Annotated in this window: 49 protein-coding genes and 3 pseudogenes; 25 read left to right on the top strand and 27 right to left on the bottom strand. The window is 71.5% G+C overall.

From position 1 onward, the window contains the following. Positions 1–159: 159 nt before the first annotated feature. The 3 genes from Manayef4_RS11255 to Manayef4_RS11245 are packed head-to-tail and all read left to right on the top strand — an operon-like array spanning position 160 to position 3,738. A complete protein-coding gene (locus Manayef4_RS11255) occupies positions 160–1,857 on the top strand; it encodes a carotenoid oxygenase family protein (protein ID WP_070131540.1) in 1,698 nt (565 codons plus the stop codon). Positions 1,858–1,915: 58 nt separating this feature from the next. Then, positions 1,916–3,139, top strand: coding sequence for an NAD(P)/FAD-dependent oxidoreductase (locus tag Manayef4_RS11250; protein WP_070131539.1), 1,224 nt, complete (start codon positions 1,916–1,918; stop codon positions 3,137–3,139). Between the two features lie 41 nt (positions 3,140–3,180). Continuing rightward, on the top strand, positions 3,181–3,738 hold the full coding sequence (locus Manayef4_RS11245; RefSeq protein WP_070131538.1) for a hypothetical protein: 558 nt from the start codon (positions 3,181–3,183) through the stop codon (positions 3,736–3,738). A gap of 157 nt (positions 3,739–3,895) precedes the next feature. Here Manayef4_RS11245 and Manayef4_RS11240 read toward each other — a convergent pair whose 3' ends face one another. Then, on the bottom strand, positions 3,896–4,168 hold the full coding sequence (locus Manayef4_RS11240; protein ID WP_035941703.1) for a helix-turn-helix transcriptional regulator: 273 nt from the start codon (positions 4,166–4,168) through the stop codon (positions 3,896–3,898). Positions 4,169–4,376: 208 nt separating this feature from the next. Here Manayef4_RS11240 and Manayef4_RS11235 point away from each other — a divergent pair, with 208 nt between their 5' ends. The 3 genes and pseudogenes from Manayef4_RS11235 to Manayef4_RS11225 all read left to right on the top strand — a co-directional run bounded on the left by Manayef4_RS11235 (position 4,377) and on the right by Manayef4_RS11225 (position 6,702). Beyond that, a complete protein-coding gene (locus Manayef4_RS11235) occupies positions 4,377–4,871 on the top strand; it encodes a MarR family transcriptional regulator (protein ID WP_023841338.1) in 495 nt (164 codons plus the stop codon). Positions 4,872–4,901: 30 nt separating this feature from the next. Continuing rightward, positions 4,902–5,095: pseudogene (locus tag Manayef4_RS25960) on the top strand (prolipoprotein diacylglyceryl transferase); the annotation flags it as partial. Positions 5,096–5,244: 149 nt separating this feature from the next. Further along, entirely contained in the window at positions 5,245–6,702 is a 1,458-nt protein-coding gene (locus Manayef4_RS11225) for an MFS transporter (protein ID WP_083282402.1), read from the top strand. Between the two features lie 62 nt (positions 6,703–6,764). Here the strand turns inward: Manayef4_RS11225 and Manayef4_RS11220 are convergent, their stop codons facing one another. Beyond that, on the bottom strand, positions 6,765–8,282 hold the full coding sequence (locus Manayef4_RS11220; RefSeq protein WP_254665589.1) for a helix-turn-helix domain-containing protein: 1,518 nt from the start codon (positions 8,280–8,282) through the stop codon (positions 6,765–6,767). Between the two features lie 196 nt (positions 8,283–8,478). Between Manayef4_RS11220 and Manayef4_RS11215 the strand changes: the two genes are divergently transcribed. Continuing rightward, entirely contained in the window at positions 8,479–9,465 is a 987-nt protein-coding gene (locus Manayef4_RS11215; RefSeq protein WP_070131536.1) for an amidohydrolase family protein, read from the top strand. A 141-nt stretch (positions 9,466–9,606) separates the two neighbouring features. Here Manayef4_RS11215 and Manayef4_RS25955 read toward each other — a convergent pair. Next, positions 9,607–9,768 (bottom strand): annotated as a pseudogene (locus Manayef4_RS25955) (oxidoreductase); the annotation flags it as partial. 571 nt (positions 9,769–10,339) lie between these two features. Between Manayef4_RS25955 and Manayef4_RS11210 the strand changes: the two are divergent. Continuing rightward, positions 10,340–11,290: a hypothetical protein gene (locus Manayef4_RS11210; protein WP_070131558.1), complete on the top strand. Its 951-nt coding sequence runs from the start codon at positions 10,340–10,342 to the stop codon at positions 11,288–11,290. Positions 11,291–11,310: 20 nt separating this feature from the next. Here the strand turns inward: Manayef4_RS11210 and Manayef4_RS11205 are convergent, their stop codons facing one another. Next, positions 11,311–11,583: a hypothetical protein gene (locus Manayef4_RS11205; protein ID WP_070131535.1), complete on the bottom strand. Its 273-nt coding sequence runs from the start codon at positions 11,581–11,583 to the stop codon at positions 11,311–11,313. Positions 11,584–11,846: 263 nt separating this feature from the next. Between Manayef4_RS11205 and Manayef4_RS11200 the strand changes: the two genes are divergently transcribed. Beyond that, positions 11,847–12,293 carry a TM2 domain-containing protein gene (locus Manayef4_RS11200; RefSeq protein WP_083282404.1) on the top strand — a complete coding sequence of 149 codons (447 nt, stop codon included), beginning with the start codon at positions 11,847–11,849 and terminating at the stop codon, positions 12,291–12,293. Here Manayef4_RS11200 and Manayef4_RS11195 read toward each other — a convergent pair. Then, positions 12,278–12,856 carry a TetR/AcrR family transcriptional regulator gene (locus tag Manayef4_RS11195; RefSeq protein WP_070131534.1) on the bottom strand — a complete coding sequence of 193 codons (579 nt, stop codon included), beginning with the start codon at positions 12,854–12,856 and terminating at the stop codon, positions 12,278–12,280. The genes Manayef4_RS11200 and Manayef4_RS11195 overlap by 16 nt on opposite strands. Positions 12,857–12,959: 103 nt before the next feature. Here Manayef4_RS11195 and Manayef4_RS11190 point away from each other — a divergent pair, with 103 nt between their 5' ends. Then, positions 12,960–14,309, top strand: a complete 1,350-nt coding sequence (locus Manayef4_RS11190; protein WP_083282401.1) for an MFS transporter — start codon at positions 12,960–12,962, stop codon at positions 14,307–14,309. A 256-nt stretch (positions 14,310–14,565) separates the two neighbouring features. On the opposite strand, the gene Manayef4_RS11185 is transcribed toward Manayef4_RS11190, so the two are convergent. The 7 genes from Manayef4_RS11185 to Manayef4_RS11155 all read right to left on the bottom strand — a co-directional run bounded on the left by Manayef4_RS11185 (position 14,566) and on the right by Manayef4_RS11155 (position 23,218). Continuing rightward, positions 14,566–14,790 carry a helix-turn-helix transcriptional regulator gene (locus Manayef4_RS11185; RefSeq protein ID WP_070131533.1) on the bottom strand — a complete coding sequence of 75 codons (225 nt, stop codon included), beginning with the start codon at positions 14,788–14,790 and terminating at the stop codon, positions 14,566–14,568. Next, positions 14,787–15,194, bottom strand: coding sequence for a hypothetical protein (locus tag Manayef4_RS11180; protein WP_254665588.1), 408 nt, complete (start codon positions 15,192–15,194; stop codon positions 14,787–14,789). Before Manayef4_RS11180 ends, Manayef4_RS11185 begins: the two co-directional genes overlap by 4 nt. Positions 15,195–15,394: 200 nt before the next feature. Then, positions 15,395–16,585 (bottom strand): lysophospholipid acyltransferase family protein, encoded by a 1,191-nt coding sequence (locus Manayef4_RS11175; protein ID WP_023841333.1) that lies wholly within the window; start codon positions 16,583–16,585, stop codon positions 15,395–15,397. A 115-nt stretch (positions 16,586–16,700) separates the two neighbouring features. Beyond that, positions 16,701–18,305 (bottom strand): lactate racemase domain-containing protein, encoded by a 1,605-nt coding sequence (locus Manayef4_RS11170; protein ID WP_070131531.1) that lies wholly within the window; start codon positions 18,303–18,305, stop codon positions 16,701–16,703. A gap of 118 nt (positions 18,306–18,423) precedes the next feature. Then, the gene (locus Manayef4_RS11165; protein ID WP_070131555.1) at positions 18,424–19,587 is read right to left on the bottom strand and encodes a zinc-binding dehydrogenase; all 1,164 of its coding nucleotides are present in this window, start codon (positions 19,585–19,587) and stop codon (positions 18,424–18,426) included. Beyond that, the gene (locus Manayef4_RS11160; protein ID WP_070131556.1) at positions 19,584–21,944 is read right to left on the bottom strand and encodes an HAD-IB family phosphatase; all 2,361 of its coding nucleotides are present in this window, start codon (positions 21,942–21,944) and stop codon (positions 19,584–19,586) included. Before Manayef4_RS11160 ends, Manayef4_RS11165 begins: the two co-directional genes overlap by 4 nt. A gap of 350 nt (positions 21,945–22,294) precedes the next feature. Further along, complete coding sequence (locus Manayef4_RS11155; RefSeq protein ID WP_175443366.1) at positions 22,295–23,218, bottom strand: 5'-3' exonuclease; 924 nt, start codon at positions 23,216–23,218, stop codon at positions 22,295–22,297. Positions 23,219–23,375: 157 nt separating this feature from the next. On the opposite strand from Manayef4_RS11155, the gene Manayef4_RS11150 reads away from it, so the two are divergent. The 4 genes from Manayef4_RS11150 (at position 23,376) to Manayef4_RS11135 (ending at position 28,415) form a co-directional block, all read left to right on the top strand. Beyond that, a complete protein-coding gene (locus Manayef4_RS11150) occupies positions 23,376–23,816 on the top strand; it encodes an Lrp/AsnC family transcriptional regulator (protein WP_217494108.1) in 441 nt (146 codons plus the stop codon). Positions 23,817–23,907: 91 nt separating this feature from the next. Then, on the top strand, positions 23,908–25,554 hold the full coding sequence (locus tag Manayef4_RS11145) for an amidohydrolase family protein (RefSeq protein ID WP_011436687.1): 1,647 nt from the start codon (positions 23,908–23,910) through the stop codon (positions 25,552–25,554). 316 nt (positions 25,555–25,870) lie between these two features. Further along, entirely contained in the window at positions 25,871–27,463 is a 1,593-nt protein-coding gene (gene lnt, locus Manayef4_RS11140; protein WP_254665586.1) for an apolipoprotein N-acyltransferase, read from the top strand. Between the two features lie 130 nt (positions 27,464–27,593). Continuing rightward, complete coding sequence (locus tag Manayef4_RS11135; protein WP_254665585.1) at positions 27,594–28,415, top strand: polyprenol monophosphomannose synthase; 822 nt, start codon at positions 27,594–27,596, stop codon at positions 28,413–28,415. Between the two features lie 302 nt (positions 28,416–28,717). Here Manayef4_RS11135 and Manayef4_RS11130 read toward each other — a convergent pair whose 3' ends face one another. Beyond that, positions 28,718–29,068, bottom strand: coding sequence for an RNA polymerase-binding protein RbpA (locus Manayef4_RS11130; protein WP_070131527.1), 351 nt, complete (start codon positions 29,066–29,068; stop codon positions 28,718–28,720). 96 nt (positions 29,069–29,164) lie between these two features. Here Manayef4_RS11130 and Manayef4_RS11125 point away from each other — a divergent pair, with 96 nt between their 5' ends. The 5 genes from Manayef4_RS11125 to Manayef4_RS11105 all read left to right on the top strand — a co-directional run bounded on the left by Manayef4_RS11125 (position 29,165) and on the right by Manayef4_RS11105 (position 32,140). Beyond that, positions 29,165–29,683 (top strand): hypothetical protein, encoded by a 519-nt coding sequence (locus Manayef4_RS11125; RefSeq protein WP_011436683.1) that lies wholly within the window; start codon positions 29,165–29,167, stop codon positions 29,681–29,683. Then, positions 29,680–30,099, top strand: a complete 420-nt coding sequence (gene msrB / locus Manayef4_RS11120; protein ID WP_011436682.1) for a peptide-methionine (R)-S-oxide reductase MsrB — start codon at positions 29,680–29,682, stop codon at positions 30,097–30,099. The genes Manayef4_RS11125 and msrB overlap by 4 nt, the downstream gene beginning before the upstream one ends. 599 nt (positions 30,100–30,698) lie before the next feature. After that, positions 30,699–31,094, top strand: coding sequence for a DUF5753 domain-containing protein (locus tag Manayef4_RS11115; RefSeq protein ID WP_011436681.1), 396 nt, complete (start codon positions 30,699–30,701; stop codon positions 31,092–31,094). A gap of 12 nt (positions 31,095–31,106) precedes the next feature. Further along, positions 31,107–31,586: a DUF397 domain-containing protein gene (locus Manayef4_RS26645; RefSeq protein ID WP_083282400.1), complete on the top strand. Its 480-nt coding sequence runs from the start codon at positions 31,107–31,109 to the stop codon at positions 31,584–31,586. A gap of 302 nt (positions 31,587–31,888) precedes the next feature. After that, positions 31,889–32,140: a hypothetical protein gene (locus Manayef4_RS11105; protein WP_023841324.1), complete on the top strand. Its 252-nt coding sequence runs from the start codon at positions 31,889–31,891 to the stop codon at positions 32,138–32,140. Between the two features lie 39 nt (positions 32,141–32,179). Here Manayef4_RS11105 and Manayef4_RS11100 read toward each other — a convergent pair. Together Manayef4_RS11100 and Manayef4_RS11095 are read right to left on the bottom strand one after the other, a co-directional pair. After that, positions 32,180–32,671: pseudogene (locus Manayef4_RS11100) on the bottom strand (recombinase family protein); the annotation flags it as partial. A 91-nt stretch (positions 32,672–32,762) separates the two neighbouring features. After that, on the bottom strand, positions 32,763–33,161 hold the full coding sequence (locus Manayef4_RS11095) for a hypothetical protein (RefSeq protein ID WP_070131526.1): 399 nt from the start codon (positions 33,159–33,161) through the stop codon (positions 32,763–32,765). Positions 33,162–33,398: 237 nt separating this feature from the next. On the opposite strand from Manayef4_RS11095, the gene Manayef4_RS11090 reads away from it, so the two are divergent. Next, positions 33,399–33,746: a hypothetical protein gene (locus Manayef4_RS11090; protein ID WP_070131525.1), complete on the top strand. Its 348-nt coding sequence runs from the start codon at positions 33,399–33,401 to the stop codon at positions 33,744–33,746. A 190-nt stretch (positions 33,747–33,936) separates the two neighbouring features. Here the strand turns inward: Manayef4_RS11090 and Manayef4_RS11085 are convergent, their stop codons facing one another. Further along, a complete protein-coding gene (locus Manayef4_RS11085; protein WP_139140065.1) occupies positions 33,937–34,845 on the bottom strand; it encodes an acyl-CoA desaturase in 909 nt (302 codons plus the stop codon). Between the two features lie 544 nt (positions 34,846–35,389). On the opposite strand from Manayef4_RS11085, the gene Manayef4_RS11080 reads away from it, so the two are divergent. From Manayef4_RS11080 to Manayef4_RS11070, 3 genes are all read left to right on the top strand, one after another. Then, positions 35,390–38,047, top strand: a complete 2,658-nt coding sequence (locus tag Manayef4_RS11080; RefSeq protein ID WP_083282399.1) for a DEAD/DEAH box helicase — start codon at positions 35,390–35,392, stop codon at positions 38,045–38,047. A 78-nt stretch (positions 38,048–38,125) separates the two neighbouring features. Next, positions 38,126–38,992 carry an SAM-dependent methyltransferase gene (locus Manayef4_RS11075; RefSeq protein ID WP_070131524.1) on the top strand — a complete coding sequence of 289 codons (867 nt, stop codon included), beginning with the start codon at positions 38,126–38,128 and terminating at the stop codon, positions 38,990–38,992. A gap of 229 nt (positions 38,993–39,221) precedes the next feature. After that, positions 39,222–39,857: a response regulator transcription factor gene (locus Manayef4_RS11070; protein WP_035733062.1), complete on the top strand. Its 636-nt coding sequence runs from the start codon at positions 39,222–39,224 to the stop codon at positions 39,855–39,857. Positions 39,858–39,918: 61 nt separating this feature from the next. Here Manayef4_RS11070 and Manayef4_RS11065 read toward each other — a convergent pair whose 3' ends face one another. From Manayef4_RS11065 to Manayef4_RS11030, 8 genes are all read right to left on the bottom strand, one after another. After that, entirely contained in the window at positions 39,919–41,673 is a 1,755-nt protein-coding gene (locus Manayef4_RS11065; RefSeq protein ID WP_070131523.1) for an AAA family ATPase, read from the bottom strand. A gap of 322 nt (positions 41,674–41,995) precedes the next feature. After that, positions 41,996–42,727: an HAD-IA family hydrolase gene (locus tag Manayef4_RS11060; protein ID WP_254665584.1), complete on the bottom strand. Its 732-nt coding sequence runs from the start codon at positions 42,725–42,727 to the stop codon at positions 41,996–41,998. Beyond that, complete coding sequence (locus Manayef4_RS11055; RefSeq protein ID WP_070131522.1) at positions 42,724–44,067, bottom strand: ABC transporter ATP-binding protein; 1,344 nt, start codon at positions 44,065–44,067, stop codon at positions 42,724–42,726. Before Manayef4_RS11055 ends, Manayef4_RS11060 begins: the two co-directional genes overlap by 4 nt. Positions 44,068–44,074: 7 nt before the next feature. Further along, on the bottom strand, positions 44,075–44,902 hold the full coding sequence (locus tag Manayef4_RS11050; RefSeq protein WP_070131521.1) for a carbohydrate ABC transporter permease: 828 nt from the start codon (positions 44,900–44,902) through the stop codon (positions 44,075–44,077). Further along, positions 44,889–45,905 (bottom strand): sugar ABC transporter permease, encoded by a 1,017-nt coding sequence (locus Manayef4_RS11045; protein ID WP_254665583.1) that lies wholly within the window; start codon positions 45,903–45,905, stop codon positions 44,889–44,891. The genes Manayef4_RS11050 and Manayef4_RS11045 overlap by 14 nt, the downstream gene beginning before the upstream one ends. Continuing rightward, on the bottom strand, positions 45,905–47,314 hold the full coding sequence (locus Manayef4_RS11040) for an ABC transporter substrate-binding protein (protein ID WP_083282398.1): 1,410 nt from the start codon (positions 47,312–47,314) through the stop codon (positions 45,905–45,907). The genes Manayef4_RS11045 and Manayef4_RS11040 overlap by 1 nt, the downstream gene beginning before the upstream one ends. A 118-nt stretch (positions 47,315–47,432) precedes the next feature. After that, positions 47,433–48,254 (bottom strand): MBL fold metallo-hydrolase, encoded by an 822-nt coding sequence (locus Manayef4_RS11035; protein WP_070131520.1) that lies wholly within the window; start codon positions 48,252–48,254, stop codon positions 47,433–47,435. A gap of 276 nt (positions 48,255–48,530) precedes the next feature. Then, on the bottom strand, positions 48,531–49,493 hold the full coding sequence (locus Manayef4_RS11030; protein WP_011436664.1) for a LysR family transcriptional regulator: 963 nt from the start codon (positions 49,491–49,493) through the stop codon (positions 48,531–48,533). A gap of 578 nt (positions 49,494–50,071) precedes the next feature. Between Manayef4_RS11030 and Manayef4_RS11025 the strand changes: the two genes are divergently transcribed. Together Manayef4_RS11025 and Manayef4_RS11020 are read left to right on the top strand one after the other, a co-directional pair. Further along, on the top strand, positions 50,072–51,250 hold the full coding sequence (locus Manayef4_RS11025) for an acyltransferase family protein (protein WP_175443364.1): 1,179 nt from the start codon (positions 50,072–50,074) through the stop codon (positions 51,248–51,250). A gap of 58 nt (positions 51,251–51,308) precedes the next feature. Next, complete coding sequence (locus Manayef4_RS11020; RefSeq protein ID WP_083282396.1) at positions 51,309–51,977, top strand: TetR/AcrR family transcriptional regulator; 669 nt, start codon at positions 51,309–51,311, stop codon at positions 51,975–51,977. 45 nt (positions 51,978–52,022) lie between these two features. Here the strand turns inward: Manayef4_RS11020 and Manayef4_RS11015 are convergent, their stop codons facing one another. From Manayef4_RS11015 to Manayef4_RS11005, 3 genes are all read right to left on the bottom strand, one after another. After that, on the bottom strand, positions 52,023–53,174 hold the full coding sequence (locus Manayef4_RS11015) for an acyl-CoA dehydrogenase family protein (RefSeq protein ID WP_011436661.1): 1,152 nt from the start codon (positions 53,172–53,174) through the stop codon (positions 52,023–52,025). Between the two features lie 62 nt (positions 53,175–53,236). After that, a complete protein-coding gene (locus Manayef4_RS11010) occupies positions 53,237–55,981 on the bottom strand; it encodes a LuxR C-terminal-related transcriptional regulator (RefSeq protein WP_011436660.1) in 2,745 nt (914 codons plus the stop codon). Positions 55,982–56,101: 120 nt separating this feature from the next. Continuing rightward, positions 56,102–57,671 (bottom strand): AMP-binding protein (locus Manayef4_RS11005; RefSeq protein ID WP_254665582.1); only part of this gene is annotated, 1,570 nt, incomplete at its 5' end.

Raw genomic sequence — 57,671 nt, 5'->3', positions numbered from 1 at the left:
TTCGGCGTGGTGAGCTGTTGTAATCTGGCTGTGGCCGGTGAACGGGCCGTGTCAGGACAACCGTTCAGAGCAGCTGTTCAGAGCAGCTRTTCAGAACGACATAGCGTTGAACCCAAAACATGGTGGSTCATCGTCGCGGGGGCACCGACAAGGAGTCGCATGGATCACGCGCTCTACCATGTCCTCGAACCAAGTCGCGAGTATGACGTCGAGCTGACCACAACTGCCGGGCAGTGGCCGGCCGGCCTGCGCGGACACGCCTTCGTCGTCGGTCCGTCCCAGCCGACCGCGCTCGATTTCTTCCTGACCGGGCCGGGCATGCTCACCCGGGTCGACCTGGCCACCCAGCGCTGGYAGACGCGCCGGGTCGTCACTCCGGACCTGGCCATTCTCGGCGCGCTGCGCTCGGTGCTGCCGCCGGCGGAGCTGGCCGGGTTGCTGGTGGGCGCGCGACCGGCGGTGAGCCACACCGCGCCGCATTTCTTCGGCGACCGGCTGCTGTTGACCTCCGATCGGCAGCGGCCGGTGGAGTTCGATCCGGTCACCTTTGATTTCAAGAGTTTTCTCGGTGGCGTGGACGAATACCCGCAGGTCGGCGCGCACCCGCTGTTCCCGGGTGTGCAGACGACGTCCCATCCGGTCGTCGACCTGGACGACGGTTGCCTGTGGTGGTGCAACATCCACCTACGCCCCCGGGGAAATTCGACGGCCGATGTCGAGGGGCCGCTGTGGGTGGTGCGCTGGGACGGCAGCGGCGCGTTGGAAAGCTGGCATGTACCGGGCGCCCGCATCGTRCAGGGCACCCACGAGGTGACGGTGACCAGGGACTACGTCATCTTCACCGAAATCGGTTTCCGGCCCGAGCCGGGCAGCGTCGCCGGCCGGAACCGGACCAGGCCGCACCAGCCGTTCACCGATATCTATCTGGTGGCGAAGAGGGATCTGACCACCAGACGGGTGGGGGGCGCTGTCCCCGTGGCGCACGCCCGGGTGCCCTACGAGTCGTTCCACGAGTTCGCCGACTACGCCCAGGACGGCGACGACATCACCCTGTACGTCGCCCACTCGAACGGCTGGGACATCAACTACGYGATCACCGACACCGACACCGTCTGGGGGTCCGGGAAGCACTTCCCGGCCAGCCTGCGCGGATTTCTCCCGACGCCGGTCGACGCCTCACCGGTGGGTCGGTACGTCATCGCCGGACRCACCGGCGAGGTACGCGCCACCCGGTACTTCCTCGAGCCCCGGCGGCACTGGGGCACCCTGCTCTACGCCAGGGACCTGCGACGCCCGGCCCTGGAACGCGGCCGGTACCTGTGGCAGGCGTATTGGGGAGCACCGCCGGACAGCCTGGTCAGCCGGGTCGTCGAGATGTACCGCGACCACCCGCACCGGGTCGTGCCGGTGGATCAGCTGCCGGCCGGCGGGACTGCCTCGTCGGTGGTGTGCATCGACCTCGAGACGATGACGGAGAAGTGCTCGTGGTCGTTTCCGACCGGCACCATCGGCGAGTCGCCGGTGTACGTGCCGGTCACCGGCGACGGCGACGTCGCGCCCGGCGGAGAGAACGGCGATGGTAGTGGGGACGGATGGCTGCTGGTCTTCCTCAAGCACGCCGACCGCACCGAGATCCAGGTCTTCGACGCGCTCGCGCTCGATGCCGGCCCCGTCGCCGTCGCCACCGCGCCCGGGCTGAAGATTCCGGTTCTGTTCCATTCCGGGTATGCGGCGAGCATCCGGTCCGTCGACACCGGATATCGCCGGTTCTTCGCGGACGACCTCGGTACCGCCTGGAGAAGTCTCGGGCCGACCGTGCGCAGGGTCGTCGCCGACGTCCTGGACCGGCTCGGCTGACCGGTGGACGGGGCTGACCGGCACGGGTGTGCGACGCTCGTTCAGAAGGGTTGACTGGATGTACGACGCAATTGTGGTGGGTGCCCGGTGCGCCGGTTCCCCGCTGGCCATGCTGCTGGCCCGGCGCGGCCACCGGGTGCTGCTGGTCGACCGCGCGACCTTTCCGGCGGACACGCTGTCCACCCACTATCTGCCCCAGGCCGGGGCACACCAGCTGGCCGGTTGGGGGCTGCTTGACCGACTTGTCCGAACCGGGTGTCCGCCGATCACCGAGATGACGCTGTCCTGGGAGGACAGCGTCATCACCGGCGGCGTCGATCCGGTGGACGGCATCAGYGCGGCCTACGCACCCCGGCGCACCGTGCTGGACGCGATGCTGCTGGACGCCGCGCTCGACGCCGGCGTCGAGGTCCGCCTGGGCTACCCGGTGACCGACGTACTGGTAGCCGACGGCCGCGCGGTGGGTATCCGCGGTGGCACCCGGCGCTCCGGCGGCGCCGCGGCCGAGGATCGGGCCGCCATTGTCATCGGCGCGGACGGCCCCCGCTCCACGATCGCGGCGACGATGAACGCCGCCTTCTACAACGTCGTACCGGCCGCCAGCTTCATCTACTACTCGTACTGGAGCGGCCTCGACCGGCAGCACAGCGCCCGCTTCCGCAACGGGGCCCAGATCGGCTGCTGGCCGACTAACGACGGCCTGACCGTGGTTGCGGTTATGCGGCGGCGGGAGCGCCTGGCCGAGTTCCGGGCCGACGTGMCGGGAAACTTCCTCGGTGTCGTGCGTGCCGTCTTCCCCGAGTTGGCCGACGAGCTGGCCACCCGCGGCCGGCGCGAGGAACGCTTCCACGGCTCCCTCTACCCCGACAACTACTACCGCGCAGGCCACGGGCCGGGCTGGGCGCTGGTCGGCGACGCCGGTTACCACCGCGATCCCGTGACCGCCCAGGGCATGCTCGACGCCTTCACCCAGGCGGACCTGCTGGCGGCCGCGGTGGACCGCGGCCTGTCCGGGCAGCAGCCGATGAACGCCGCCCTGGCGGATTTCCAGCGGCATCGCGACGAGGCGACCGCCGCGTCCTACCGGCTTGCCTGCACGGTAGGCGAACTGGCGTTCCCCCCCGAACTGGCCGCGCTGCTGGTGGCCGCGGCGAACAGTCCAGAAACCCGGAAAAAGTTTCTCGGTATGGTTGCCGGCTTCGTTCCGCTGGCGGAGTTCTTCGCCCCGGCGCACCTGACCGAACCGAAATGCTCTCCAACGAATCCTGACCCTGAACCCTGAACCAACCCCCGCCCCCAGCCGRCAGGAATCGAGATCATCCAGTGCTCGACACCACGCTCGAAGTCAGCCTGCACATTCCACTGTCCGCAGCGGAGATTTACGCCTTCATGGCAACTCCCGACAACTGGGTCGRCACCTTCGCTGCGACGAAGGCGGTCCGCGGGGAGAACACCGACCGCCCGGTGCCGGTGGGGGCACGATTCGTCGACGTCATCGAGGTCGCCCCGGACACAACCGTCGAGGTCGAGTGGACGGTCACCCGCGACGAGCCCGGAGCCATCTGGCAGATGACCACCGACCCCGCCATAAGCGCCGACCCGGCCGACGGCACTGTCCACATCGTCATCACCTACACCTTCGCCGGCGGCACAGAAACGGAGCTCGCCGCCGACACCGTAGCCGCCGCGGCCGGCTCTGCCGGTGCCGGTGCCGGTGCCGGGACGCTGGTCACCCGTGCCCTACGCGCCACCTACCTCGGCAACTCGCCCATTCCCCTGGCCTACCGCGACAGCTGGACAGACCAGGCCGGCCCAGCCCACTTCCTGCAGACAGTCCGGGAAACTCTGCTCAATACCAGGTCCACCGGCCGGCGGCCTTGACGTCTCATCAGCTTTGACCTACCAGCGCCGGGGATCGCGTGTTCTCCGGGTGATACGCCCCGCGCCCACGGTCGTGCCGTGCGGCTCCCCGCCACCGGTAATCTTCAGCGACTCAGCCGAACGGAGGACAAACACGAATCTTTCTTCCCGAGGTTTCTCAGCCCCATGCGACGCCAGACGGGATCGCCGCATCGGCGCAGGCGTCGGCGATCAGGTCCAGGGACAGGCCGAGGACCCGCGCCAGCGCGGCGACGGTGAAGAACGCCGGGGTCGCGATCCGGCCCGTCTCGATCTTGCGCAGCGTCTCCGCCGACAGCCCGGCCGCCGCGGCGACCTCGACCATGCTGCGGTCCCCCCGGGCGGTGCGCAGCAGGGCGCCCAACCGCTCCCCGCGTTCGCGTTCCAGCCGGGTCAACGGCGTCCGCACCATGGCCATGATGGTAGTACCGGCATGCCCCTACCCGACTCCGCACCACAACCGTGATACTAATAACGGTATAAGAATTGGTCACGGGTGCGGGTCCGAGCCCGCCGGCCGAGCAGGGGCGGGTGAGGCCTGCGGTGGGGTCTGGGCCTCGTCGTGGAGAACCTGCTGATCCGACCGGTGAAACCGGCCCTTTTCCAGCTATCCTGTCGGGGTGGTGGTGCAGCTACGGCTGGAGCGGGACGCGCGGGCGTTGACCGAGGTCGTCACTCGACTTCGGCGGGTGCTGCGGACGAGTATCCGCAGCGACTACCCGTGGGAGGCCCTGCCGATGGCCCAGGTGGAGTTGTTGCAATGCCTGCAGGAACGCGATGGCGCGCGGGTGGGYGAGCTCGCCGGCCTGCTCCACCTGGCCCCGAATACGGTGAGCACCCTGGTGCAACAGATGTCGGACGCGGATCTTCTGCGGCGGGTCACCGACCCGGCCGACCGGCGCGCGGCCCGGGTGTCGTTGACCGAGACCGGTACCCGCCATCTGCAGGGGTGGCGCGAGGCCCACGAACGCAGGCTCGGSGACGCACTGGGCCGGCTCGCCGCCGCCGACCAGGCCGTTATTGTCGAAGCCTTGCCGGCCCTGTCACGCCTGGTCGAACAGCTCGATGACCGCCGCCCGGCCGACCCGTCCTCCGTCGCCACCGGCGGACCCTGACCGCAGGTTCCTCGGGAGGCGTGCCGAACCGGTTGCCGCCGCTGCGGGATCACGCCCGCCGGCTTCGCGGACGCCGCCGCGCCCGGGCTGGTGCTGGCGCAGGCGATCGGACGGTGGGTAACTACTTTCAGGACCTCGGCGTGCTGCTGCTCGCCGCCGACCGGCGCTGGGCCTTTCGCCGGGGAAGGCTGTTCGCCCTGTACGTCGCGGCCTACACCGCCGGCCACCAACGCCGCGTGCCCACCTCCAGCGGCCGGCCTGGCATCCGCCCCCGCACCGGCCTACTCTGTCTGAAACAGAGTTTATCTGTCACAGACAGAGCTGGGGAGCCGCGCCCTGCCGTGAGCGGCTTCCGCTGGAGGAGCAGGTAGCCATGGACCCGGGCGTGCGTACCTCCGCATCCCRCAACACCCTGATGTCGCTGCTGGCCCACGAGCGGGCCCGCCCTCGCGCGGTCCGCCACCTGCCGGGCGGCTGGTGGCTGGCGGTCGCCACCGTGTGCTTCGGCGCCTTCATGGGCCAACTCGACGCCAGCATCGTCACCCTGGCCTACGGGCCGCTGTGCGCACAGTTCCACGCCCCGCTCGCCGCAGTCACCTGGGTCTCCCTGGCCTACCTGCTYACCCTGGTCGCCCTGCTGGTGCCCGTCGGCCGGCTCGCCGACGCCCACGGCCGCAAACAGTTCTACCTCTACGGACTCCTCGTCTTCACCGCCACCTCGGCCGCCTGTGGCCTGGCTCCCAGCCTCGCCGCTTTGATCGGTTCCCGCGTCGCGCAGGCCGTCGGCGCCGCGATGCTGCAGGCCAACAGCGTCGCCCTTGTCGCCACCAGCGCACCCCGCCCGAGGATGCGCGCCGCCCTGGGCGTCCAGGCCGCCGCCCAGGCCCTCGGCCTCGCTCTCGGCCCCACCCTCGGCGGAGCCCTGGTCACCACCCTCGGCTGGCGCTGGGTKTTCGCCATCAACGTCCCCGTCGGGACAATCGCCCTCATCGCCGGCTACTACCTGCTACCCCGCACCCGCCAGCGCACCGACCCTGCCCCCTTCGACTGGCCGGGCCTGGCCCTCCTCGCCACCGCCACCACCACCCTGCTGCTGGCCATCTCGGCCGTCTCCGGCCTGAACCTGCCCTCCGCGGCCACCGCCATCCTCGCCATCCTCGCCCCGCTCGCCGGCTACGGCCTCGTCCAACGGGAACGCCGCGCGCCGGCACCCCTGATCGACCTGCGCCTCCTTCGCATCCCTGCCCTCGCGGGGGGACTCGTCGGCGCGCTGTGCGGCTACCTCGTCCTGTTCGGCCCGCTCGTCCTGGTCCCCGTCGTCCTCACCGACCGCGGCACCTCCCCCCTGCACGCCGGGCTGGTCCTCACCGCCCTGCCCGGAGGCTTCGCGCTCGCCGCCAGCGGCGCCGGGGCGGTCCTACCCGACCGGTGGAGCGACCGCCGCCGCTACGCGCTCGGCGCCGTCACCTGCACGATGGCACTCGCCGCCGCACTCGCCGTGCCACTGTCCGCACCCTGGCTGATYCCCCCGATGGCCATGCTCGGCCTCGGCCTCGGCGTCTACACCCCCACCAACAACACCACGATCATGAGTGCGATCCCGGCCCACGCGTCGGGTACCGGCGGYGGACTGGTCAACATGACCCGCGGCCTGGGCACCGCCCTCGGCGTGGCCATGGTCACCCTCGCCGTCCACCTCGCCGCCGGCGCCACCGGACCCCGCCTGGCAATCGTCGGCCTCACCGCGGCATCCCTCCTCCTGTTCACCCCCCTCCTCACCCCTGGCCGGGGCATGAGGAACATCGGAACGGAAAACAGCGCCAGGTGCTGATCTAGTACTCCCGTGACAGTGATCCTTACGTGGTCGCGGCCCGGTGAGTCCGGGCTGAGCGGCTACCTGACCCGGATGCCGTACTGGGCGATCCGCCGGTAGAGCGTGGACCGGCTCAGGCCGACCCGCTCGGCTGCCTCGGCCATGGTGAGGGACGGGTCGTTCAGAGCCCGCACGATCTCGTCCCGCTCGAACGTCTCCAGTCGCGTCAGCCGGTGGCGGCCGTGCGAGAGCACCTCGGCCGGGAGGTGTCCGACGTCGATCGGGTCGTGGCGGCGAGCCAGTTTCTTGACGACCTGCATCAGCTGCTCGACGTTGCCCGGCCAACGATGGTCGGACAGGGCGCGTTCGGCCGCCGGGGTCAGATCCACCTCGCGGCCCCGTGCCCGCAGGGCCGCCACCCGCGCCAACGGCCCGATGTCCTCGGGCCGTTGGCGCAGCGGTGCGACCGGGACGATCCCGTCAACGATCGCGCGCAGTGCGGCCGGGATATCCTCGAACCGCTCCACCGTGATCACGAAGGGCAGGCAGCCCGCCGGGTCGGCTGCGCCCGATCGCGCCTCGACCCGGGCCCTGAGCACCCGGTCCCGCACCTGTTCGGCCACCCACAGGGGGAGCAGGTCGACGTCGCGCACGATGACCGCCGTGCTCGCCTTCGTCAGCTCCGGGGTCCACAGGGACAGCCACGGCTCGACGTCCGCCGCTGCCGGGTTGCTCGCGGCCAGGATGCGGTAGCGCGGAAAGGCCCGGCGCAGGGCCTGCGCGAGCGCCGTCGTACGGCCACTGCCCGGCTCGCCGACACAGGCCACGACCCGCCCGTCGCGCAGGCCCGCCTCTGCCAGTGACACCGCACGGCGCCAGGAGCCGGAGAGGTCGTGCAGACTGCCGGCCCCGGGCTCCGCGCGCGGGCTTTCCACCCGGAACACCTCGCCGCGTGGGCGCGGGCGGCCACCCGTGACGCCCCCGGACCGCAACCGCATCAGGTCCGTCGTGTGCTGCGCGGCGGACTCAGCCAGCGCGAGCAGCAGGTTGCTCGACGACTCCGACCAGGTCGTCAGGTTGACCGAGCCCTCGAGGCGTCCGGTCCCTGGGTGGAGCACCGGCGCCGCGGCGCAGGTGTAGCAGCACAGCCCGACGGCGTAGTGCTCCTCGGCCCGCACCAGGGACGGGGCGCGGTCCGCCAGCGCGAGCCCGAGTCCCGTCGTACCCACCACCCGCTCGGCGTAGGAGAAGCCCGGCGCGAGGTGGACCCGGTCCAGCGCGCGCAGGAGGCTGGTGTCCCCGCTGAGACGGTTGAGCACCAAGCCGTCCGCGTCGGTCAACATCAGGCTGACGGGCTCCGCGGCCAGCGTCCGGTGGAGGCTGGCCAGCACCTCGCGGCCGCTGTCGTAGAACAGCGAGCTCTGGTCGATCGTGCCGGAGAAGACCGGGTCGACGTCGTCGAGGGAGACGCCGTACTCCTCGCTGCGCTGCCAGGAGGCCATCAGCCGGCAGGAGACGTCCGACCGGGTGTGGTCGCGCCCCGCGCGCGCCTCGGCCGCGAACCCGCGGGCACGTGCCGGGATGACGTCGTCGGRCATGACACTCCCTGAAAGCCCCGCTGTGATCCAGGTCATAAGCGTAGGCGCCAGCCTCGTCCCTGGCACGGCCGCGCGTGTCTCAGTTTGGGACATTCGGTCATCCCACAATGAGACATCGACCCCGGGACCTCTCCCCCCACGCGGGCACTAGCCTCCCGWCAGGCCCGCGATGGCCGTGGGCCGGAGGAGGACCAGGATGTACGCCAAGGACGGTGAGAACTACTTCATCGTGGACGCCCACATCGCGTTGTGGGACGGGCGCCCGGAGAACCAGCGCAACGTCCACGGCAAGCAGTTCATCGACTGCTTCTACGCCTACCACACGAGCTTTACCCCGGCGTCGGAKATGTGGGAGTACGACGAGTACCTCTACCAGGGCGGCGAGCGGCTGATGAAGGATGTGTTCGAGACCGGGTACGTCGACCACGCCATCTTCCAACCCGCCTACCTCGGGGAGTTCTACACCAACGGGTTCRGGCAGACCGAAGAGGCGTTCGCGCTCACCCAGGCCCACCCCGACAAGCTGACCTACAACCACAACTGGGATCCGCGCAACGGCGAGGCCGGCCTCGACCAGCTCCGCGCCGACGCCGAGAGGTTCGGTCTCAAGGGGGTCAAGCTCTACACCGCGGAGTGGAAAGGCGGCTCGCGCGGATGGAAGCTGACCGATCCCTGGGCTTATCGGTACCTGGAGGCCTGCCAGGAGTTAGRCATCAAGAACATCCACGTCCACAAGGGACCGACCATCAAGCCGCTGGACCGCGACGCGTTCGACGTCGCCGACATCGACCACGTCGCAAGCGATTTCGAAGACCTGAACTTCATTGTGGAGCACGTGGGGATGCCCCGGCTGGAGGACTTCTGCTGGATCGCGACCCAGGAGACCAACGTATACGGCGGACTCGCGGTGGTCATRCACTTCATGTACTCGAAGCCGCGCTACTTCGCCCAGGTCATGGGCGAACTTCTCTACTGGATCGGCGAGGACAAGATCCAGTTCTCCTCCGACTACGCKATCTGGACGCCCAAGTGGCTCATCRAGAGTTTCGTCGACTGGCAGTTCCCCGAGGACATGGGGTACGCACCCATCACCACGGAGCAGAAGAAGAAGATCCTCGGGCTCAACGCCGCCAAGATGTACGACCTCCCGGTGCCGGCCGAGCTGCGGCTGGCAGGCGCGTGATGACCGTCGCGTCAGCCGTCCTGACCGAGGCCGACGTACGACGGCAGCTGGACCAGGTCGTCGACCCGGAGCTGGGATCCGGATCAGCGCCCGCCGCGGCAGCAGCCGCCCACCCCGGGCCAGCAGCGCGTTGCGCCGGGTGATCTCGGCGGCGTTCGCGCGCAACCGGTCCTCGCCGCGCGCGACGAGCACGAGGTTGACGAGCACGAGGTCGGCGCCCCGGGCGGCGAACTCGCGGGCGAAGACGGCGCCGATGCCCGTCGACGCACCGATGATCAGTGCGGTCTGCCCGCGGAGATCCACTGCCTCTCCCTACCACAGTTTCTCCCTATCGGCAGGGTGGCCCGGCCACGGGGAGGCGAGGCTTGCCCTGGCAGGTGAGTTGTCCGCCTGTGAGTTATCCGACGGATCGCGGATTGGCGGCGACGGCGGGGCGTCGAGGGAACAGGATCTGGACCGATGGCTCGACGACCGGGAACACCGCACCCCCCGACCTGCCTGACCTGCGCCGCGACCACCTCACCGGCGGGGGCGGGCACGGCGGGGACGGACCCCGAGCTCGATCATCGGGAACGTCCGAGCTGTCCGGGCCAGACCAGGAGCAGACTCTGATCAATCTGTCAAACCGCTGTACACAACCCCCCTCTTGCGCGGTAGCTTGCGACTGGTCACAGTGTTTGCCGGATCAGCTACGCACTGGGGTGAACCGTGCGGGTTCATCAGCATCATCGGCGTACGGCCGGCCGTGCCGACCGGCGGCGGCCCCAGCCACGGGACGACGCAACGAAGCATGGTCCCCGCCCGGTCGGACATCCGTCGCCGGGCTGTGACCGGTGCGCCACGAGGCGCCGGTGCGGAACGTGAGGGGATGGTCATGAACGGCCTGGAACTGTCGCCCACCCGGGCCTCGGACCGGCTCGGTCTGGCGTCCGCCGGACGGGCCGCGGCGGTACTCTCCCGGGAGATCACCTTCGCCGATCCCGATCCGGTGACGCTCACCGAACTCGACGACCGGCTGCACCGGTACGCCACGACCCTGTTCTCCGCCCCACACACGACGCTGGTGGGCCCGGTCATCGCCGACTGGCGGCGGGTCCAGGCCGCCCTGGGACGGCGGCTGTCCCCGACGGTGCACGCCGAACTGACCCGGGTCGCCGGCTACTTGTCGTTCTCCCTCGGGATGCTGGCCGTCGACACCGGCGACGACACCTCGGCGCGGCGGTTCGCGACCCTCACCGAGCAGTTCGCCGCCCAGCTCGACGACCGGCTGCTCACCGGCACCGCGCACAGCCTGGACGCGGCGATCGCCTTCGTCACCGGACGCTACGCCGCCGCCGGCAACGCCGCGGCCAAGGCGGCCGCCGTCGACCATCCCTACCTGCACGGCTGGGCGGCGGCGGTGCAGGTCACCGTCGCCGCGGCCACCGGCGACGAGGCAGCCCTCGACGCCGCCCTGAACCGACTGCRCCACCGGCCGACCGTGCTCGGCCTGCRCCATCCCGGCTGGCCCCCCTTCGACGAGGTCCGGGAGGCCTGCGTCGTCGCCGACGCGATGGCCCGCCTCGGGATGCCCGGGGCGCGGTCCGCCGCCTACACCGCGATCGACCTGACCACCCCGGCGACCCTCGACCGCGGCTGGGCGCTGGCGTCGCTCGCCGCCACCACGCTGCGCCGCGATCCCGCGGTGGCCCAAGCCGCCCTCCTCGAGGTGGAGGACATCCTCGACAAGCACCCGTCGCGGGTGCTCACCCTGAGGATGAACGAGATCCTGATGCTCACCTCGGCGCACGCCGAGCGCGCCTCGCGGCGGGCCGGCGCCGCCTGAGCCGAGCCCGGGGGAGCAGGTCACCGGGCCGGGCGGCCGGCCGCGGCGCGCAGCCGCGCACCGCGGCGCACGAGCAGCCGTTCGGCCAGCGCGTCGGCGCGTTCGATGTCCTCGAGGGTGGCCCGCGTGCGCCGCTCGACCTCCAGGATCGCCGCCAGCAGCTCGGCGGACAGCCGGGTGCGGGYGGCGACCCGGGCGACGCTGGGAGGCAGCGCGGGCGCGCTGCCCGGCACGGCGGGCACGGCGGGCCGGGCGGTGGTGGTCGGACGAGAAGTCAGATGCGCCAGAGCCATACTCCAGTGATATCGCGGCCGGTACGCACCGCAACATCTTGACTTCTCGGCGAATCCGGGATCAGCATCGCCCCACAGGACATCCACAGGGTCGCGGCAGGTTACCCACCGGCTTGTCGACAGGTTTATCCACATAACGATCTTTGTGTGGTGAATGTCACATTCCTGAAGGTTGGGGATGCCGATCGCGGTTCCGGTATTCCGGTCCATTCACGTAACCGGATGATCCTGTTACAGTGTGCACCGACAAGATCGGGGGTCACATGACAAGGTGGGACGATCCGCACCGGCAACCGCAGCAGCCCGGGCCGGCCGGATACTACGAGCCGTACGGATACGAGCCGTACGGACAGCCGCCGCCTCACGGCCAGGCCGGCGGGCCGGGTCCGACGCCGTATCCGATCGGCCCGCCGCAACCCTTCCCGGGTCCCGGYCCGGGCCAGGGCTACCCGCCGGTACCGCCGAAGTCGGTCGCGGTCGCGCTGCTGCTGACCTTCCTGTGGCTGGGCGTGGGCCACATCTACGCCGGCAAGACCACCACGGGTGTCGTGCTTCTGATCGCCGACCTGTTCCTGTGGATGTTCTCCTTCTTCATCATCACACTGATCATCACCGTTCCGGTGTGGTTCATCGTGTGGGTGATCGCCATGGTCAGCTCCGCCTCGGYGGTCCAGGAGTACAACACCCGGCTCGGCTACCCGCGCGGCTGACCACCGCCGCGGGCGAGTAGGGCGTCCACCAACCGGCGGGCGTCGGCGAGATCGACCGGGTCGGCGACGAACAGGATGCKGTACATCATCGGCGCCATGACTCCCTCGACGATCTCACCAACCCCGGGGGTGGGTTCACCGCGACGCGCGGCCCGTTCGACGATGACCCCGATCTGCTCGCGGATGTACAGGTCACAGCGGCACGCCGGCCGGTCGTCGCCGCAGGAAGCGACCAGGTCGCGCAGGAACGCCCGGCCCGCGGGGGAGGACATCTCCTCCAGGTACTGCTCGCAGTAGGCGGCGAGATCGCCGCGCAGCGACCCGGTGTCCACCGGCGGGGTCTCCGGGCGCAGCCGCTCGGCGGCGACGTCGGCGAGCAGCTCGGTCAGATCCCCCCAGCGCCGGTAGACGGTGGAGGCGGTCACCCCCGCCCGGGCGGCGACCAGCGGCACCGTGATCTCGTGCCGACCCCGCTCGGCCTGCAGCGCGCGCGCCGCGGCATGCACGGACTGCTGGACCCGCGCGCTACGCCCCCCGGGCCGCGGACCCTCGGACGGACTCACGCATCCAGCCTAACGCACATCCTTTGCGTTAACGTCGGGCCGAGGGTACCGTCGGGCGCTAACGCAAAATCTTAGCTTTAGCTGTCCGGTGAAGGGAAACCCGATGTCCTCCCAACCCATCGCCACCGGCCTTCCCGCCGACCAGACCGGCCAGACCGGCGCCGCCGGTTACGGGACCCCGTCCTCGGCCACCGCCCCGGTACCGGCGGTGGCCCTGCCGCGGCAGGCCGCGGCCCGCGACGCCCCGTCCGACCCGGGCGCGGCGCCCCACCGGGGCAGGCTGTCCCCGCGCGCCGGATTCCTCCTGCAGACGTCGATGATCGGCTCGTTCCTCGCCGCGTCCTCGGCCCCCACCCCCCTCTACCCGGTCTACCAGGCCCKCTGGGGGTTCTCCCCGATCACCGTGACCGTCGTGTTCGCCGTGTACGCCCTGGCCGTCCTCGCTGCGCTGCTCACCGTCGGAGCCCTCTCCGACCACATCGGGCGCCGTCCGGTGCTGCTCGCCTCCTCGCTGCTGCTCGCCGCCGCCCTGGCGGTGTTCGCCACCGCCGGCGGGGTGGGGGAACTGACCGTCGGCCGCGTTCTGCAGGGCCTGGCGACCGGCGCCGCCAGTGGCGCCCTCGGCGCCGGCCTGCTCGACCTCGACCGGGCCCGCGGCACCCTGGCCAACGGAGTCGGCCCGTTCACCGGCCTGGCCCTGGGCGCCCTCGGGTCCAGTCTGCTCGTGGCCTACCTGCCCGCTCCCACCCGTCTGGTCTACCTGGTGCTGTGCGCGATCGTGCTCGCCCAGGCGGTCGGGGTCGCGGCGATGCCCGAGACCGCACCGCGCATCCCCGGAGCGCTCGCGTCGCTGCGCCCGACCATCGGCGTACCCGCCGCCGCCCGCCGCGACCTGCTGATCGCCGCGCCCTGCCTGGTCGCATCCTGGGCCCTGAGCGGGTTCTACCTCTCCCTCGGCCCGAGCCTGGCCCGTCTCGTCGTCGACTCCCGCTGGGTCGTGCTGGGAGGTCTCGCGGTCTTCGCCCTCACCGTGACCGCGGCCCTGACGGTGCTGCTCCTGCGCGACACCGCTGCCCGTACCGTGATGTTCCTCGGTGCCCTGGGCCTGCTCGTCGGCGTCGGTGTCACCCTGCTCGGCGCGGACCTTCCCTCCACCCCGACGTTCTTCGTCGGCACCACGCTGGCCGGTATCGGTCTCGGCGCCGGTTTCCAGGGCGGCCTGCGCGTCCTGATCCCCCTGGTCGCCCCGCACGAACGCGCCGGCCTGCTCTCGACCGTCTACGTGCTGTGCTACCTCGCCTTCGGCGTCCCCGCGGTCGTCGCCGGCTACCTGGTCACCCACCACGGGCTGCTGCCCACCGCCCGCGGGTACGGCCTGGTCGTCATGGCCCTCGCCGCGCTGGCGCTTCTCGGCCTGCTCACCCGCGCCCGGCGCCCGGCGCCCGGCGCCTGACGGTCCGGCGGATCAGCCGCCGGTCTTCGGCCAGCGTCCCGACTACTGGGGATACGCCAGCAGCGTGAAGTGCGGGATGCGGCATGCAGGAGGCATGGGCGCGGCCCGAGGTTGCTGGTCCGGGTGAGCTGTTTGCGGTGGAGGGCAGGACCGCTGTGGTCACCGGTGCTGCCGGTGCGTGCCGGTGATCGGCGATCTGTCGACGGAGCGGGGTGTCGATGTTGGAGTGGCTGGGGCGCGTTGGCCGAGGTCGAGCTCAGGGCCGGTCGGTGGCGGTGGTTGTCCCTGACCGGTCGGGGATGAAGATCTCCTCGATGGCCAGGCTGAAGATGTCGGCGAGGGTGAATGCCAGGAGAAGACTGGGGTCGTACCGTTCGGTCTCGATCGCGTTGATGGTCTGCCGGGACACCCGGCATCGKTCGGCCAGGTAGGCCTGGCTCCACCGGCGTTCCGCCCGCAGCACGCGCAGCCGGTTCTTCATCGGCGTAGACGGGTGCGCAGGTCTGCGATCAGCAGCCACATCGCCACGCCGCCGATGGTGATTATCTGGGTGAGCTGGCGTAGCTGGACGATGCCGGCGGCGTCGAGCAGGGCGGCTAGCTGAAGCCCTACCAGGACTGCCGCGAAGGTAATCGCCATGCTCTCCACTTGGATCTTGCGCTGGTACTCGTCGGCGCGGCGGAAGGCGCGCAGCAGTACCCATGCCACGGCGAGCGTGAACGCGCCGCTGGCCCCCAGCCACCAGGCCTTCTGGGCGGCGGTCTGGTCGGGGCCGCTGCCCAGGGCCAGAGCGATCCCGCCGAGGGTGGCGACGGGGAGACCGTCCAGGAAGATCGCCCTGCKGGCGGCGCGTGTCACGTTGTCCCGCCGCGTCTCATCGGTCATGTCATCGGTCATGGCATGAATGTAAAGTCGACTTTCCATAAAGTCAAGTTTGCTTGTCATAGGCGGCCCTGGGCGTCAACGTAGGAGGAGTGAGAGGAGACCGGCGTGGTGTCCCCGCGCGCCTACCTGGCCCATCTCGCGCAGACCGGCCCCGCGCTCTGGCCATCCTCGACCTCGCCGGGCCAAGCCGCGGCCCGGTTCTAACGCCGCCAGGGGGAACGCGACCCGGGGCGCGGCGCCGGCTCGGTCGCCGCCCAGATCCGCCGCCACCGCGCCGTCGGGGTGTTCGGGGCGCCACGCAGCCGCGCGGAGACCGCCGCCGACCCCGCGGCCCCACCCGTCCCACCCGTCCCACCCGGTCGGGGGACCGCCCGCGGGCTGGTCCGACCGGGGAAGCCCCCACCACCGGCCGCACCGCCGGGGTCCCCGGCGGTGCGGCCCGCCGGCTCGGACCCCGCCGGGGTCGCTGCGACGTCCGGGGCCGAGCGCGCCGCCGGCACCTGCGCCGCATCCCCGACCCGCGCCTCCTCAGCCGTCCCAGCCGTATCGGGCAGACCAGCCGCACCGGGCAGACCCGAGGCGAAGGCCGCCCGCGTCGCCTCCCACCAGGAGGTCGCGTCCTCGGCGCAGAGCCGGTCGACCTCGGCGGCCAGCCGCGCGGTGAACGCCCGCACATCCTCACCCGGCGCGGGGCGCATCGGCCGGCCGAACCGCACCGACACCGGCGGACGGCCCGCCACCGGCCAGGACCGTCCCCGCGGCATCGCCGCGTACGCACCCCGCAGCCCCACCGGAACCACCGGCACCCCCGCGTTGATCGCCAGATAGGCGGCCCCCAACCGGAACCGGCCCCGCGCCCCGTCCCGCGACCGCGTCCCCTCCGGGAAGATCACCAGGTTCCAGCCGTCCCCCAGCAGGTTCATCGGCGTCGCCGACGGCGCCCCACCGTGCCGTTCGATCGGCACCGTCGCGAACGCGAACGCACTCGACGCCCCCCGCCAGGCACTGTCGAAGAAATAGTCCGCCGCCGCCGTCACCACCGTACGCGCCCGCACCCACCCGGGCACCGTGCACAACAGCAGCGGGGCGTCCAGATGACTGCTGTGATTCGACACGATGATCACCGGGGTGTCGCGGACCCCGTCGAACGCCTCCGCACCGTGCACCGCCACCGTCAGCGTCGTCCGCAGCAGCGGGCGCATCACCCCACGCAGAAACACCCCCCGGGCGGCCCGCGCCGCCGGGCGACGCGCCCACGCGGTCGGGAACTCCCGCGGCACCTCGGGGACCCGATGCGCCTCGGCGCTGCCCGGGACCGGCCCGCGGCCCCCCGGCCGCCACCCGGCCAGCACCGCCCGCAGCCCCACACCCCGTCGCGGCCTACCCGCCATCCCGTTCACCTCTGCCCCTGCCGATCCGGTCCACCGCTGGCACCTGTGCTCCGCCGCGCATGGCCACCGCGTCCCAGCCGGCGACCGCACGATCCGTGACCCGCATCTCCCGCGGTCACCGTACTTCGGCGATCAGATGGGGTGGGGAGTGCAGATAGGTGATAGACGGATCAYGGCCCACCGATCCCGACACCATCTCCAACGCATCCGCCAACGTCGACGCCGCCCGGAACCCCAGCCGCGCGCACRCCGCCCGATCACCGCCCACCCACACCACATCCCCCACATGGGCCATCGCCGGCGCCGCCTCATACCAGCGGTGGAACGGATGCACCCCGTGATGAGCAAGCGACGTCCGATACAGCGACGCATACCAGGGATCGGTGGCGTACTGCCGTTCGAACTTCGCCTCCACCGTCGCAGCCTCGGTCGACTCGGCGAGCACCTCCTCGTAGAAGTCCACGTAGGAGGGGTGATGCAGCTGGGAGAACCGTGGCGTCAGCGGATGGTAGACGATCAACGCCCCGTTCTCGCGGACCACCGGCCGCCCCCGGTACCGGCCGAAAACCTCCCCGAGCGCGCCGTGCGCCGCCAGCACCGGGTTGACCACCGCACCCGCGTCGAACGGCCCGAACGGGCCCAGCCCGACGACAACGACGTCGCTTTGCCCATCGACGGTGACCCGCTGCTGGGCGTCGACCGCCGCCGCCGCGACCGCCGCGACCGCCGTAGGATCCCCCGCGCTCACCGAGGTGACCGCATAGTCGGCAGCGAAGTCACGCAGCAGCCGGCGGCGCGCCCGCGACCCCACCAGCTCCAGGCCACGGCCCAGCCCGACCGCCATCGCCTGATCGGCCAGCGACCACTCCCACTCCCGGCGGGTCAGGAACGGATAGTGCACCGGCGCCGTCGCGGCGTTCACCGTCACCGCGACGGCGAACACCCGCACCGCCTCGCACAGCAGCCGACCCATCCGCGCCGCCGGACCCGGCGGCGCACCAACCCCCCCATCCCCGACGCCGCCAGCGCCGTCCCCGGGCAGGCCGACGCGGCGGACCGCCGCGGCGACGCTGTGCACGTGACGCAGCGTCGCATACGACGACAGGCCGGTCACGAGCCCGCCCGCACCGACCGCCGCCGGGCTCTGCACGACCCCGACGTGCACCAGCAGGTCGGCGGCGGCGACCCGGCGGGAAACCTCCACCTGCTCGTCGGCGTCGGTCACCCCCACGACGGTGAGATTGTCAGGATCCTCCGCGTCATGGCTGCGCAACTGTCCGGGCCAGAACGAGCGGAACACCCGCTCCCCGACGATCCGCTCCACCTCGCCGGCGCTCAACCGCCGGTTCAACCCGTTCGCCACGACCAGCGCCACATCGTCGACACCGGCCGCCGCCGCCGCCGTCAGCACCGCCTCGATGATCCGCCCCCGCACATCCGGGCGACGCATCCGCGGCAACGGCGTCGACAGATCGTCAAAACTGATCGTCAGCCRCATCCCCGGACGCAGCAACGCCGCCAGCGGCTCGCTGCCCACCGGCGCCGCCAACGCCGCGGCGATCGCCGCATCGACGTCACCGACCCCGGGCAGCGACTCGGGCGGATACACCACCCGTGTCCCGAGCGGGAACTGCTCGAGCAGCACGCCCTCACCCTGGTGCACCAGCAGCGGGGGAGTCCGCTCGTCAACCTCGAGCACGAACCCCGGTCTCACCAGCATGATCCCTTCCACGTCCGGCACGAAGGGACAACCCCTCCGTGTTGGCGCCCCGCCCGGCGGCGCAGCCCCGCCATGACCCCACCCGCCCCGGCCCTCGGCCCGATCCCGGCACGCCCGCTCACAGCGCCACCGTCGGATCGAACGCAATCCGCACCGCACCGAGCCGACCCGCGCACAACGCGTGCTCCAACGCCTCCCGCCAGCGGGTCAGCGGATACGTCGCCGCGACCRCCCCGTCCAACGGGGCGCCGGCGGCCAACGCGAACGCCCGGGCCAGCACCGAAGGCGCCGCGCCGCGCCGCGCCGCGCCCACCAACTCCAACCCCCGCGCCCACAGCGGCGTCAGATCCACCCGGCCCGTGGGCACACCCGAAAGCACCACCCGCCCCCCCGCCCGGGTCGTGCGCAGCGCCGTGGACAACGACGACGCCCGCCCCGCCGCGTCGAACGCGACATCCACCCCGCCGAGCAGGAACGCCCCACCCGCCCGCGGCGACACCCGCATCGCATGCGTGGCCCGACGCACCCCGGCGACCGCCCCGTCCGGGTCGAACACCACGTCCGCCCCGAACCGGCGCGCCAGCTCCGCCTGGCGGGGATACTTCGCCACCACCGCCACCTGCCCCGCCTCGGTATGGGCCCGCAACGCAAGCACCGTGCACAACCCGGCCGCCCCCGCCCCGACGACGAGGACCCGCTGCCCGGCGCCGACCCGCGCCCGGTCCACGGCATGCACCGCGGCGGCCAGCGGGTCGACGAGCACCGCCCGGGCATCCGGCAACGTCGCGGGCACCGGGCACAGCTGCCCACGGTGGGCGAGCATCACCCGGCTCCACCCACCGCCGCCCACCCCCCGCGCCCACCCGCCGTCACCGGCTCTGCCGTCACCGACTCTGCCGTCACCGGTCCCGGGACCGCTGCCCGGCGCCGGATCGACAACGACCCGGTCCCCGGCCGCCAGCACCCGCCCGTCGTCCAACGTCACCGACTCCTRCACCTCGGCGACGACCTCCTGACCCGGCACGAACGGCAGACCCACCATCGCCGTCAGATAGGCCGACACCCGACCCGTCACCAACGCCAGATCCGACCCGCTGATCCCCGCCAGCCGCGGCCGCACCGTCACCCACCCCGGACCCGGCACCACCGGATCACCATGCTCGACATAGCGCAGCGGCGCCGCCACCCCGGCCAGCCCCGACCACCCCGACGGCCCCGCCCCGACCAGCCGCGACGCCGCCTGCCGCGACACCGACGCATACAGCTCCAACCCGCGGGTCACCGCCCACCCCCCGACACCACGACCCCCGCCGGCCCCGTGCCCGGGCCTGGCCTTGAGCTCAAGGCCGCCGCCCCCGCCCGCGCCGCCGCGGCCCGCAGGCCACGCTCCCGACGGTCCCCGACGACCAGACGCGGCTCCCCGGCCGCCGACGCCCACTCCTCGATCGGCCACCCCGCCCCCCGCGCCACCTGATGCAACGCGAGATCCGGGTTCACCGCCACCGGGTTACCGACCGCCCGCAGCAACGGCAGATCCGACTGGCTGTCCGCATACGCCCACGACACCCCCAGATCCGCCCCCAACACCCGCGCATGATGATCAATGAACGCCGCCCGCGCATCCCCGACCAGCGGCGAGGACTCCAACCGGCCGGTCAGCAGACCATCCGCACCCACCTCCAGCCGCGCGGCGACCACATCGTCGAACAACGGCGCGAACGGCCGCGTCAACACCTCCACCGCCCCGGTCAGCAGCACCGTGCGATGCCCCGCCGCCCGATGCTCACGCACCCGACGGATCCCCGCCGGTTTCACCCGCCGCAGCAGAATGTCCCCGGCGACCTCCACCACCAGCCGTTCCAACTCCGCCGGATCCACCCCCGCGTAGCGCGCGTACACCGACCGCATCAGATGCCCCCGGTCACGACGCTCCGCACGCACATACCGCGGCAACGCCACCGCCAGCGACGCAAGCTCCCGCACCCGCCGCGGCGCCGAGGCGTCCGCCAACCGCATCCACAGATACGACTCGATCACCGTCGCCGACGCCACCGCCCCATCCAGGTCGAACACCGCCAGCACCCCGTCACCGGCGGCCAGATGCCCCGACAGCCGCCGCGGCGGCGCGGGATCACGCGGCCGGCGCAGCACCGCCGTCACCGCCGGGCAGTGCACGTCCTGCAGATAGTGCCGCCAGTCGAAACACGCCGGATCAAACCCGAACTCCGCCTGATCGGCCGGATCCATCGCCGCGTGCAACGCACCCGTGGCGTCGTCGACATAGACCAGCTCCGCCTTCGTGTACGCCCGGTASACATCCGAGTAGCGGCGCAGAAACCCCACCCGGCTCTCCGCCCGCTCCAGCTCCCCGGCAAACCGGCGCACCCGATCCGAGGGCGGGGCATGCTCCAACRCCCGGCCCGCCAACCCCACCAGCCGCTCCGAGCGACGCAGCTTCGCCTCCACCGCCGCCGCCCCCGCGAACGGCCACTCCGGCACCGCGAACGTCCCCCGACCGCGCCGCGGCAACGGATCGGCCTGGAAATAGTCCCGCACATAGGCGTACAGATCCCGAAACAGCAACGGATTACGAAAACCCGAACACACCGTGTAATAGGCCGGGGTGTCCGCCGGCGGCACCACCGCCGCCGCCGCCAGGATCGCGTTGACAACCAGATCCACCGGGATGATGTCCACCACCGCGTCCGGGGAGGCGGGGAAGTCCGGCAGCTCACCGCGGCCATAGGCCAGGATCAGCGGCTCGGCCATCTTGAACCCCTCGATCCACCCCGGGAACGGCCGGCGCAGCGCACTCTCGATGATCGAGGGACGGACGACCGTCAACGGCAGATCCCCGTGATGATCCTCCAGATACCGCTCACCCAACGCCTTGGTGAACGTGTACGCATCCGTCCACCCCAGCACCTGCGCCCGCTCACCCCCGGCCGTCACCATCCGCCGCGCCACCCACGCCCGGCGCAGCCGCTCCGCCTCCGCCGACACCGTCTGCGCCCCGGCGGCGGCGAACCGCCGCGACGCCTGCGCCCGAAACCGCGCCGAACACTCCGGCGCCCGCGAGGCGTCCTCGGTCTGCTGGCGCACCCGCGACGCCGCATCCCACTCGACCCGCCAGTCCACGTCATGGGCCAGCGGCCCCTCGGCGATGTGCCCCGAACGCAACCCCGCCACATACGCCGTCGACACATGCACCAGATGAGGCCTGGCCCCCCCGGCCGCAAGCGCCCGCAGCAGCTCCGCCACCCCACCGACGTTCGTGGTGAACGCCTCGTCGACCGGCGGGTCGAACGACACCTCCCCGGCACAGTGGATGACCACGTCGAGGTCGGCGGGCAGATCCGGCATCGACGCCAGATCCCCCTCGATCACCTCCACCCGCTCGGCGAGCAGCGCCGCCACCCCCGCCGCACCCAACCCCTCCCGCAACCCGCGAAACGCCGGCTTCCGCATCATCCGCGCCAGCCGCGCCGCCCCGCTGTGACTGCCCCGCGGCCGCACCAGCGCCACCACCGCCGTGTCGGGGAAGTCCGACAGCAACCGTTCCAGCAGCGCCTCCCCGACGAACCCGGTCACCCCGGTCACCAGGACCCGCCTGCCCGCGAGCCGCTCACGCAGCCCCACCCTGACCTCCGCTGCCGTCACCTGCACCGCCACCTGCTCGTCCGGTGAGCATCCGCTGCACCGCTGCGCCGCCTGGGCCCTGCTCGTCCGGGTGGGCACCCGCCCACCCGAAGCTCACCCGGAGGGCAACAGTAGGCGACGATCCGCCCCCGCGACGTCAACCGGCGCACCGCCTGCGTGTGCCCACGCCGAGGTACGCAGGGAAACCTACCGTCACCAGGGCAGCGCCATGACGGGCAGCCCCACCACCCACCCGCCGAGATGACCCTGCGCGTCACTGCGACAGCCGGACGAACACGCCCRCTCAATCGGCAACCGGACGAACACGCCGGCTGAGGCCGTCCACGGCCTCAGCCACCCGCGGCCTCGGCCAGCGCCCGCACCAGCCGCGTGCACGAACCGGTCAGCCCCCACCGTTCGGCGAGCGCCCCCACCGCCGCCGGATCGACCGGCGCCGCCGGCAGCAGATCAGCGAAGGCACCCACCGGCACGTCCCGCACCACCGCCACCACCCCCACCGCGGCACGCACATAGTCCCGGGCGCCCCGCAACCGACGCCGCGCCCCGGCCGGCAGACCCGCGCCGCCGTCGGCGTCAACCGCGGCGAGCACCGCCGCGAGCGACCCGAACCGGGTCAGCAGCGCCGCGGCGGTCTTCGCCCCGATCCCCGCCACCCCCGGCAACCCGTCACTGGGATCACCGCGCAGCACCGCGAAATCGGCATAGGCCCGCCCCGGAACGCCGTAGCGTGCCGTCACCGCCGCCTCGTCCACCACCGCGAACTTCTCCACCGCGTACCGCACCCGCACCCCGGCCGCGTCGTCGACGAGCTGGAACAGGTCCCGGTCACCGGTCAGAATGTCCACCYCCCCCCGGTGACGGGTCGCCAGCGTCGCGATCACGTCGTCAGCCTCGAACCCGGCGGCCTCCGCCCGGGCGATCCCGAACGCGTCGAGGACCTCGTCGATGATCGGGAGCTGGGCGAGCAGGTCGCCGTCCACCCGCTCGACCTGCCCGCCCCCGCCGGCCTCGCCGGCCCCGACGTCGGCGACCCGGTGCGCCTTGTAGGACGCCAGCAGCGCCACCCGGAACGCCGGCCGCCAGTCGGCGTCGAAACACGCCACGACCCGCTTCGGGCGCACCTCGCCGATCTGCCGGGCCAGCACGTCGAGCAGTCCCCGCACCGCGTTCACCGGCGTGCCGTCGGGAGCCCGCACCGAACGCGGCACCCCGAAAAACGACCGGAAGTACAGCGACGGGGTGTCGACAAGCATCAGCCGACCGTCCGCCCCCGCCCGCTCACCCACAAACACCGTCCCACCCTCCCCGCACACAGCCGGTACCCATCCCAGCGGCTATCCCCACGGGACCAGACCACGGACCAGAAACATCCACATCATCCCCCGTCCTCCTGCATACGCTCCGAACGTGCTGGAAGATCTCGACCGTCAAATCGTGCAGATGCTGTGCCGAGATGGGCGTATGAGCTTCACCGACCTCGGCCGAGCCACCGGCCTGTCGGTCTCCGCCGTCCATCAGCGCGTCCGACGCCTGGAACAGCGTGGAGTGATCACCTCCTACACGGCGCTCGTCGACCCCGCCCAGGTCGGCCTGCCCCTGACCGCCTTCATCTCGATCACACCGATCGACCCGAGCMAACCCGACGACGCCGCCGACCGGCTCGCCCACATCGTCGAGATCGAGGCCTGCCACAGCGTCGCCGGCGACGAGAGCTACCTGCTCAAGGTGCGAGTCGCCACCCCCGGCGACCTCGAGACGCTGCTGCAGCAGATCCGCGCCGCCGCGAACGTCTCCACCCGCACCATGGTCGTGCTCTCCACCCCCTACGAAGGACGCCCCCCCGCCCTGTGAACACCCGCCGGACCAACCCCCGCCCCGGACCGCCCCCGGACCGGAGCGCCGCTCACCGCACCAGGGCACGGCCACCGCCCGGATCGAACAGATGGATCCGCGTCACGTCCAGGGCGGCAGACTCACCACCGTGACCGACGACGCCCCCCGACCCGCCCGCACCATCCTGTACCGGGGCGGGCGCATCCACACCCCGGCCGACCCGTTCGCCACCGCGATGCTCACCGACGGCGACACCATCGCCTGGGTCGGCTGCGACGCCGTCGCCACCCATCTCGACGCCGACACCGTCATCGACCTCGACGACGCCCTGATCACCCCCGCCTTCGTCGACGCCCACGTCCACACCACCGCCACCGGCCTGGCCCTGTCCGGCCTCGACCTCACCGGCACCCCCACCCGCGCCGCCGCCCTGTGCGCCCTCACCGCACACGCCCACCGCCACCCCACCACCACCCTGTTCGCCACCGGCTGGGACGAGACCACCTGGACCGACGACCCACGCCCACCCACCGCCACCGACCTCGACCGCGCCGCTGGCGGCGCGGTCGTCTACCTCGCCCGCGTCGACGGCCACAGCGCGGTGATCTCCTCCGCGCTCGCCGCCGCATCCGGCGCCCCCCACCACCCCGGCTGGCACCCCGACGGCACCGTCACCGGCCACGCCCACCACCTCGCCCGCCGGACCGCCGACGCCACCCTGACCCCCACCGGGCGCCGCGACGCCTGGAACACCACCCGCACCCGCGCCGCCGCCCTCGGCATCGTCGCCCTGCACGAGATGGCCGGACCCGACATCTCCTCCGCCGACGACCTCGCCGGCCTGCTCGCCCACGCCCGCGCCGTCCCCGGACCCGACATCGTCGGCTACTGGGCCGGGGACATCGCCACCGCCGTCGAACTCGGCACCGCCTGGGGCGGCGACGCCTTCGTCGACGGCTCCCTCGGCTCCCACACCGCCGCCCTGCACACCCCCTACGCCGACATCCCCCACATCCGCGCCACCACCCACCTCGACGCCGACACCATCCGCGACGCCGTCCTCGACTGCGCCGACGCCGGCCTACAGGCCGGCTTCCACGCCATCGGCGACGCCGCCATCACCACCGTGCTGGACGGCCTCGAAGCCGCCGCCACCACCCTCGGCCACAACCAGATCACCGCCGCCCGCCACCGCCTCGAACACGCCGAAATGACCACCCCCGACCACCTGCCCCGCATCGCCGCCCTCGGCCTCGTCGCCAGCGTCCAACCCGCCTTCGACGCCCGCTGGGGCGGCGAGAACGGCATGTACGCCACCCGCCTGGGCCCCACCCGTGCCGCCGCCATGAACCCCTTCGCCGCCATGAACCGCGCCGGCATCCCCCTGGCGTTCTCCTCCGACGCCCCCGTCACCCCCCTGGACCCCTGGGGCGCCATACGCGCCGCCGTCACCCACCACACCCCCACCGCCCGCCTCTCCGCCCGCGCCGCGTTCACCGCCGCGACCCGAGGCGGCTGGCGCGCCGCCCGCGCCGACACCGACGGCCACGGCACCCTCGCCCCCGGCGCCCCCGCCACCTACGCCGTCTGGGCCGTGCCCGGCGAACTCGTCGCCCAGGTCCCCGACGACCGCATCGCCGCCTGGTCCACCGACCCCCGCGGCGCCGTCGCCGCCCTGCCCGACCTGTCCGCGCCCGCCCCGACCTGCCTACGCACCGTCCTGCGCGGCCGCATCCTGCACGACACCCTCACCTGAACACCGGCCCCGCCCGACCTGCCCACRCACCGTCCTGCGCGGCCGCGTCCCCCTCGGCTTCGAGTCAGCTTCGAGCGTCAGGGCCGCCACACGCCCGCCGACCAGGACCGGCGTGCTCAGCACGACCCGTGTGACCGAAACTGGTCCAGTGACCCCACCGCCCGCCCGCCCGCCCCACCAAGCGGCCGGTGACACGGCCCCCATCCCACCAGCCGTCCCCGAACCGCGCGTGAACGGCGAACCACCCGTGAACGGCGAACCAGGCATGGGCCCGCGGCCAGACCCGGCGGACCCGCAACCCACCCTGAGATCCACCTTGAGATCCACCCTGATCCGCCACACCCGACGCCCACTCGCCGCGCTCCTCGGCGGCGCCCTGCTCTACCTCGCCACCCCACCGGTCGGCTGCTGGCCCCTGGCCCCCGTCGCGGTCACCCTGCTCACCCTCGCCGTCCGCAACCGGCGTCTGCGCGCCTCCTACGGCCTGGGACTGCTGTTCTCCCTCGCCTTCTGCATCCCCCTCCTGCGCTTCGTCTCCTTCGTCGGCGCAGACGGATGGCTCGTGCTCTCCCTCGCCGAAGCCGCCATCCTCGCCCTCGTCGCCCCCGCCACCACCCTCGTCTGGCGGCTACCCGGCGCCTGGCTGTGGACCGCCGCCGTCTGGGTCGCCCAGGAAGCGCTGCGCAGCCGAGCGCCCTTCGGCGGCTTCCCCTGGGGACGACTCGCCTTCACCCAGCCCGACAGCCCCTTCACCGCCCTGGCCGCCCTCGGCGGCGCCCCCGCCGTCACCGCCGCCGTCGCCGCCACCGGCGCCCTGACCGCCCTCACCATCGTCAGGATCACCACCCCCGCCCGCGGCACACCCACCCCCCGCACCCTCCCAACAGCCGCCACGGCCCGCCGCCTCGCCGCCCCCATCCTCGGCACTGCCGCCCTCACCCTCACCGGCCTGCTCGTACCCCTGCCCACCGCCCCCGAGCACGGCACCCTCACCGTCGCCGCCATCCAGGGAAACGTCCCCGCCGACGGCGGCTACCGCGCCCTCGGCCGCGCCTTCCAGGTCACCGCCAACCACGTCACCGTCACCAGGCACCTCGCCACCGACGTCACCACCGGAACACACCCACAACCCGACCTCGTCCTGTGGCCGGAGAACTCCTCCGACCTCGACCCCCTCACCAACCCCGCCGTCGCCACCGCCCTGCGCGCCGCCGCCCGCACCGCCGGCGCCCCCCTCCTCGTCGGCGCCGTCCTGGGCGGCCCCGGACCAGGCCACCTCCGCAACGCCGGCATGATCTGGACCGCTGACGGCTTCACCGGCCAGATGTACGTCAAACGCCACCCCGTCCCCTTCGCCGAATACCTCCCCGGCCGCGCCCTACTCGAAAAACTCATCCACCGCTTCGCCGACGAGATGCCCAGCGACTTCCTCGCCGGCACCACCCCCGGCGCGCTCCACGCCGCCGGCACCACCATCGGAGACATCATCTGCTTCGAAGTCGCCTACGACGGCCTCGTCCGCGACACCGTCAACCACGGCGCCGATATCCTCGTCATCCAGACAAACAACGCATCCTTCGGTCGCAAAGGTGAAAGCCAACAGCAACTCGCCATGTCACGTCTGCGCGCAGTCGAACACGGCCGGGCCACCGTCCAGGTCTCCACCAGCGGTGAAAGCGCCCTCATCACTCCCGACGGCACCCTGCTCGCCAAAACCGGCCTCTACGAAGCAGGCATCCTCACCGCCGCGCTACCCCGACGCACCACCCGCACCCTCGCCGACCAGGCCGGGATCCTCCCGGAGGCGGTTCTCATCGCCCTCGGCCTGACCRCCATGATGGCAGGGGTGATCCACGCCCGGCGAACCCGTCCCACGGCCCGGACCGTGACACCGCCAACACCGACATGACCGCCACCCCGTAGCCGGCACACCACCAAACCCCATGACCCCGCGAAACGACACCGACAGCGCCACCCACCGTGACGCCACCCGGGCAGACACCACCGCGGACATGGTCCCTGACCAGGAGAGGAAGCGCGTGGATCCCAACCGCGTTGTCGTCTGCGTCCCGACCTACAACGAACGGGACAACCTACCGGACACCGCCCGCCGCCTGCGGACGGCCAACCCGACGGTCGACCTGCTCGTCATCGACGACGCCAGCCCCGACGGCACCGGGAAGATCGCCGACGAACTCGCCGCCTCCGACGACCACATCCACGTCCTGCACCGCGAAGGCAAATCCGGCCTCGGCACCRCCTACGTCGCCGGGTTCTCCTGGGCACTACACCACGGCTACACCGTCATCGTCGAAATGGACGCCGACGGCTCCCACCAACCCGAGCAGCTACCCCGCCTGCTCGCCGCCCTCGACCACGCCGACCTCGTCATCGGATCCCGCTGGATACCCGGGGGAGAGGTCCGCAACTGGCCGCGGCGCCGCTTCCTGCTCTCCCGCGGCGCCAACCTCTACGTCCGCGCCGCCCTCGGCATACCCCTACGCGACGCCACCGCCGGCTTCCGCGCCTACCGCGCCGACGTCCTCCGCGACCGCGACCTGCACCGCGTCACCTCCCAGGGCTACTGCTTCCAGGTCGACCTCGCCTGGCAGGCCTGGCGCCGCGGCTTCCGCGTCCGCGAAGTCCCCATCACCTTCGTCGAACGCGAACGCGGCACCTCCAAGATGAGCAACGCCGTCGTCGCCGAAGCCCTCTGGCGCGTCGCCTGGTGGGCCGCCACCACCCGACGCCACCGCCCCACCCCGAAGACAACCACCGACACCACACCCCACGAGCCCCTCCACACCCCCCAGGACCGCAACGTCACCCAGGACCGCAACGTCACCTCCGGCCACGCCTGAATCCGACGCCCACCGGCCGAACCGGCCCCCCACCACCGCCCAACACCCGACCGCCCAACACCCGACCGCCCAACACCCGACCCGAGGCCGCACGCAACCAGTCGGCACAACACGATGCGACACCCGGCCGGACCCGACGCGGCCACCACGGCCGCCCGGGCACGKCTCAACCCGCCCCGTGYCCGGCAGCCCACCCCACGAACACGACACAACGAACCGACCGCGGACACGGCGAAAGGTCGGACACGGCAACCACCCCGCGCCCGACCCCTACCGCACAACCACCCAAACGATCAGGCCGATCAGGCTGAACGCCTGTCCGTACCGGCACCCCRCAGAACGGCCAACCGCTCCGCCAGGACCTCTTCAAGGTCATCCGTCGTCCGACGCTCCATCAGCATGTCCCAGTGCGTACGCGGCGGCTTCGCCTTCTTCGGCTCAGGCCGCTCACCATCGACGATGACCGACGCCCCACCACAAACCCTGCACTCCCACACCGACGGCACCTCGGCCTCAGCCGCGAAGGGCATGGTGAACTGGTGGCCGTTCGGACAGTCGTAGGACGCGGACTGCCGTGGGGCAAGCTCGGTGCTGCGGTCAGTCTCGTAGGACACAGCACCGAGACGGCTTCCCCGCAGGATGCGCTCGCCCATATAACTCCTCCGAGCGTCGAGACGTGTGCAACTACCCCTCGATAACGTTCCAGCCAGCCCAGGCGTTCCCACCGACGAAGGACCACCAACACAACCATGAACACCCAACGCTCCCACTCCACCACAAAATACCGCACCGCCCACTCCCGAACCCTGCACACCACCACCCTCGGCATCACCCGCGCCACCATCGGCATCCTCGCCCTCAGCCGCCCCGTCGACATCATCCGCCTCACCGGCGTCGACCGCGTCACAGCCGGCAGACTCGCCTGGCTCGCCCGACTCGCCGGCATCCGCGACCTCGCCCTCGGCACCGGCCTCCTCCACGCCCTGATCACCCGCCGCGACACCACCACCTGGCTGTGGACCGGAATGATCGCCGACGCCGCGGACGTTGCCGTCCTTGCAACCGCCACCACCCGCGGCGAACTCCCACCCATGATCGGCACCGCCATGACCACCGCCGCCCTCGGCGGCGTCACCGCCGCCGTCCCCCTCGCCCTGCCCCGACACCACCCGAACACCGACCCACCACCGACCATCGACACCGGGGGAGAGCACCACCACCCCGCCCCACCCACTCCCACCCGCAGAAAGGCAGCCACGACACCATGACCGACCCCCACGACACCACCGGACCCGACAAAATCGTCAAGACCGACGAGCAGTGGCGCGCCGAACTCGACCCCGAGCGCTACGCCATCCTCCGCCGCGCCGCCACCGAACCCCCCTTCACCGGCGCCTACACCTACAGCAAAGAAAACGGCACCTACCGCTGCGGCGGCTGCGGCGCCGCCCTGTTCACCTCCGACACCAAATACGACTCCGGCTCCGGCTGGCCCAGCTTCACCCAACCTGCCGTCGCCGACGCCCTCGAACTCGTCGAAGACCACTCCCACGGCATGATCCGCACCGAAGTCCGCTGCGCCCGCTGCGGCGGACACCTCGGCCATGTCTTCGACGACGGACCCGGCCCCACCGGCCAGCGCTACTGCATGAACAGCCTCGCCCTCGACCTCGACCCCCACTGAAGCCGCCTCCAGGTAAACCGTTTCCCCCGCAGCCCGGGCTGCCAGGCACAGGGAAGCAGGGCCCACACCTCGGCGGGTTCACGCCGGGCCCTCCCCCACCCACCAAAAACGCCGATAATGAGCATTATGTCAAGTAGAGCTGGTCGCAGGGCCTCCCCTCCTCGGCCCCGGGCCGCTCAGCCGCAGTTGATTCACCGGCCCGGCTGAACGTGACACACCTCGACCGGTGGCGTCCCCGGCCAGCGATGTCMCCCATCCGGATGCCRCCGGTCAAACCCGGCCGTCACCGGCCATACGAGGCTTCCATGCCTACCAATGATCAACTTGGCTTGATCTGCCTTTACTCCCCCGGTGCTGGTTGGTGTTTTTGTTTTTGATCATGGCATGTGAGATGTCGTCAACACTGTTGATTATCTTGAAGTGAATGTGGGGGACCTGGGCACGGTCCGCGGTCCCCCAGCGGACCGTCACCGCCCATGCCTTGAACAGCTCGGCAGCCGCGCCCTGGATGACGGCGTTACGGGCGAACCTGCCCCGGGCCGCCTCCGGGACGGCGACGTTCGCCGCCGCGTCGGGATCGTCGGGCGGGTCGGCAGCGGATGCTGCGGCGACCTGGCGCTCCGAGCTACGAGCTGCTGATCGACGAGGCCGCGGTCCGGCGACCGTCCGCGCCGCCGCCGGTGATGCGCGAGCAGCTCGCGCATCTGGCGGCTCGGGCCGACGAGGAGAACGTCACGGTGCGGGTGCTGCCGATCGAGGCGGTGGTCCGCGACTACCAGACGTTGCCGGGAGCGCTGTCGCTCTACACCTATCCCGATCCGGGCGACCCGGTGGTGGCGGCGATCGAGTCCATCACCACCGACGTCATCGTGACGGATTCCGCGCAGGTCGCACGGTACGCCGAGCGGTACGACCTGCTGGCCGAGGTGGCGCTGTCCCCCGGCGACAGCGTCGAGTTCATCAGCCAGGCCGCGACGAAGCTGCCTGACCGTTAGGAAGCGACCACCATGAACAGTGYCGTGAGCACCCCCGCCTTCGCCTCCCTCGTCACCGCCTGGCGCAAGTCCAGCCGCAGCGAGCCGACCGCCAACTGTGTTCAGGTGGCCGCGGCCGGGGCTGGCGCGGCCCGCCGGATAGGCGTCYGCGACTCCAAATTCCCGTCAGGCCCTGATTTGTGGTTCACCCCGGCCGTCTGGGCGGCCTTCGTCGACCAGACCAGGCGGCAGCCCGGCGCGCAGATCCGGGACGGCGGCGTCATCACCGGGCACATTCCGGCCGAGCAGGTCCCAGCGGACTTCCACAGGGACGACAAGGTCTTCGAGCCGGGACGGCCGGCGATCACGATGCGCGGTACCGCCGGTTTGGATGGCCCGGTCCTCTACTTCACCGAGGTCGAGTGGGAGGCCTTCGTCGCCGGCGTGACGGCCGGCGAGTTCGACGACCTGCCCGGCGGCCTGGCGGAGGAGCCAGGGCGCCCCAGCCGGTAGCGTCACCGACGTCCCAGCCGTCAGGGGCCGCAGCCATTCAGAGGGCTGCGGCCCCTGACGCGTTCTCGCGTCCTTTCGCCCCGCCGCGCGGCGCCGAAACCCGTTGGGGCTTGTCACATTCGGTCCGAACTCGGATACTGCCCTCACGATGTGCGTTGCTGCACTGTGCAGAGCTGTGCGCAGTGATACGCACTGGCAGTCCGGGGAGGCCTGGCGTAAGCGGGCGTCACCGTCGTGGCAGAGGCCGCGTTCCAGGACCGGCTCTGGACCCCCATCTGGAACCGCTCACCGCCCACGCCGACGTGCGAATCATCCGCTGCACCGTCGACGCCGCCGTCGCCCACCAGCGGATCACCACCCGCGCCGGGCTCGATCCCCACCGCACTGCCCACGGCGACCGCGACCTCCTCGACGACATCGCCGCCGGCCGCCACTCTCTGGATGGCTTCGTCGACATCAGCCTGGACCTCCCGCGGCTCCCCGTCGACACCAGCGACGGCTACCGCCCCGGTCTCGACACCATCGCGGCGTTCCTCACCGAGTCCGTCCCGTGAGCRCTGAGCCGTCGGACGGGTCTGGCAGGCCGTGTCGACTCAGCCCGCGGCAGCTGCCGTCTCGGTGGCGCGCAGGTAGCTGTACACCGTCTCGCGGCTGACGCCGAACTCGCGGGCCAGATCGGACTTCTGCTCGCCGGCGGCGGCGCGCGCGACCAGATCCCGGGCCTGGCCCGGGGTCAGGGCGGGCTTGCGGCCGGTGTAGGCGCCGCGCTGCTTCGCGGCGGCGATGCCCTCGCGCCGGCGTTCGAGGATCAGTGCGCGCTCGAACTCGGCGAACGCGCCCATGACGGACAGCAGCAGGGTCGCCATCGGCGAGTCCTCGCCGATGAAGGTCAGGCCCTCCTTGACGAACTCGACCCGCACGCCCTTGGCCGTGAGGGTCCGCACGATGCGGCGCAGATCGTCAAGGTTGCGGGCGAGGCGGTCCATCGAGTGCACGAGCACGGTGTCGCCCTCGCGGACAAACGCGAGCATCTCGTCGAGCTTCGGCCGATCGGCATCCTTCCCGGACGCCTTGTCCGTGAACAGCGGACAAACGCGAGCATCTCGTCGAGCTTCGGCCGATCGGCATCCTTCCCGGACGCCTTGTCCGTGAACAGCCGCTCGGCCTCGACCCCGTCTAGGCGAGCGGCACGCGCGTCGCGGACCGCGCCGACCACCAGACCCAGCAGGGTGCCAGCAACGCCTCGATCCCGGCGAGCACCCGCGCGGCCTGGCCGGCCCCGGCCAGGGGAACCGCGAGCCGCACCACGCCCGGCGCCACCGCACCGCCCGCCCCACGCGGGCCGTCCCTACCCTTCAGACCCTCCGGGCTGTCCGCACCCTCCCGACCGTCCGTGTCCTCCCGACCGGTGCCACCGCTCACCGTGGGCGCGGACGCGGCCCGGGGCCGGTAGGCCACCCCGAGGCCGGCTCCGCCCAGCGGGACCAGGGCGAGCAGATCCCGGCGGACGAACCCGTCGGCCCGCAGCCGGGCGAGCAGGCCCGACTCCGGGTAGGACGGGGATGCCGACGTCACTGGTCGATTCTCACCGGCGGGTCCGACAGTTCGCGCCCCTCCGGGACGGTGCTCACGGCTGTCGGGCCAGTAMTCACGGTCGCGGTGCCAGGGTCCACGGCACCCCCGGCGGCCAGTGGCAGCCCGGTGACGCGACGCGCCCGAAGAGCTAGAAAGCCGAAATGCCCACGTTGGAAACGTTGAGCGGCAAGAATCCGACGACGGGAGATCGGAACCTTCGCGGGAAGAGGCGGTTTCATGGCAGGACGGGACAGCGAGTACGAACGCCCCATCCTGCTCAGCTGCGGCGGCTGCGACGTGCGCTGGACGGCGCTGACCGCGGCGCACTGCCCGTCCTGCCACGAGACCTTCGCCGGCACCACCACCGGCTTCGACGCGCATCGGGTGAAGGGGGCCTGTCTTTCCCCGGAACGGGCCGGGTTACGCCGCGACCGCGGATACTGGCTCAGCGGAGACGAACAGCCGCCCGGCCGCATCCTGCGGGTCTCCGACCGGCAAGGCGGTTCGGCCGGCCCCGCGGGCGCCCGCGGTGGCGCCGGAGGCGGGGCCCGAGGTGGCGCCGGCACGGTACGGATGGCCGRCTGACCGAGCCCTCCCCCTTGTGTTCCCCGGCTGCGGTCCCGCAGCACCCGGACGCCGTCGCAGACCGCTCTCCCCCGTCCAGGGACGCTTCCGTTGGGGTAAAGGGGCCCGGCAGTGAAGATTCGACCGAGATGGCACGCTTAAAGCCCATGCCGGTTTTTTCCGGCCAAGCTATGACGTTCGACGTCGTTTCTCAACGCCCCGCGCCGGCGTCCACTCGGCGGGCGGYGATCCGTTTGGCGGTGGGCCACCGCACGTCGTGCGCCCAGCCGAGCTTCTCGAACAGGCGGATGAGTGCGGCGCTGGGATCGATCTGGCCGGGCAGGACGCCGTGGCGGGCGCTGGTGGGGTCGGCGTGGTGCAGGTTGTGCCACGACTCCCCCAGCGAGGGTATGGCCAGCCACCACACGTTGCTGGAGCGGTCCCGGGCCGCGAACGGTCGGGTGCCGATCGTGTGGCAGATCGAGTTGATGGAGAAGGTGACGTGGTGCAGCAGCGCGATACGGACCAGCGCTCCCCAGAACAACGCGGTCGCGGCCCCGGCCCAGGACATGCTCCACAGGCCGCCGACCAGCGGCGGCAGCAGCACCGAGGCGGCGACGAGCCAGGGGAAGCGGGCCGAGATCGCCGCGATGTCCCGATCGGCGAGCAGATCCGGGCAGAACGTCTCCGGCGCGGTCCGTTCCGGGTGGAAAAGCCATCCGACATGGGCGTGCAGGAACCCTTTCGCCAGGCCCCTGCCATGATGACCGAAACGCCACGGTGAATGCGGATCAGCTGCCTGGTCGGAGTATTTGTGATGCCGCCGGTGGGCCGCGACCCAGTCGGTCACCCCCATTTCGATGGCGAGGCTCCCGGCGACGGCGAGGATTATCCGCAGCGGCCGACCGGTCCGGAAGGAACCATGCGTGAACAGCCGGTGGTAGCCCACGGTGACACCGAATCCGGTGATCAGGTACATGACGGCACCGATGACCAGGTCGTGCCAGCCCAGCCCCCACCCCCAGGCCAGCGGGACCGCGGCGAGCAGGGCAAGCAGGGGCACGACGATGAAGAACGCGAGCAGAACCTGCTCGCCGAGGGTCTTCGACTGGTCCGCCACGTCGGGACGGGTCGACCGCCTCGGCCCGGTGGCCCTGGCCGGGAGCGGCGGCCCCGACGGCAGGGTCGGGTCGGGGCGGGACCGGCCCGGCGGACACCCGTCGTAGTCACCGGGCCGGGATGCTGCGACGCGCGCCGCGGCAGAACCGAGGGTGCCCGATCCGAGGGTGCCCGATCCGAGGGTGGTCGTGGGGATGGATTTGGCCGTACCGGACGTGGTAGCCGTACCGGACGTGGTGACGGTAGATTTTATGATAACGGAATCGGTGCTGCCGGATACAGCGGCAGAGGCGGCGATGGCCGACTGCAGTTCGGATTCACGGGACACGTGTTTCCCTCCGTGTCTGGGGGATTGTCAGTGCTACCTGTGGTCGGTTTTCCGGATCGGGGCGTTGGTGCTACCCGCCAGAACCGGGTTGGGTGTACCCCCGCATCGAGGCGCGGAAAGCGGACTTCACGAACACCGTCCGTCCCGGGTAGCAGAGCGTCACGGGCCGCCCACCCGAGAGCCGTGGGCGGCGTTCGTCAGGCACGATCGAACGACCATGACACTCACCGACCACCTTCCCCCGACTTCCGRCACCGGCCATGACGGCGAACGGGCCGCCCACCCGAAGGACCCCCACCCGAAGGACCCCGACTCGAAGAACCCGGACCTGACCGGCCCCGACGACGGGCCCGGCGGCGGGCCCGATCCCGACGCACTCTATGACGCGTTCACCAGGTGGGTCGCAGAGCAGGGGCTGGAGCTGTACCCGGCGCAGTCCGAGGCGCTGATCGAGATCGTCTCGGGGTCGAACGTGATCCTGGCGACGCCGACCGGGTCGGGCAAGAGCCTGGTCGCGGCGGGGGCGCACTTCGCGGCGCTGGCGGCGCGGCGGCGTACCTTCTACACCGCGCCGATCAAGGCGCTGGTGTCGGAGAAGTTCTTCGCGTTGTGCGCGATGTTCGGCGCGGCGCAGGTCGGGATGATGACCGGGGACGCCAGCGTGAACGACACGGCGCCGATCATCTGCTGCACGGCGGAGGTACTGGCGAACATCGCGCTGCGCGACGGGGTCGCCGCCGACGTCGGTCAGGTCGTCATGGACGAGTTCCACTACTACGCCGACCCCGACCGCGGCTGGGCCTGGCAGGTGCCGCTGCTGGAACTGCCGCACACCCAGTTCATCCTGATGTCGGCGACGCTCGGTGACGTGTCGCTGTTCGAGGCGGACCTGACGCGGCGCACCGGGCGCGAGACCACGGTGGTGCGCTCCGCGCAGCGTCCGGTGCCGCTGTTCTACCGGTTCGTCACCACGCCGATGCACGAGACGATCGGTGAGCTGCTGGAGACCCACCAGGCTCCCGTCTACGTCGTGCACTTCACCCAGGCGCAGGCGTTGGAACGGGCGCAGGCGCTGATGAGCGTGAACGTGTCGACCCGGGCGGAGAAGGACGCGATCGCGAGGACGATCGGGAACTTCCGGTTCACCGCCGGGTTCGGCAAGGTGCTGTCCCGGCTGGTCCGCCACGGCATCGGGGTGYATCACGCCGGAATGCTGCCGAAGTACCGCCGGCTGGTGGAGCAGCTCGCCCAGGCGGGGCTACTGAAAGTCATCTGCGGCACGGACACCCTGGGGGTGGGGATCAATGTGCCGATCCGCACGGTGGTGTTCACCTCCCTGTCGAAGTACGACGGGAGCAGGGTGCGGCTGCTGTCGGCACGGGAGTTCCATCAGATCGCCGGGCGGGCCGGGCGGGCCGGCTACGACCCGGTCGGCAACGTCGTCGTGCAGGCCCCCGAGCATGTGATCGAAAACGAACGCGCGTTGGCGAAGGCCGGGGACGATCCGAAGAAGCGGCGCAAGGTGGTCCGCAAGAAGCCCCCCGAGGGCAGCGTCGGGTACGGCCTGGCGACGTTCGAACGGCTCATCGCGGCCRAACCCGAGCCGTTGACCTCCCAGTTCACCGTGAACCACGCGATGCTGCTCAACGTGATCAACCGGCCGGGGGACGCGTTCGCGTCGATGCGCCACCTGCTCACCGACAACCATTCGGATCGCGCCACTCAGCGCCGGCTGATCCACCGGGCGATCGCGATCTACCGGGCGCTGCTGGCGGCCGGGGTGGTGGAGCGCCTCGACACCCCCGACGAGCTTGGCCGCGGCGTGCGGGTGACGGTGGACCTGCAGCTCGACTTCGCGCTCAATCAGCCGCTGTCCCCGTTCGCGCTGGCCGCGCTGGAGCTGCTCGACCCGGCCTCCCCCTCCTATGCGCTGGATGTGCTTTCGGTGCTGGAGGCGACCCTGGACAATCCCCGGCAGGTGCTGCACGCCCAGCTGTCGAAGGCGAAGGGGGAGGCGGTCGCGGCGATGAAGGCCGAGGGCGTCGACTACGACCGGCGGATGGAGCTGCTGGAGGAGGTCAGCTATCCCCAGCCGCTGGCGGAGCTGCTGGGCGCGGCGTTCGGCCTGTACCGGCGGGGGCATCCCTGGGTCGACGACTACGAGCTGGCGCCGAAGTCGGTGGCGCGGGAGCTCTACGAGCGGGCGATGACGTTCGCCGAGTACGTGGCGTTCTACGGGCTGGCCCGCTCCGAGGGGCTGCTGCTGCGCTACCTGGCCGACGCCTACAAGGCGCTGCGCCAGACGGTGCCCGAGGACGCCCGCACCGAGGAGGTCGTCGACCTGACCGAGTGGCTGGGGGAACTGGTCCGCCAGACCGACTCCAGCCTCCTCGACGAGTGGGAGCGGCTGAGCAACCCGGCCGGGGACGGCGCGGGCGCCACGGCGGGCACCACGGCGAGCGGTGGTGGCGTCGACGAGCGGCCACCGGCGGTCACGGGCAACATCCGGGCATTTCGGGTGTTGGTGCGCAACGCGCTGTTCCGCCGGGTCGAGCTTGCCGCGCTGCGCCGCTACGACACGCTCGGCGAGCTCGACGGCGGGTATGACGGCGGGTTCGACGCCGACGGGTGGCGGGCGGCGTTGGAGCCGTACTTCGCCGAGCATGGCGAGATCGGCACCGGTCCGGACGCGCGGGGGCCGGGTCTGCTCATCCTCGACGAGAAGCCGGGGACGCCGGGGACGTGGACGGCGCGACAGATCTTCGACGACCCGGCCGGGGACCATGACTGGGGCTTCAGCGCGGAGATCGACCTGACCGCCTCGGACGAGGCGGGGGTCGCGGTGGTCCGGGTCACCGCCGTCGACCGATTCTGACGCCCGTAAAGGAACACGAAATCCGCCCCCACTAGGGTATTTGGTAAGGATCGTCCAATTACCAAGGGGCTGATTGCGGTGACGAGCGCGGACCGACACGACCCAGAGGTCGGGCAGTGGTGGAAGAGCCTTGCGGAGGAACGCAGCCCGGTCGACCTCAGGACCGACCAGCCGCACGCGGCCCGGATGTACGACTACTTCCTGGGTGGCAAGGACAACTTCCCCGTTGATCGGGAGGCGGCCGAGCAGGCACGGGCCGCCTTCCCGGGCGCCAGCATCGCCGCGGTGGAGAACCGGGCGTTCCTGCGCCGGGCGACCCGGTTCCTGGCCACCGAGGTCGGGATCCGCCAGTTCCTCGACATCGGCACCGGCATCCCCACGTCCCCGAACCTGCACGAGATCGCCCAGGGCATCGCCCCCGACGCCCGGATCGTCTACACCGACAACGACCCGATCGTGCTCGCCCACGCCCGGGCCCTGCTCGCCAGCACTCCCGAGGGCCGCACCGCCTACCTCGACGCGGATCTGCGCGACCCGGAGCGCATTCTGGCCGCCCCGGAACTGCGCGACACCCTCGACCTGACTCAGCCGGTCGCCCTGTCCATGATCGCGAWCTTCCATTTCATCCCCGACGCGGATGACCCCTACGGCATCCTCGGCCGGCTGCTGGCGGCCCTGCCGTCGGGCAGTTATCTGGCGCTCACCCACGCCACCGCCGACGTCAACCCCGGCATGGAGCAGCTCTTCATCACGTACCGCTCCCGGGGCATCCCCGGGCAGCAGCGCACCCGGGCCGAAGTGGAACGGTTCTTCGCCGACCTGGAGCTCATCGATCCCGGGGTGGAGATGGTCCATCGGTGGCGGCCGGAGGAGCCCGCCGCCGAGGGCGAGGGGCCGACCGATGCCGAGGTCAGTGTCTACGGCGGCGTCGCCCGCCTCGGGTAGCCATCTCGGGTAACCGCCGGCTCTCACCGGTTGTGCGGCCGCCAGCCGCTGCGGGCCCCGGGCCGGGGGCGGTGCGCTCACGCGGGCGGGTTCACCCGGGTGCGCCGGACGGCTCGAACGGGCCCGCAACGGGCCCGCCCGCACCCGCGCACCCTCCCGGCACCATGCCGAACCGGTCCGGGCGACGACCATGGACGGTATCGTCGGCACCGTGAGTATCGTCGGCACCGTGAGCACCGTACGGGTCTTCCTCCTGGACGATCATGAGATCGTCCGGCGTGGCATCCGCGAGATGCTCTCCGAGAACGGTGACATCGAGGTTGTCGGAGAGGCGTCCACCGCGGCGGAGGCACTGCGCCGGATCCCGGCGACGAGGCCGGACGTGGCCGTGCTCGACGCCCGCCTCGAGGACGGCAACGGTATCGACGTCTGCCGGGATCTGCGCTCGGCGCACCCCGAGATCGGCTGCCTGATCCTCACCTCCTACGACGACGATGACGCCCTGTTCGCCGCCATCATGGCCGGGGCCGCCGGCTACCTGCTCAAGCAGATCAGGGGCACGGACCTGGTCGGCGCCATCCGGACAATCGCCGCGGGCCGTTCCCTGCTCGACCCGGCCGTCACCCAGCGGGTCCTCACCCGGTTGCGGGAGGGCCCGGCCGAGGACCGCAAGCTTGCCACCCTCGGCGAGCGGGAACGCCAGATCCTCGTCCTCATCGCGGAGGGGCTGACCAACCGGCAGATCGCCGGGCGGATCCACCTGTCCGAGAAGACGGTGAAGAACTACGTCTCGGCCATCCTGGAGAAGCTGGAGCTGTCCAGCCGCACCCAGGCCGCCGTGTACGCCACCCGCATCGAGAAGTGACGGCGCCCGGAGACGCGACGGCACCGCGCGGGGATGGTCGCGCCGGACCCGCCGAGCGACGTCAGTCGAGGTGGGCGAGGACCGTCTGCAGGGCCTCGGCGACCGGGACGGCGGTGCGTACCACCGTCGCCGACGGCCAGGGGTCGGCACGGGCCGCCATCGCCCGGTGGATGGCCATCGTCGCCTCCGACGGGTCGGTGCCCGCGGCGGCGCGGCGCCCGATCCGGGCGGCCGCCACCTCCGGTGCCGTCACGCAGTGCAGCTCCACCAGGTCGGCGCAGACGCTTGCGGCGAGCTCGGCGGYGGCCCGGCGGTGACGCGCGCTCGACCAGGATGCGTCCAGCACCACCCGTTCCCCGCGGGCGAGAGCCGCCTCGGCGCGGCGCAGCATCTCGGCGTACGTCGCGTCGGTGATCTCGGGGGCGTAGCGCCCGGTGCCGAACCGCGGGTCGGAGGTCGCGGGGTCGCCGTCCGCGGGGTCGGAGGTCGCGGGGTCGGAGGTCGCGGCCGCGCCGGTACCGGCGTCGCGGCGGGCCCCGGTTCTCGTGGCGGTGCCGCTGGCGTTGCGCAGGGCACTGGCATACCCGCCGGCGGTGGTGTCCGCGGCCGGCCCGCCCTCACGCAGGGGCATCCCGGTCAGCTCCTGGCGGATCACGTCGGAGCGCAGCAGCACCCAGCCGTCACCGACCCCGGCCAGCCGGCCGGCCAGGGTCGTCTTGCCCGTCYCGGGCAGCCCGCCGACCACGACGAGCTGGACCCGGCCAGCCCGCAGATGACGGTGGGCGACGGCCAGCAGCCGGCGGGCCTCCTCGGCCGCGTCGGGATCACCCTGCCCGCCCCGGATACAGGTCACCTTCGCCCGGACGAACGCCCGGTAGGCGACGTAGAGATGCTGCAACGACCGCGGGTGCACCTCGCCGCTGAACTCCCGGTAGGCGTCGAGGAACTCGGCGGCCTCCTCCGGCGCGCCGAGGCGTTCCAGATCCATCGCCAGGAACGCGACGTCGCCGAGGACGTCACCGAAGCGCAGCCGCGKGTCGAACTCGATGCAGTCGAGGATACGGGGTCCGTCGCCGAGGCAGTAGATGTCGTCGGCGAGCAGGTCGCCGTGCCCGTCGCGGATCCACCCGGCGCGCACCCGATCGCCGAGCAGGGTCTCCCRGCCGGCCAGGTAGCGCAGCGCCAGTTCGCCGATCTCGTCGACCACCGCCGCGTCCAGTAGGGTGCCGCGGTAGGGGGAGATGCCTTCCAGGCCCTCCCGCCACAGCCCCTCCAGGGTCGCCCGCTGCCCCGCCACCGCGATCTCCGGTGAGGTCTCGCACCGCTGGTGGAACACCGCCAGCGCCCGGGCGACCGTGCGCAGTGCCGGGCCGACCCGGCTGCGCCGGCGCACGAGGGTGGACAGCCGCCGGCTCGCCGGCATCCGCCGCATCACGACCAGGTGGTCGATCACCTCACCGGTGTCGTCGAGGAGATCGGCGACACCCAGGTAGACGTCGGGGGCCAGCCGGCGGTTGAGCGCGACCTCCGACCGGCAGACCGACTCCCGGGTGCGGCGGTCGGTGAAGTCGAGGAAGCCCAGGTTCACCGGCTTCTTGCGCTTGTACACGCGATCGGCGGCCAGGTGCAGCGTGGCGCTGTGCGTCTCGTAGGTCTCGAACGTCTCCAGCTCGGACAGGTACAGGGCGCGCAGCCGGGGCTGGGCCGGGGTTGAGGCGGGGGACGGCGGGTTCGTCGGGGACAACATCCCTCCGGCCGCGTGATGGTCGTCCGCCCCGGTGGAGGGCGTCGCATCCCGCACGTACTGGATKGTCATGGCCCCTCCAGGGGGTCGCGTGGCAGGTCTGGCGGGTCGGGACACGGCGGTCGACGCTCGTCGCACCGCGTCGGACGGTCGGACGGGTGACGMCGGCGGTGTGGACAGATGAACGCCGACGTCCGATGGCTCCGAACATCATCGTCGCCGCCGGCGAGCATCCTCGCGACCGCCAGAGGTTGCCTACCCGGGGGCCCTTCGGACCATTCGTGGTGGACGTCCGACCCGACCCGGGCCGCACCCGCCAGCGGGTCACCGGCCCGGTCTAGCCGGCCAGCTCGGAAACCCCGGTCACCGCACCCCCGCCCGGTACCGGCCCGGTCTAGCCGRCCAGCTCGGGAACCCCGGTCACCGCGGCCAGCTCGGCCAGCGTGTCCGCGAYGCTGCGGTGATGGATCGCCGTCCAGCCGCGCCGGCGCGCTGCCTCACAGTTCGCGGCGGCGTCGTCGATGAGGACGCAGCCCGGGCCGGGCTGGCCGAACGTGCGTTCGGCGAGGTCGTAGATGGCCGGGTCGGGCTTGCCGATCCCGATCTCATGGGAGTTGATGATTGACTCGAAGACCGACCAGTCGGGCAGCAGCGCGCGGCGCAGCGGCTCCCACTCGGCCACGCTGTTGGTCAGCAGTCCCACCCGCAGGCCGGCGGCGCGGGCGCGCAGCAGCCCGTCGACCATCACCGACTCCAGGGTACGACCGGCATACCAATGGTCCCCGAACCGGGACAGGTCAATGCGCGGCGGGTGGGCTGGCCCGAGGGCGTCCGTGACGAGGATCCCCCAGTCGTGCTGGCTGACCACGCCCCGTTCGAGGGGGCCCAACGTGCGCAGGCCCCACGTCGCCGCCACCTGGTCGAACGCCCGGCGCAGCTCGTGGGCGGGTACGCCCACGGCGGCGACCAGGTCGCGGAACGCCACAGCGATCGACGACGTCAGCACTCCGCCGAAATCGCACCAGATCGCCCACGGCACCACGCCGGCGGCCCGGGGCGCGGCCTCCCCCACGGGCGCGGTCTCCCCCACGGGGGCGGGACGTCCCGCGGGCAGCGGTTCGGTCATGTCGGCTCGTCGGCGACGGCGAGGTCGTCGGCGTCGTCATCGATCTCGTCGACGCGCTGCCCACTGACCGGGTCGAACAGGTGCAGTCGGCGCGCGGGGACCCGGACCCGTAGCGGGGTGCCGACGTCCGGGACGCCGGCCTGGGCCGGGACGGTCACCGCCCACCGGGCCGGGCCGACCTCGTCCGGGCCGGCGTCCCACTCGCCGGTCTCCCCCGCCGCGGCGGCCCCGCTCACGCAGTGGACGACGACCACGTCCCCGGTGAACTCGACCACGTCGACCAGCCCCTCCATGACCAGGCCGGCACCGGCCAGGCCCGCACCGGCCAGGCCGCCCGCTGCCGCGGCCCGATCGGGCCCGGCCTCGATGACGCCGTCCCCCGGCCGCCAGCCGAGCCAGGCCCGGGGCAGCGTCAGCGGTCCGGCCAGGCGCGCGGACAGCCCCGGTGCCGCGAGCGCCCCACCGCCGTTCGTCACCTCGACCAGGTGCAGGTTCATCGCCGGACTGCCGACGAACGCGGCGACGAAGACATCGGCCGGCCGGCGGTAGACCTGCTCGGGCGTGYCGGCCTGCGCCACCCGTCCGCCGTTCATGACCACCAGATGGGTGCCCATGGACAGCGCCTCGAGCTGATCGTGGGTGACGAGAACGACGGTGTTGCCCAGCTCGCGGTGCAGGCGCACGAGTTCGGCCCGGGCCTGCTGGCGTAGCTGGGCGTCGAGCGCGGAGAGGGGCTCGTCGAGCAGGAGCACACTCGGGCGGCGCACGATCGCGCGGGCGAGGCCGACACGCTGGCGCTCACCACCGGAGAGCTGCCCAGGTCGGCGGTGTCGCAGGTCGGCGAGCCCCAGCAGGACGCAGGCCTCGGTGACCCGGCGGGAGATCTCGCCACGGCTCGGGCCCGCCCCGCCCGCCCCCCGGCGCAGAAGTCCGAGGCGGCCGCGGTTGTGCTTCGCCTCGAGCCGCAGGCTGAAGGCGATGTTCTGCTCGACGGTGAGATGTGGGTAGAGCGCGAAGTCCTGGAAGACCATCGAGACCCCGCGCGCGCCCGGTGGCGTCGCCGTGACGTCCACCCCGTTGATCGTCAACCGGCCTTCGTCGGGGGTCTCCAGCCCGGTGATGACCCGCAGCGCGGTCGACTTCCCGCATCCCGACGGCCCGACGATCACCGTGAAGGACCGGTGCGGCAGATGCAGGTYGGCGACGTCGAGCGCGGGCCGCCCGGTGCCGCCGTACCGGCGCATGATCCCACGGAAGTGCACCCCCCCGCTGGGGGCGGGGAGCTCCGGCGGTGGGGCCTCGCCGAGGATCGGCCGGCTGGTCACGGTGGTGTCGGTCATCCGGTGCTCATCTCAGGCCAGCTTGGAGGAAAGCGTCGGTGATGCGGCGGGAGGCGAAGAGATAGACGATGGTCACCGGGATCGAGGCGAGCATGGCCCCGGCGAGCAACGGGCCGTACTCCGGGCCCTCCTGGGTCTCGAACATCTGCAGGCCCGGCTGGATGGTCGTCGTGTCCCGGTGGGGCGCGACGAGGGTGGGCCAGAGATACTCGTTCCACGTCGTGATGAACACGACGACGGCCACCGCCGCGAGCGCGGGGCGCAGCAGCGGCAGGACGATGTGGCRCAGCGTCTCGGCGTGGCTGGCGCCATCGAGGGTCGCGGCGCCGAGCAGGGTCGGCGGGATGCCGCGGATGTGCTCGCGCAGCAGCAGCACCGCCAGCGAGCAGGTGGCCAGCTGCGGCACGATCAGCCCGGCGAAGGTGTTGCGCCAGCCCAGCCGGGAGACCAGCAGGAACTGTGGGATCATCAGGGCCTGCGGCGGGACGACGAGGGCGATGACCACCAGCGCGGAGACGAGCCGCTGCCCGGCGTGGGAGAAACGGACGAACGACCAGGCGGCGAGTACCCCGGCGACGAGGTGCAGGATGGTCACGCCCGTCGCCATGACGAAGGTGTTCAGCAGCAGTCGGCCGATGGGGAACCCGTCGATGGCGTTGCGGTAGTTGCTCAGGCTGGCCGGGATGGGCAGCGGGTTGGCGCCGTAGATGTCCGCGGGCGGCTTGAACGAGGTGGTCAGCGCCCACAGCATCGGGAAGAGCATCGCGACGACCGCCACGGCGAGTACCACGTGCCGGCCGGCGGCGCGGGTGGCCTGGACATCAGAGCGCGGCACGGCGCCTCCTGGTCAGCGCGGTCAGCGGGGCGGCGAGGGCGGCCGCGAGCCGGGTGGTCGGCCGGTCCCGGCCCGGGGCGCCGAACGTGCCGGCGACGCGGCGGGCCAGCGTCGACAGGCCGAACAGGGCGCACAGGACCACCACGATCGTCAGCGCCGCCGCCGCGCCCGTCCCGGCGTCGAAGTAGGTGAACGCGTAGGTGTACAGACGGTAGTAGACGTTGTCGGTGGTGTTGTCGGGGCCGCCCTGGGTGAGCACGGCGATGTTGGTGAACGTCCACTRCCCGGCGAACACCGCGCACAGGAACGACAGCAGGATCGTGGTGCYACGCAGTTGGGGGACCACGAGACGGCGGGTGATCTCCCATTCGGTGGCGCCGTCGACGCGGGCGGCGTCGAGGCAGCGCCGGTCGATCGCGGCCAGTGCCGCGCCGTAGAGCAGCATGTTGAGCGCGACGAACCGGGCCGCGGTGACGAGCGAGATGGCGGCGAGGGCGGTCGAGGGATCACCGAGCCAGTCCCGCTCGCCCAGGCCCAGCCCGCCGGTGACGACGTTGACGATCCCGCCGAGCGGGTCGAGGACGAACCGCCAGGACAGCGCGTTCGCGACAGGGGCGAGCATCACCGGCAGGAACAGCAGGGCCCGGTAGATGTCGCTGGTCCGACCGGGCCGCTTCCACAACATGATCGCCAGCGCCATCGGGACGACCGTCGCGAAGGGCAACATCACCAGGACGTAGAGGCCGGTGCGGCTCAGCGCCCGGGGGAACTCTTCGCCCTCGAACAGGCCGCGGAAGTTGGCAAGCCCCACGAAGTCCTGGTCGGGTTTGATCAGGTCCCAGTTCGTCAGGCTCAGGTACGCCTCGAAGAGCAGCGGCCCGTAGACGAAGACCGCCAGCGACACCAGTACCGGCGTCTGGTAGAGCCACGGCACGGCGCGGCGTGCCACCGTGGCCGGGAGGACCCCGCGCGGGCGTGCCGCGCGGGGCCGGGTGCCGATCATCAGGAGGAGAGTGCGCGGATCTTCYCGGCGGCCTTGCTCAGGGTCGCCTGGGGATCGGCCCCGCGCAGGACGATCGGTTCGACGGCCTCGTCCTGCAGCACGAMGACGGCCTGGTTGGCCTTCGCCCCGCGGAACGAGGTGTAGGGGGTGACGGTGTCGAGCTGGTCGAGGGCCGGTTCCAGCAGCTTCACGATCGGGGTGCCGGCGAGCTTCGTCGCCACGCTCTGTCGCAGCGGCAGGTAACCGATCTTCGAGGTGATGATCTCGAAGCCCTCGTCGGAGGTGAGGAACTTGATGAACTCCCAGGCGGCGCGCTGCTTGGCCGGGTCCTTGGCCAGCACCGCGAGCCCGGCGCCGGAGTAGGTCGGGCGGGCGGGTTTGGTGCCGAAGGACGGCAGACCCGCGGTGCGCAGCTCGAACTTGCCCGCCGCCGCCTTCTGGGCGCTGGCGAGCAGCGCCGTGCTGGTGACGAACATGCCGAGGTCACCCTTGGTGAACGCGGCCAGGGCCGCTTCGGCCTTGACTCCGGGCTGGGCACCCGAGGCGGTCAGGTCGGCGATCGTGGCCAGAGCCTCGACGGCCGGCTGCTTGTCGAGGGTGACGCCGCCGTTCTTGTCCACCAGCGAGCCGCCGTTGGAGTTGACGACCGACTGGGTCAGGTAGTCCGACTTCCCGCTGTCGACGACGCTGATGTAGACGCCCTGCTTACCGGTCGCCTTGATCTTCAAAGCGGCGGCCTTGACGTCGGCGAGGGTCGTCGGCGGGTGTTGCGGGTCCAGGCCGGCGGCGCGGAACAGGTCGGCGTTGTAGTACATGACCGGGATCGACATCGTGAACGGCATCGCCGCGACGACGCCGTTGGTGGAGACGGCCGACAGGATGCTCTTCGAGATGCCGGCGGTGGCCGACTCCCACTCGCTGCCGGCGACCTTCTGGACCGGGGTGATAGGCAGGGCGTCGACCGCCTCGGCCATCTTGCTCCAGCCGATCTGGGCGACGTCGGGCGGATCACCGGCGGCGGTGTCGGTGCGCAGCCGGGTGAGGACGTCCTTCACCGCGACGCCCTGCGGCTTGACCGTGATCTTCGGGTGCGCCTTGGCGAAGGCGTCGAGCAGTGCCTGGGTTCCCGTACCACCGAGACCCGGGGTGCCGTAGTTGTAGGACAGGAAGGTGATGGTCGCCGGGGTGTCACCTTGCGGTGTCGCGGCCGGGGTACCGGAGGCGGTGTCGCCGTCCGAGCCGCAGGCCGCCACGGCGAGCAGGCCGACCGCGGCGGACAACGCCGTGACGACCAGCCGGGCCCGGTGCCGCCGCGGACGGCGGCCCGGGCGTTCCTGTCCTGCGTCCCGTTCTTGTCCTGCGTCCCGTTCATGTCCAGCAGCATCGTCGTGCCGGGAAACGGCTGTCACACCAGTCGCCTTTCACGCGTCGGAGCGATTGCGTCACCCGAGGGGTGATCGCGTCCCGGGAACAGGTCGCAGCCCGGGAACAGGGTGCCCCCCAAGGGGGGCAGGACGTCGGCGGAGGTCATGCGACGTCGAACTTGCGGGCCGGGGCGGCCAGGTGCACCGGCCCGTCGAACACCCGCTCGGCCTCGGCGCGCCGCGCGGCCAGCCACTCGGGGTCGTCGGTGACGAAGTGGGTGAGYACGAGCTGACCCACCCCGGCGAGCCGGGCCGCCTCGGCCGCGTCGAGGGCGCTGAGGTGGCCGTGGTCGCTGTCGTCGGTCAGCTCGAGGGTGGCCTCGGCGAGAAAGAGATCGACGCCGCGGGCGAGGTCGACGAGGGCGTCGGTCACTCCGGTGTCGCCGGTGTAGGCGAGGCTGGCGTCCGCCGTCTCGATGCGGATCCCGCAGTTCGGTACCGCGTGGCGCAGCCCGTGCAGGCTGACCAGGCAGTCGCCGATCTTGAAGGTCTCCCCCGGGTCGTACTCGCGGACGTCGAAGGCGACCTCGAACGCCTTGTCCAGCAACGGGATCGTCGCGACCGGAAATAGTCCGRCCAATGTCCGGAAGGTGTCCAGGCCGCCCCGTGGAAGGTAAAGCGGAATCGGTTCGCTGCGCGTCGGAATGTCGCGTGCCGGCAGCGTCGGGAATCGCATGGGATACCGGGTCCGGCTGGCCAGCAATGCCTTCCCCACCGGCAGGAGATCATAGCAGTGATCGGAATGCAGATGACTGATCACAATACCGTCGAGCACCGCGGGATGCCCCAGCGCGCTCAGCGCCGTCGCGGCGCCGGGGCCGCAGTCCAGCAGCATCTTCGTCTCCGCGGTGCAGACGAGGTAGCTGGAGCTGCACTGACCGCCGGTCGGCATTCCCGACCGGCAGCCCAGGACGGTCAACCGCATACGTTCATCCGTTCATCTTGATGTTCCGCTCTTGGTGTTCCGTTGGGAACATTCCGTTGGGAACATGTGGAACATTCGGCGCCGGGGTGCGCGAGGATTTCCGCTGTCATCCGCGATGCTGCTGGGTGGCGCCGTCGCCGGCAATACGGAACTTTCGAACGGACGATTGCCCCAGCCAATCGTCATCTACACGCGCCGCCGTCGCCGAACGGCCCGTGACGAAGAACATCGGGTCGGTCCGGCGGCGGGGGCCCGAAGGTGCCGGGGGGTGCGGGCTCAACCACCGGAAGCCGGCTGCCCGTCGTGGGCGAGGACCGGCACCTGCGGCGCGGCAGGCGCGGGGACGGCGTCCTCCCCGAAGGGACCCGCGTTGTCCAAGCTGCGCAGGAACGCCTCGACGACGGGCGGCGGGTCGGGGTGCCAGACCACCTGCACCCCGACGGTGGGCACCGGCTCGACGAGCCGCACGGCCGCCAGGCCCTTGCCGGGCACGAAACCACTGCGGACGGACGAGGCGAATCCCACGACCGACTTCGTCGTGACGATGATCCCCGTGGCACCCGAGTCGTCGACCTCGTCGGCGACCGTCAGGCTGATGCCCGCCCGGCCGGCCGCGGCGAGGATCGCGTCGTGCATGGCGGGGCTCTGTTCCCGCCGGAACAACACACACCGTTGACGCGCGAGCTCCCGGAACGACGCCTGCTGGCGGTCGGCCCACGGATGGTGGTGGCCGACGATGGCGACCAGCGGCAGGGTGAGAATCCGTCGCGACTGCAGCCCGACGGCCGGCGCCCCGCCGAACACGAGCGCCACGTCCACCTTGCGGTCGTGCAGGGCGGCGAGCGTCGGTCCGCTGCGGGCCTCCCAGAGAACCGTGGAGATGCCAGGGTAGTCGGCGCCCAACCGGACGAGGGTCGGCTGGAGCACCCGCTGCCCGGCGGGGAAGTTGAAGCCGATGGTCAGCACGCCCACGCGGCCCGAGGCCGCCTCCCGGGCCGCCGACACGGCCCGGCGCGCGGTGTCGAGGACCCGCCGGGCCTCGACCTCGAACGCGCGGCCGGCCGCGGTGAGCCGCACCTCGTGGGAGGTCCGGCTAACCAGTTCGACACCGACCTCCCGTTCGAGGCGCTGGAGCTGCTGACTCAGCGACGGCTGGGCCAGGTGCAGCCGGGCCGCCGCCCGCCCGAAGTGCAGTTCCTCGGCGATTGCGAGGAACGAGACGAGATAGCGGAACTCCATGCGGGTCTCCACGGCACCTCCCCGCAGAAAAATATCGTTCCGGAATACCGGCGGCGAAATATAAAAAAAACGGACGGTGAAATTCCCGTGTTGATTGGCCGCCCAGCCGATCATGGATGATGGCCGCGGATCATCGCCAGCGGGCTGGGGCCATGGGTTACCGGCCCACCGGGCCCGCCGGACCCACCGATCTTTTGTTGATCATGATAGCCGAGTGGGCGTCAACACCGTTGATTATCTTGCTCGGGGTGAGGGAGGACCGGCCGGGCACCAGACGACTGGCTCGGAATCGAACCGCCCGCGGCGGACTCTCCCCCGCCCGCCGCGGACCGCGTCACCGCCGGGGACGGGGACGCCGGCACCCCCGCGGGCGACCTCCTAGACCGCTGGTCCGGCTGCCCGAGAAGGTCTGCTGCCATGGGATGAGCGTGYGGCCCGCCGGGTTCATCGCGGTTTCACGGCAGTTTCAGGTGCCGGGTCCGTCCCGGCAATCGCCGGGGCGCCGCGTCTGGCAGCCTGGCGGTGTGTGGTCACCGTGGGGCGGGCTGCGCTCCATGGGCCGCTCCATGGGCCGGTCCGTGGAGCGGTCCGTGGGCCGGCTCGTCGACTCCACCCCGCCGTCCCGGGCGCGCGACGTCGACTTCCTGCGCCTGGCGAGCGTCTGTGTCGTGGTGCTGTGGCACTGGGCCCTGTCCATCGACCACTTTCGCGGGGGCGTCCTCGTGATGCCCAATCCGATCGCGCGGATACCGTTCGCCTGGCTCGCGACCTGGCTGCTCCAGGTGATGCCGGTGTTCTTCGTCATCGGTGGCTTCGCCCACCTGGCGGCCTGGGACGCGGCCGGTCGCGCCACGGGGTCCCCGCGCGATGATCCCGCGCGTCCCTGGGGCCCGCGGGCACGGCGCTTCCTGCGGGGGCGGCTGCGCCGCCTGTTGCCCCCGATGGCGGTGTTCGCCGTCGTCTGGGCGGCGGTCGACGCCGTCCTGCTGCTCGCGGTCCCCGACTACCCGGGTCTGCTGCGCTATGGACGGGCCGTGCTGGTGCCGCTGTGGTTTCTCGCGGCGTACCTGGGGGTCATCCTGGTCGTGCCGGTGACCGCGGCGGTCCATCGGCGGTTCGGCCGCCGGTTCATCCTGCTGTTGGGCGCGGTCGTGGCGCTCGTCGACCTGGCGCGGTTCGGCACCGGCAGCACGGTGTTCGGCTATGTCAACACCGGTCTCGTCTGGGTTTTCGCCCACCAGCTCGGGTATTTCTGGCGGGACGGCGTCCTGCGCGGGCCGCGGCGGGCGCTGCTGACGGCGCTCTGCGGGCTGGCGGGGCTGGCCCTGGTGACGACGCTCGACGAGTATCCGCGATCGATGGTCGCCACCGAGGRAGCCAGACGCGGCAACATGTTCCCGACGACCGCTGCGATCGCCGTGCTCGCCGTCTTCCAGCTCGGTCTGATCCTGCTCGCCGCACCCGCCCTGAACCGGATGCTGGCCCGGCGCCGGCCGTGGACGGCGGTCGTCACGGGCAACGCCGTGATCATGACCGTGTTCCTGTGGCACATGACGGCCCTGCTGCTCGCGATGGTCACGATGCGGGCGGTCGGGCTGCCGATGCCCGACGAACCGACCGCGACCTGGTGGGCCGGGCGACCGCTGTGGGTGATCCTGCCCGCGCTCTTCCTGGCGCCGTTGATCGTCCTGTTCGCGCCGGTGGAGCGCGGGGCCGCGGCCCCGCGTGGACCGGCGCGCACCGGGCCGGACGACTGAAAACCTGGGTTAGCCAGTATTAACCAGGCGGGCACCGGCTGTCCCGGAAGGCGGTAATGTGCCGACCGTGTCCTTCAGCCTCGAAAAACCGCCGCCAGCAGGATCGCGCCGGGAGCGTATCCTCGCCGCCGCGGCCCGGTTGATGGCCGAGCGCGGGTACCACGGGGTGAGCATCAACGACATTGGCCGGGCCGCGGGCGTCTCCGGGCCGGCGTTGTACAAGCATTTCCCGAGTAAGCAGGCGATCCTCGGCGAACTGCTGATCGGCATCAGTGAACGCCTGCTCGCCGAGGGCACCCGTCGCGCGGCCGCGGCGCCCAGTCCGGACGGCACGCCCAGTCCGGACGGCACGCCCAGTCCGGACGGCACGCTGGACGCGCTCGTGCGCTGRCACGTCTCCTTCGCTCTCGACTCACCCGAACTGATCCGTATTCATGATCGCGACCTGACCAGTATGAACCCGGCCGACGCGCGCACCGTGCGCCGGCTGCAACGCGGCTACGTCGAGCTCTGGGTCGCCCAGCTGCGCGCCCGCAGCCCCGAACTCGCCGAGGGCACCGCCCGCGCCGCCGTCCACGCCACCTTCGGCCTGCTGAACTCCACCCCCTACAGCGCGGTGACGATGAGTCGGCCGCAGCTGGCGGACCTGCTGCACCGGCTCGGCCTGGCCGCCCTGCTCGCCGCGGGAGCGCGGCGCCCGGCACCCGGGCCGGCCGCCACCCGCTGATGATCTTTCGCGGGGTGCCGGCGGTGTTCTCGCGAGCCTCGTGACCTACAGACCCAGTTCGCGCGCGATCAGCATCTTCTGGACCTCGCTGGTGCCCTCGCCGATCTCCAGGATCTTGGCGTCCCGCCAGTGCCGGGCGACCGGGTATTCGTTCATGAACCCGTAGCCGCCGTGGATCTGCGTGGCCTCGCGGGCATTCGTCACCGCCGCCTCCGAGGAGAACAGCTTCGCCATCGCCGCCTCCTTCTTGACGGGCAGGCCGGCGAGCATCCGGGAGGCCGCGTCGTAGTAGGCGGCACGGGCCACGTACGTCCGCGCCTCCATCTCGGCAATCTTGAAGGCGATTGCCTGGTTGCGGCCGATCGGCGCGCCGAATGCCTCCCGCTGCTTCGCGTATTTCACGCTCTCGTCCACGCAGGCCTGCGCCAGCCCGACGGCCAGCGCGGAAATCGCGATCCGGCCCTCGTCCAGGATCTGCAGGAAGTTMGCAAAGCCGCGGCCGCGCGCACCGAGCAGATTCTCCGCGGGCACCCGCACGTCGTCGAAGGTCAGCGGATGGGTGTCGGAGGCATGCCAGCCGACCTTCGAATAGGCCGGACCGGCGGTGAAGCCGGGGGTGGGCACCGGCACCAGGACGGACGAGATCTCCTTGTGTCCGGCCGGGGTCCGCCCCGTGACAGCGGTGACGGTGACGAGCCGGGTGATGTCGGTACCCGAGTTGGTGATGAAGGCCTTCGAGCCGTTGATAATCCAGTCGCCGCCGTCGAGCCGGGCGGTGGTGCGGGTGCCGCCAGCGTCGCTGCCCGCGTCTGGTTCGGTCAGCCCGAACGCGGCCAACGCCCGCCCGCTGGCGAGCGACGGCAGCCACTCCTCCCGCTGCGCCGGCGTGCCGAACCGGTAGATCGGCATCGCGCCGAGGCCAACCCCGGCCTCCAGCGTGATCGCCACCGCTGAGTCGACCCGGGCCAGCTCCTCGATGGCCAGGCAGAGGGCGAAGAAGTCGGCGCCCTGCCCGCCGTACTCCGCCGGGAACGGCAGACCGAACAGGCCCATGTCGGCCATCTGCGCGACGACCTCGTACGGGAACGTCTTCTCCTCGTCGTGCCGCGCCGCCCCGGGGGCGACCACCTCGCGGGCGAACGCCTCCACGGCCTTGCGCAGGGCTTCCTGCTCCTCGCTGAGCCGGGTGTCAGGCATCGCTGTCCTCCCCGTCGTGGAAGCGGCACCCGCTACCAGGGCGTTCAGGGCCACCAGGGCATTCAGGCCAGGATCCGGCGCCGGCGGGCCTCCGAGACCGATTCCCCGCGCCGAGCGACCCCGAGCTTGGTGTAGATGCTCTTGAGATACCACTTGACGGTGTTGATGGTCAGACCGAGGTTACGCGCGATTTCCTTGTTCGACAGTCCGCGGTCCAGCAGACGGAGGATGTCGATCTCGCGGGCGTTGAGCGGCTCTTCGGGAGCGGGGTTCCGCTCGGCCGGGCGATCGATGATGGGGATCGCCGCCCGTTCCGCGTCCGCGTGGGCCGTGGCGAGCAGCTTGGACAGGTAGTCGGAGGGCACGGTGGGCAACTCCACCGGCCACCGGCGGCACCGGCTCGCGTCCCGCAGCTCGCCAATGATCTTCAGGAGTTCMGGGCCGGCGTCGGTAACGGTGCGCACCAGACCGCAGCGGGCCCCGGCGACGACGGCGGGCACGAGGGTGCGCAGCGCGGTGTCGGTGTCGCCGGTCAGCGAGTGCACCACCGCGAGGTCGATACGCGTGGCCGTTTCGGCGTACCGCCAGGCCACGGAGCTGCTCTCCTGGTGCATCTGGGACAGCAGCCGCAGGGCACCGTCGTAGTCGGCCTGGGCGGCCATGACCCGCGCGCGCATCGCGAGCTGGTAGTGGCGGGTGGCCATGGCGATGCCGTCGCCGCCGCGGGCGACGTCGTCGCTTTGGCGGGCGAGCACGTTCTGGGCGCGCCCGAGGTCCCCACGGGCCAGGTGCAGCCGCAGGCGTTCGTGATCGACGGCGGCCGACAACCGAGGCAGGACGAGCTGGCTCGCCGCCTCGCTGCCCTCGTCGAGCAGGTGCCAGACGTCCTCGATCTCACCGCGCAGGGTCTTGATGCGGGCCAGCGTGGAGTAGGTGGCGATCATGAGATCGGCGACGCCGCTTTCGGCACCGAGCTCGTGGCACTCCTCCAGCAGCCGCTCGGCGGCGTCGATGTCGCCCCGCTCGTAGTACAGCCGGCCCAGCAGCGCGCCGGCCAGCCGGGCGGCGTGCGAGCGCGGCCCGGCGGCTTCGCGGGCGAGGGCCACGGCTTCCCGGTACAGGCGTTCGGCGGTCACCAGGTCAAGCTGGGCGAACGCCGCGAGTCCGGCGAAGCAGCGCCCGTACACGCCGGCGAAAGGCCCGCGGGTGGTGTCGTGGAAGGCATTGGCCCACCGCTGCCGCGCCTGCGCGGTGTCGTAGGCGAAGGTGTGGATGTCGACGAAGGTCCGGATGTTGGACGACACTGCGACCAGCCACGGCCGGTAGCCGGAGTTCTTCGCAATGTAGGGGGCGATCAGGTCAGCGGCGCGGTAGATCCGGTCACCATAGACGTCGATGCAGGCCTGGACGACATCGGCCTCGCCGAGGATGTCCTTACCGGTGTCGCTGGTGTCGTCGGGTGTCAGGGCGGCACGCACGTGGTCGAGCGCGACCTGCGCGGGCTGCGCCCGTTGYAGCAGACAGTTGGCCCAGGCGATCGCGATCTGCAGCCGCGACCGGCCGGGCAGCAGCGCCGACGGCAACTTGTTGACCAGGCTGAGCAGGACGGCCATCCGGCTGTGCTCCACCAGGTGCATGGCCTGCCGCTCCACCAGGTCCACCGCCCCGGCGTCGTTACCGGCGGCCAGGGCATGGGTGACCGCCTCACCGAGCAGACCGTGATCAGCGAACCAGGCCGACGCGGTCCGGTGCAGGGTCACCACCCGATCCGCATGATCACGCTCCAGGCGGCGGCGCAGGTAACCCACGAACAGATGGTGGTAGCGAAACCACTCCCGATTGTCGTCGAGCGGCCGCAGGAACAAGTCCCGCCGTTCCAGCTCCTCCAACAGCGCCTGCCCCCGCCGCTGCCCACTCACCGCCGCCGCCAGATCACCGCAGAGCCGATCACAGACGGAAGTCGTGAGCAGGAAGTCGAGCAGATCCGCGGGCAGCGCATCGAACACGTTCTCGGCGAGATAGTCACCCAGGGAGTGATGCCGCCCGGAGAAACCGCGGATCAACGCCGACGGGTCGGCGCTGTCACGCAGCGACAGGGTCGCCAGCTGCAACGCGGCGACCCAGCCATCGGTACTCGACCACAGCCGATGCACGTCCGTGCTGTCGAGATCCAACTCGTTGAGCTCAAGCAGGAAGGCCGCGGATTCCCGATGGTCGAACCGCAGCTGCGTGGCGTCGATCTCCGTCACCTGGTTACGCACCTTCAACCGGCCCACGGCCGGCGACCGGGTCCGGCTGGTGACGATCAGATGCAGGTTGGCCGGACCCGCTTCCAGCAGGAACTCCAACGCGGCAACAGCCTGCGGGGCGTCGATGAGATGCCAGTCGTCGAGCACGATCGCCAATGGCCGCCGATGCTCGGCAAGCTGGTTGACCAGCTCGGTGAGCACATACCGCTGCGCGTCGTCGGAATGCCCCTCCAGCACCTCGACCAGGTCACCGCCCAGGGTCGGTTCGACCCGGCGCACCGCTTCGATGAGATGGCTGAGGAACCACACCGCGTCGTTGTCGTCCCGGTCGAGGCTCAGCCACGCCACCGGCACCCCCTCGGCGCGCAGCACCCGCTGCCACTGCACCGCCAGCGTKGTCTTCCCGAACCCGGCCGGCGCGTGGATCAAAGCCAGCCGCCGGGCCCGGCCATCTCGCAACACGTCGAGAAGCCGGTCCCGGCCGACCAGCTGGGTGTCATAGGTGGGTGCCTGAAACTTCGTGGACACGGCCAGCGTGGGACGTGCCTTGGTGTCCATCCAGCTCGCCTCGCTTCCGAGGGCTCCCCGCCCGGCTCCCYTGCCACGCGTTCGTGACGATACTCACACACCCTCGGGCTGATTTTCGCACTGGCCGCCCAGGCCGCAACACTTTGGGCGTCACCAAYCGGGCCAGCCGGCCCGCAGCGCCTTCTTGTCCAGCTTGCCGTACACGGTGGTCGGCAGGGCCTCGACGACCCGCACGGCCTTGGGCTGCTTGTACCGGGCAAGCTCGACCCGACAGTGCGCCAGCAGCTTGGCCTCGTCGAACGCACCGGTATCATCGGGCACGACGAACGCCACGACCGCCTCACCCCAGTCCGGATGCGGCACCCCGACGACCGCGACCTGCCCAACCCCAGGACAGGCCGCCGCCGCGTTCTCCACCTCCGTGCTGTACACGTTCATCCCACCGGTGATGATCATATCGTTCTTGCGGTCCAGCAGATAGACGTACCCCTCGGCATCCATCCGCCCGATATCCCCAGTATGCAACCACCCGTCCCGCAGCGCCTTGGCGGTCTGCTCGGGCCGGCCCCGATACCCCACCATCGTGTACGGCGTGGCGGCGACGATCTCCCCGACCTGACCGCGGGGCAGCTCCCGGCCAGCCTCGTCGACCACCCTGACCGTGGCCATGACGACCGGCTGACCACAGCTGGCCAGCCGATGCTCCCCGTCAGGATCAAGACGATGATCCTCACGGCGAAGACGGGTGATGAAGTTCGGCGCCTCCGACTGCCCGTACAGCTGCATGAACACCGGGCCGAGCACCTCCAGGCCCTGCTCCAGCCGCTCCCGGGTGATCGGCGCGGCACCGTACAGGATGGTCCGCAGCGAGCTGAGGTCCAACGCGCGGCCCGCCGCCCGGTCAAGCACCCGGTAGATCATGGTAGGCACCATGAACGTGAAGGTCACCCGGTCGGCGGTGATCCGCTCAAGCACCAGCTCCGGGTCGAACCTGGTCTCCAGGAAGTGCCGGGCCCCCTTGAGCATCCCGGCCTGCAGCAGGAAACCCGCGCTGTGCGGCAGCGGCGACATCAACAGCAGCACCTCGTCGTCGAGCAGCCCCATCTCCATCACGTGCGAGAACAGATTGAGCGCGAGATTCCGCTGGGTGTGCATCACCCCTTTGGGCAGACCGGTCGTACCCCCGGTATAGACGATCAACCCCGGGTCGGTGGGTGTCGGGTCGACCTCCGGCACGGTGGTCGGCTGCCCGGCCAGCGCGTCGTGCCACGCCACCACCCCGCCCGGGCAGTCGTCCGGGTCGGCGACGGCGATGACCGTCTCCAACAGGGGCGGCGCGGAGTGCAGCGCAGCCGGGAGCATCCCCGCATCGGCGAGGACGACCCGGGCCTCGCTGTCCCGCAGAATGTAGTCGATCTCGCTGGCCGACAGCATGTCGTTGAGCGCCACCTTGACCGCGCCACACCGCAGGATCGCCTGATCCGCGACGATGTACTCGGGCCGGTTGGACATCATCAACGCCACCGACACCCCCGGCCCCACCCCCGCCGCACGCAGCCGGTGCGCGAGCTGGTTCGCCGCGGCCACGATCTCGCCGTACCCGTAGGTCCGCCCCTGATAGTGCAGGGCGGGACGCGCACCGAACCGGTCCAACGCGTCGACGAACACCGCCTTCAGGGTCAGGTCACTTTTCCCGGTGAGATCACTCATCGCACACGCT

This window comes from Frankia sp. CgMI4, from assembly GCF_001756285.1.
Lineage (GTDB): Bacteria > Actinomycetota > Actinomycetes > Frankiales > Frankiaceae > Frankia > Frankia casuarinae.
The sequence above is the reverse complement of the archived record's forward strand: the minus strand, read 5'-3'. Positions and strand labels throughout refer to the sequence as shown.

Bases quoted from the DNA above. Each gene is read 5' to 3' on its own strand.
- Manayef4_RS11240 (WP_035941703.1), bottom strand. From the start codon at position 4,168: ATGGTGCGGACGCCGTTGACCCGGCTGGAACGCGAACGCGGGGAGCGG.
- Manayef4_RS11175 (WP_023841333.1), bottom strand. From the start codon at position 16,585: ATGGCGGGTAGGCCGCGACGGGGTGTGGGGCTGCGGGCGGTGCTGGCC.
- Manayef4_RS11145 (WP_011436687.1), top strand. From the start codon at position 23,908: ATGGATCCGCGTCACGTCCAGGGCGGCAGACTCACCACCGTGACCGAC.
- Manayef4_RS11125 (WP_011436683.1), top strand. From the start codon at position 29,165: ATGAACACCCAACGCTCCCACTCCACCACAAAATACCGCACCGCCCAC.
- msrB (WP_011436682.1), top strand. From the start codon at position 29,680: ATGACCGACCCCCACGACACCACCGGACCCGACAAAATCGTCAAGACC.
- Manayef4_RS11115 (WP_011436681.1), top strand. From the start codon at position 30,699: ATGCTGCGGCGACCTGGCGCTCCGAGCTACGAGCTGCTGATCGACGAG.
- Manayef4_RS11030 (WP_011436664.1), bottom strand. From the start codon at position 49,493: ATGGAGTTCCGCTATCTCGTCTCGTTCCTCGCAATCGCCGAGGAACTG.